48 protein-coding genes, 1 tRNA gene and 1 other RNA gene (2 of these 50 cut by a window edge) are annotated in these 57,671 nt (G+C 55.3%); 23 read left to right on the top strand and 27 right to left on the bottom strand.

The annotated features are described in order from the left end of the window. A protein-coding gene (locus QP381_RS00540; RefSeq protein ID WP_219585867.1) for a DUF3000 domain-containing protein crosses the window boundary here: on the top strand, window positions 1–59 show its 3' portion. Its footprint begins 475 nt before the window's first position; the window shows 59 of its 534 coding nt (coding positions 476–534); its start codon lies off the left edge, out of view; its stop codon occupies window positions 57–59. A 2-nt stretch (window positions 60–61) separates the two neighbouring features. Further along, window positions 62–1,303 carry an HRDC domain-containing protein gene (locus QP381_RS00535; protein WP_219585158.1) on the top strand — a complete coding sequence of 414 codons (1,242 nt, stop codon included), beginning with the start codon at window positions 62–64 and terminating at the stop codon, window positions 1,301–1,303. 23 nt (window positions 1,304–1,326) lie between these two features. Here the strand turns inward: QP381_RS00535 and dxs are convergent, their stop codons facing one another. Then, entirely contained in the window at window positions 1,327–3,210 is a 1,884-nt protein-coding gene (gene dxs, locus QP381_RS00530; RefSeq protein WP_219585159.1) for a 1-deoxy-D-xylulose-5-phosphate synthase, read from the bottom strand. A 129-nt stretch (window positions 3,211–3,339) separates the two neighbouring features. On the opposite strand from dxs, the gene QP381_RS00525 reads away from it, so the two are divergent. Continuing rightward, window positions 3,340–5,340 (top strand): alpha/beta hydrolase family protein, encoded by a 2,001-nt coding sequence (locus QP381_RS00525; protein ID WP_219585160.1) that lies wholly within the window; start codon window positions 3,340–3,342, stop codon window positions 5,338–5,340. Then, on the top strand, window positions 5,340–7,160 hold the full coding sequence (locus QP381_RS00520; RefSeq protein ID WP_219585161.1) for a chloride channel protein: 1,821 nt from the start codon (window positions 5,340–5,342) through the stop codon (window positions 7,158–7,160). Before QP381_RS00525 ends, QP381_RS00520 begins: the two co-directional genes overlap by 1 nt. A 54-nt stretch (window positions 7,161–7,214) precedes the next feature. Here the strand turns inward: QP381_RS00520 and rnpB are convergent. Further along, window positions 7,215–7,564, bottom strand: an RNA gene (rnpB, locus tag QP381_RS00515) — RNase P RNA component class A. Between the two features lie 39 nt (window positions 7,565–7,603). On the opposite strand from rnpB, the gene QP381_RS00510 reads away from it, so the two are divergent. Then, entirely contained in the window at window positions 7,604–8,422 is an 819-nt protein-coding gene (locus QP381_RS00510) for a YaaA family protein (protein ID WP_006681134.1), read from the top strand. Window positions 8,423–8,521: 99 nt separating this feature from the next. On the opposite strand, the gene QP381_RS00505 is transcribed toward QP381_RS00510, so the two are convergent. Beyond that, on the bottom strand, window positions 8,522–9,256 hold the full coding sequence (locus QP381_RS00505) for a zinc ribbon domain-containing protein (RefSeq protein WP_006681135.1): 735 nt from the start codon (window positions 9,254–9,256) through the stop codon (window positions 8,522–8,524). Then, complete coding sequence (locus tag QP381_RS00500) at window positions 9,253–10,101, bottom strand: Nif3-like dinuclear metal center hexameric protein (RefSeq protein ID WP_442953386.1); 849 nt, start codon at window positions 10,099–10,101, stop codon at window positions 9,253–9,255. Before QP381_RS00500 ends, QP381_RS00505 begins: the two co-directional genes overlap by 4 nt. 216 nt (window positions 10,102–10,317) lie before the next feature. Here QP381_RS00500 and lipB point away from each other — a divergent pair, with 216 nt between their 5' ends. The 5 genes from lipB to QP381_RS00475 all read left to right on the top strand — a co-directional run bounded on the left by lipB (window position 10,318) and on the right by QP381_RS00475 (window position 16,781). Further along, entirely contained in the window at window positions 10,318–11,007 is a 690-nt protein-coding gene (gene lipB, locus QP381_RS00495) for a lipoyl(octanoyl) transferase LipB (protein ID WP_219585162.1), read from the top strand. Further along, window positions 10,991–12,064, top strand: coding sequence for a lipoyl synthase (gene lipA, locus QP381_RS00490; protein ID WP_219585163.1), 1,074 nt, complete (start codon window positions 10,991–10,993; stop codon window positions 12,062–12,064). The genes lipB and lipA overlap by 17 nt, the downstream gene beginning before the upstream one ends. Window positions 12,065–12,104: 40 nt before the next feature. After that, window positions 12,105–13,583, top strand: a complete 1,479-nt coding sequence (locus tag QP381_RS00485; protein WP_006681139.1) for a class I adenylate-forming enzyme family protein — start codon at window positions 12,105–12,107, stop codon at window positions 13,581–13,583. A 173-nt stretch (window positions 13,584–13,756) separates the two neighbouring features. Continuing rightward, on the top strand, window positions 13,757–15,169 hold the full coding sequence (locus QP381_RS00480; RefSeq protein WP_285067363.1) for an NAD(P)/FAD-dependent oxidoreductase: 1,413 nt from the start codon (window positions 13,757–13,759) through the stop codon (window positions 15,167–15,169). Between the two features lie 67 nt (window positions 15,170–15,236). Beyond that, complete coding sequence (locus QP381_RS00475) at window positions 15,237–16,781, top strand: hypothetical protein (RefSeq protein ID WP_285067361.1); 1,545 nt, start codon at window positions 15,237–15,239, stop codon at window positions 16,779–16,781. Between the two features lie 124 nt (window positions 16,782–16,905). On the opposite strand, the gene QP381_RS00470 is transcribed toward QP381_RS00475, so the two are convergent. Continuing rightward, the gene (locus tag QP381_RS00470; RefSeq protein WP_006681142.1) at window positions 16,906–17,520 is read right to left on the bottom strand and encodes a cation transporter; all 615 of its coding nucleotides are present in this window, start codon (window positions 17,518–17,520) and stop codon (window positions 16,906–16,908) included. Window positions 17,521–17,769: 249 nt separating this feature from the next. Beyond that, window positions 17,770–20,487: a Cna B-type domain-containing protein gene (locus QP381_RS00465; protein WP_285067359.1), complete on the bottom strand. Its 2,718-nt coding sequence runs from the start codon at window positions 20,485–20,487 to the stop codon at window positions 17,770–17,772. A gap of 415 nt (window positions 20,488–20,902) precedes the next feature. On the opposite strand from QP381_RS00465, the gene QP381_RS00460 reads away from it, so the two are divergent. Then, window positions 20,903–23,740, top strand: a complete 2,838-nt coding sequence (locus tag QP381_RS00460; RefSeq protein ID WP_285067519.1) for a Cna B-type domain-containing protein — start codon at window positions 20,903–20,905, stop codon at window positions 23,738–23,740. 182 nt (window positions 23,741–23,922) lie between these two features. Here the strand turns inward: QP381_RS00460 and QP381_RS00455 are convergent, their stop codons facing one another. Continuing rightward, complete coding sequence (locus QP381_RS00455; RefSeq protein ID WP_103632566.1) at window positions 23,923–24,759, bottom strand: ADP-ribosylglycohydrolase family protein; 837 nt, start codon at window positions 24,757–24,759, stop codon at window positions 23,923–23,925. Between the two features lie 216 nt (window positions 24,760–24,975). On the opposite strand from QP381_RS00455, the gene QP381_RS00450 reads away from it, so the two are divergent. From QP381_RS00450 to add, 3 genes are read left to right on the top strand one after another with little or no spacing between them, the layout of a single operon-like run. After that, window positions 24,976–26,403, top strand: a complete 1,428-nt coding sequence (locus QP381_RS00450; RefSeq protein ID WP_285067358.1) for a purine-cytosine permease family protein — start codon at window positions 24,976–24,978, stop codon at window positions 26,401–26,403. 29 nt (window positions 26,404–26,432) lie between these two features. After that, window positions 26,433–28,193 carry an adenine deaminase C-terminal domain-containing protein gene (locus QP381_RS00445; RefSeq protein ID WP_285067357.1) on the top strand — a complete coding sequence of 587 codons (1,761 nt, stop codon included), beginning with the start codon at window positions 26,433–26,435 and terminating at the stop codon, window positions 28,191–28,193. Window positions 28,194–28,201: 8 nt separating this feature from the next. Next, window positions 28,202–29,200: an adenosine deaminase gene (add, locus tag QP381_RS00440; RefSeq protein ID WP_103631843.1), complete on the top strand. Its 999-nt coding sequence runs from the start codon at window positions 28,202–28,204 to the stop codon at window positions 29,198–29,200. An 81-nt stretch (window positions 29,201–29,281) separates the two neighbouring features. Here the strand turns inward: add and QP381_RS00435 are convergent, their stop codons facing one another. Both QP381_RS00435 and QP381_RS00430 read right to left on the bottom strand, forming a co-directional pair. Further along, entirely contained in the window at window positions 29,282–29,482 is a 201-nt protein-coding gene (locus QP381_RS00435) for a hypothetical protein (protein ID WP_141089599.1), read from the bottom strand. Window positions 29,483–29,563: 81 nt separating this feature from the next. Then, window positions 29,564–29,755 (bottom strand): DUF2254 family protein, encoded by a 192-nt coding sequence (locus QP381_RS00430; RefSeq protein ID WP_285067356.1) that lies wholly within the window; start codon window positions 29,753–29,755, stop codon window positions 29,564–29,566. Between the two features lie 62 nt (window positions 29,756–29,817). Between QP381_RS00430 and QP381_RS00425 the strand changes: the two genes are divergently transcribed. Beyond that, a protein-coding gene (locus tag QP381_RS00425; RefSeq protein ID WP_285067355.1) for an IS3 family transposase occupies window positions 29,818–31,043 on the top strand; the annotation gives its coding sequence in 2 pieces (ribosomal slippage) (window positions 29,818–30,112 and window positions 30,112–31,043; 1,227 coding nt in all). A gap of 53 nt (window positions 31,044–31,096) precedes the next feature. Here the strand turns inward: QP381_RS00425 and QP381_RS00420 are convergent. Then, window positions 31,097–32,824, bottom strand: a complete 1,728-nt coding sequence (locus QP381_RS00420) for an ABC transporter ATP-binding protein (protein WP_285067354.1) — start codon at window positions 32,822–32,824, stop codon at window positions 31,097–31,099. Window positions 32,825–32,830: 6 nt separating this feature from the next. Continuing rightward, the gene (locus QP381_RS00415; RefSeq protein ID WP_101627830.1) at window positions 32,831–34,567 is read right to left on the bottom strand and encodes an ABC transporter ATP-binding protein/permease; all 1,737 of its coding nucleotides are present in this window, start codon (window positions 34,565–34,567) and stop codon (window positions 32,831–32,833) included. 141 nt (window positions 34,568–34,708) lie between these two features. On the opposite strand from QP381_RS00415, the gene QP381_RS00410 reads away from it, so the two are divergent. Genes QP381_RS00410 through QP381_RS00395 form a run of 4 tightly spaced genes read left to right on the top strand, consistent with a single transcriptional unit; the run spans window position 34,709 to window position 37,715 of the window. After that, window positions 34,709–34,894, top strand: a complete 186-nt coding sequence (locus tag QP381_RS00410) for a hypothetical protein (protein WP_101627831.1) — start codon at window positions 34,709–34,711, stop codon at window positions 34,892–34,894. Beyond that, on the top strand, window positions 34,888–35,910 hold the full coding sequence (locus QP381_RS00405; RefSeq protein WP_101627832.1) for a FecCD family ABC transporter permease: 1,023 nt from the start codon (window positions 34,888–34,890) through the stop codon (window positions 35,908–35,910). Before QP381_RS00410 ends, QP381_RS00405 begins: the two co-directional genes overlap by 7 nt. A gap of 22 nt (window positions 35,911–35,932) precedes the next feature. Then, the gene (locus QP381_RS00400; RefSeq protein WP_285067350.1) at window positions 35,933–36,922 is read left to right on the top strand and encodes an ABC transporter substrate-binding protein; all 990 of its coding nucleotides are present in this window, start codon (window positions 35,933–35,935) and stop codon (window positions 36,920–36,922) included. Between the two features lie 4 nt (window positions 36,923–36,926). Beyond that, window positions 36,927–37,715 carry an ABC transporter ATP-binding protein gene (locus tag QP381_RS00395; RefSeq protein WP_103631856.1) on the top strand — a complete coding sequence of 263 codons (789 nt, stop codon included), beginning with the start codon at window positions 36,927–36,929 and terminating at the stop codon, window positions 37,713–37,715. A 741-nt stretch (window positions 37,716–38,456) separates the two neighbouring features. Here the strand turns inward: QP381_RS00395 and QP381_RS00390 are convergent. Continuing rightward, complete coding sequence (locus QP381_RS00390; RefSeq protein WP_285067348.1) at window positions 38,457–38,759, bottom strand: hypothetical protein; 303 nt, start codon at window positions 38,757–38,759, stop codon at window positions 38,457–38,459. Window positions 38,760–38,956: 197 nt separating this feature from the next. Between QP381_RS00390 and QP381_RS00385 the strand changes: the two genes are divergently transcribed. Further along, window positions 38,957–39,400: a hypothetical protein gene (locus tag QP381_RS00385; RefSeq protein ID WP_285067346.1), complete on the top strand. Its 444-nt coding sequence runs from the start codon at window positions 38,957–38,959 to the stop codon at window positions 39,398–39,400. 48 nt (window positions 39,401–39,448) lie between these two features. Here the strand turns inward: QP381_RS00385 and QP381_RS00380 are convergent, their stop codons facing one another. The 3 genes from QP381_RS00380 to QP381_RS00370 form a co-directional block, all read right to left on the bottom strand. After that, window positions 39,449–40,270, bottom strand: a complete 822-nt coding sequence (locus QP381_RS00380) for a hypothetical protein (protein ID WP_285067345.1) — start codon at window positions 40,268–40,270, stop codon at window positions 39,449–39,451. 378 nt (window positions 40,271–40,648) lie between these two features. Then, on the bottom strand, window positions 40,649–42,415 hold the full coding sequence (locus QP381_RS00375; protein ID WP_101627838.1) for a DUF2207 family protein: 1,767 nt from the start codon (window positions 42,413–42,415) through the stop codon (window positions 40,649–40,651). Continuing rightward, the gene (locus QP381_RS00370) at window positions 42,415–42,957 is read right to left on the bottom strand and encodes a LemA family protein (protein ID WP_101627839.1); all 543 of its coding nucleotides are present in this window, start codon (window positions 42,955–42,957) and stop codon (window positions 42,415–42,417) included. The genes QP381_RS00375 and QP381_RS00370 overlap by 1 nt, the downstream gene beginning before the upstream one ends. Window positions 42,958–43,230: 273 nt before the next feature. Here QP381_RS00370 and QP381_RS00365 point away from each other — a divergent pair, with 273 nt between their 5' ends. Next, complete coding sequence (locus QP381_RS00365; protein WP_285067341.1) at window positions 43,231–43,926, top strand: DUF4357 domain-containing protein; 696 nt, start codon at window positions 43,231–43,233, stop codon at window positions 43,924–43,926. 295 nt (window positions 43,927–44,221) lie between these two features. Continuing rightward, window positions 44,222–44,422 carry a hypothetical protein gene (locus QP381_RS00360; protein WP_101627842.1) on the top strand — a complete coding sequence of 67 codons (201 nt, stop codon included), beginning with the start codon at window positions 44,222–44,224 and terminating at the stop codon, window positions 44,420–44,422. Between the two features lie 130 nt (window positions 44,423–44,552). Here QP381_RS00360 and QP381_RS00355 read toward each other — a convergent pair. Both QP381_RS00355 and QP381_RS00350 read right to left on the bottom strand, forming a co-directional pair. Further along, a tRNA-Val gene (locus QP381_RS00355) sits at window positions 44,553–44,626 on the bottom strand. Window positions 44,627–44,710: 84 nt separating this feature from the next. Beyond that, window positions 44,711–45,109 carry a DUF3052 domain-containing protein gene (locus QP381_RS00350; protein ID WP_103631863.1) on the bottom strand — a complete coding sequence of 133 codons (399 nt, stop codon included), beginning with the start codon at window positions 45,107–45,109 and terminating at the stop codon, window positions 44,711–44,713. 282 nt (window positions 45,110–45,391) lie between these two features. On the opposite strand from QP381_RS00350, the gene aceE reads away from it, so the two are divergent. Further along, a complete protein-coding gene (aceE, locus tag QP381_RS00345; RefSeq protein ID WP_285067340.1) occupies window positions 45,392–48,130 on the top strand; it encodes a pyruvate dehydrogenase (acetyl-transferring), homodimeric type in 2,739 nt (912 codons plus the stop codon). Between the two features lie 136 nt (window positions 48,131–48,266). Here aceE and aspA read toward each other — a convergent pair whose 3' ends face one another. The 10 genes from aspA to QP381_RS00295 all read right to left on the bottom strand — a co-directional run. Beyond that, complete coding sequence (gene aspA / locus QP381_RS00340) at window positions 48,267–49,730, bottom strand: aspartate ammonia-lyase (protein WP_006681154.1); 1,464 nt, start codon at window positions 49,728–49,730, stop codon at window positions 48,267–48,269. A gap of 204 nt (window positions 49,731–49,934) precedes the next feature. Beyond that, window positions 49,935–50,288 carry an acyl carrier protein gene (locus QP381_RS00335; protein ID WP_285067339.1) on the bottom strand — a complete coding sequence of 118 codons (354 nt, stop codon included), beginning with the start codon at window positions 50,286–50,288 and terminating at the stop codon, window positions 49,935–49,937. Between the two features lie 3 nt (window positions 50,289–50,291). Then, window positions 50,292–50,795, bottom strand: coding sequence for a DUF3145 domain-containing protein (locus tag QP381_RS00330; RefSeq protein WP_006681156.1), 504 nt, complete (start codon window positions 50,793–50,795; stop codon window positions 50,292–50,294). A 138-nt stretch (window positions 50,796–50,933) separates the two neighbouring features. Beyond that, on the bottom strand, window positions 50,934–51,425 hold the full coding sequence (gene def / locus QP381_RS00325) for a peptide deformylase (RefSeq protein ID WP_006681157.1): 492 nt from the start codon (window positions 51,423–51,425) through the stop codon (window positions 50,934–50,936). Next, entirely contained in the window at window positions 51,425–53,236 is a 1,812-nt protein-coding gene (locus QP381_RS00320; protein ID WP_285067338.1) for a proline--tRNA ligase, read from the bottom strand. Before QP381_RS00320 ends, def begins: the two co-directional genes overlap by 1 nt. 86 nt (window positions 53,237–53,322) lie before the next feature. Continuing rightward, window positions 53,323–53,769, bottom strand: coding sequence for a hypothetical protein (locus QP381_RS00315; RefSeq protein ID WP_006681159.1), 447 nt, complete (start codon window positions 53,767–53,769; stop codon window positions 53,323–53,325). 103 nt (window positions 53,770–53,872) lie between these two features. Then, the gene (locus QP381_RS00310) at window positions 53,873–54,367 is read right to left on the bottom strand and encodes a hypothetical protein (protein WP_285067336.1); all 495 of its coding nucleotides are present in this window, start codon (window positions 54,365–54,367) and stop codon (window positions 53,873–53,875) included. 17 nt (window positions 54,368–54,384) lie between these two features. Continuing rightward, the gene (gene ispG / locus QP381_RS00305; RefSeq protein ID WP_006681161.1) at window positions 54,385–55,560 is read right to left on the bottom strand and encodes a flavodoxin-dependent (E)-4-hydroxy-3-methylbut-2-enyl-diphosphate synthase; all 1,176 of its coding nucleotides are present in this window, start codon (window positions 55,558–55,560) and stop codon (window positions 54,385–54,387) included. Between the two features lie 226 nt (window positions 55,561–55,786). After that, window positions 55,787–56,836: a threonine aldolase family protein gene (locus tag QP381_RS00300; RefSeq protein WP_285067335.1), complete on the bottom strand. Its 1,050-nt coding sequence runs from the start codon at window positions 56,834–56,836 to the stop codon at window positions 55,787–55,789. Between the two features lie 12 nt (window positions 56,837–56,848). After that, window positions 56,849–57,671, bottom strand: partial view of a M50 family metallopeptidase gene (locus QP381_RS00295; protein WP_285067333.1) — the 3' portion only. It continues 416 nt past the right edge of the window; only the last 823 of its 1,239 coding nucleotides appear in the window; its start codon lies off the right edge, out of view; the stop codon is at window positions 56,849–56,851.

Here is a 57,671-nt window from a genome sequence, read left to right as displayed (position 1 = left end):
CAGATCTGATGCTTCGTACCAGTGGTGTGGCATCCCAGCGATTCCTTGAGGGAGTCTAAGAGTGCACATTCACCACACCGGCGGTTTACCTGACGGCGATACTGATTCTCCAGAGCTGATCGTTACCCCGCGCGAAGGCGTACCTAGTGTCATCGATACACCTGATGCGCTTGATCAAGCGAGGCGCAACCTAGAGCAAGGACTCACTCCCATCGCTGTGGATGTTGAGCGCGCCCAAGGCTTCCGTTACGGCAACGACCCCTACTTGGTTCAGATTCGACGCGAAGACGTTGGTACCTTCCTGATCGATACAGCCGCATTGCCTGACTTGTCGTCGCTTCAAGCGGGCGTGAACGACGTATGGCTTTTGCACGATGCGTTGCAGGATCTGCCGAATTTGCGACAGGTGGGACTCAATCCCCCGTCGTTGTTTGATACTGAGGTCGGCGCGCGTCTTCTGGGGTTAAAGAAGTTCGGTCTTGCTGCCGTATGCGAGCAGGTGCTCGGTTTGAGCCTCGTGAAAGACCACCAGGCATCTAACTGGTCGGTTCGTCCGCTATCGAAGGACTGGCTTCGCTACGCGGCCCTCGATGTCGAATTGTTGACGGAACTTTACCGTCGCTTGTCCATCCAACTGAACGACGCGGGTCGCTGGGAGTGGATGGAAGAAGAATGCGACTACCTGGCTCACCTGGATCCGCCTGCGCCCAAGAGGGACCGCTGGCGAAATCTGCCCGGCGCGGGAAAGATACGAGGCCGGCGCAACCTAGGAGTCCTCAAGGCTTTGTGGGAGGCGCGCGAAGAAATCGCTCAGGAACTTGATAAGGCACCCGGTCGTTTGGTGCGCAATGCTGCTCTGGTGCAGGCTGCGCTGAATCCTCCGCGGAATAAGCGTATGTTGCTGTCGATTTCTGAGTTCCGCTCCCCTGTTGCCAGGCAATACGCTGACCGTTGGTTACGCGCGATCCGACTGGCCGAAACGGCAAATGAGGACGAATTGCCACCGCTACGTCTTCCTCATCGTCCAGGTTCAGTTCCCGAAGCGCGAAACTGGGGTCGTATCGATCCTGACGCTGCAGCGCGATTGGCGGCTGTTCGCGGGGCAATGACCGAGCTTTCTGAAGAAATCGGTATTGCTCCCGAGGTCATTCTTGAACCTCGTATTCAGCGTTACTTGGCGTGGGCGCCTCTTGATCCGAAGCGTCCCAGCGGCGACGAGATTGAACAGAGGATGTTTGACAAGGGCGCTAGGGATTGGCAGATGGACCTTTGTCTTGACCCGATCGCGGATGTCTTGGAGTGACTCTTGAGGATTCAAGCTTCTCTTTAGAGGGTACGTGAAATACGTTCCGCAATCTGGTGAGCCGTCAAACCGCACCGTTCCAGCAGGGACTCGCGCTCGGCGTGCCGCAGGAATACCTTCGCAACACCCAGCGTGATGACGGTAGCATCCACGGACTCGTTGGCAAGAAGATCGCGCACCCCCCAGCCAAAACCGCCGTCAACGATGCCGTCTTCCAGAGTCACCACGCGTTGTGCCTGCTTGGCAAAACTGGCAAGTTCAGGGTTGATCGGTAGAAGCCACACAGGATCCACAACACGAACACGCTTACCCTGTTCAGTCAGAATGCGTGCTGTTTCAAGACCCTCGGGACCAAAAGCGCCCGCTACTACGAGGAGCACATCAACATCGTCAGTGTCGGGTTCAAAGAGAACATCCACACCGTTTACTGAGCGAATTGCGTTCATCGGCGCTGGTAGAGAGCCCTTACGGTAGCGGAGAACGGTCGGCCGATCCTTCACTCCCACCGCGCGACGCAAGCTGGCGCGAAGAGTTGCCTCATCACGCGGGGCAGCGAGCTCAAGTGAGGGGATGATCGAGCACATCGCGATATCCCAGACACCATTGTGTGAGGCGCCATCCGCGCCGGTGATACCTGCACGGTCAAGAACAACCGTCACGCCAGCCTTGTGCAATGCCACGTCCATTAACAGCTGGTCAAAAGCACGATTAAGGAAGGTTGCGTACAGCGCAACAACCGGATGAGCGCCCGCATAGGCCATGCCAGCAGCGCTAGCAATCGCTTCCTGTTCAGCAATACCCACATCGACAACGCGGTCCGGGAATTCCTCGTGGAATGGTTTCAAACCGACGGGAGCCATCATCGCTGCGGTGACACCGACAACAGTGTCGTCTTCGCGCGCAATTTTGACGATCTCGTCGGCAAATACGCTGGTCCAGCCGAAACGTGCCGGAGCAACGGGGAGTCCCGTTTCGGGGTGAATCGGTCCAACGGCGTGGAAGCGATCAGCGATGTCTTCTTCGGCGGGAGTATAACCGCGTCCCTTTTGGGTGATGACGTGGACAAGAACTGGATACTTCGAAGTCCGCGCACGCTGTAGTGTGGTTTCAAGCTCGGTCTCATTGTGTCCGTTGACGGGACCTAAGTATTTAAAGCCCAGGTCTTCGAACATTGCCTGAGGAGCAATAACGTCTTTGATGCCGGTCTTCAGACCGTGTAGCGCGTCGTATGCCGCTTTACCAGGATCCCCCAGAGCAAGCAGATGACGCTTACCCCAAGCAAGAGCACGTTCGTAGCCTTCCGAGGTGCGAAGCGCGTCGAGATGATGGGCAACACCGCCGATTGTTGGCGCGTAGGAACGTCCATTGTCGTTGACGACTACGACAACACGACGATCAGTTGATTCGGCGATGGTGTTCAACGCTTCCCAAGCCATACCACCGGTCAGGGCACCGTCACCGATGATGGCGACCGTTGATGACGCGTCGCCCCGGCGTTTCTTCTCGCGGGAAATACCATCGGCCCATGCCAGTGAGCTTGAAGCGTGCGACGACTCAATAACGTCGTGATCTGATTCTGAGCGGGAGGGGTAGCCAGACAGTCCACCTTCTTGGCGCAGGCCGGAAAAGTCCTGGCGACCCGTCAGAAGCTTGTGGACGTACGCCTGATGGCCGGTGTCAAAAAGAATCGTGTCTTTGGGTGAACGAAATACTCGGTGCAGGGCAATCGTCAGTTCAACAACGCCCAAATTGGGACCCAGGTGCCCACCGGTTTTCGACACGTTGGTGATCAGGAAGCTACGAATTTCCTTGGAAAGCTGAACAAGTTGAGCCTCTGAAAGGGTACGTAAATCCGACGGGGAATGGATGCTGGTGAGCAGTGGCATATCCGCGTCTGATGAACTCATAGCCCTCATACTAGTTGCCACACATGTTCCTAGCGACCTTCGCCCTCGAAAAGCACATCGTGAGCGGGCTAACATAGAGCTAACATGCTTCCTTTAGTCAACCGAAATGCCTGTGTGCAAGGAGGAACAATGAGCGTTACCGTCGCCCCCTACGGTGAATGGACATCCCCAATTTCCGGCGATTCTTTTACTGCTCGGTCAGTCACTCTCTCGCAGGTTCGCGTTGACGGTTCTGCTACCTATTGGGTTGAAGGACATCCGAAAGAAAACGGACGAGGTACCCTGTTGCGTCGTACCGGTGCTGGCGTTACTTCAGAGGTCCTCCCCCTGATCGATGGTGCTCGCCTTCCCGATATTCGCACTCGCGTTCACGAATACGGTGGTCGTGCCTACGCGGTGCTCGATGGTTTCATCGTGTTCTCCGACGGCTTTGATAACCGCGTCTACCGTTTCGACACCAACGACCCGCACCGTACGATTTCTCCGCTTACCACGCTGTCGAAGTCGCGCTACGGCGACTTCGAGATTGATGATGTTCGCGGCCTCGTCTATGCGGTCAGGGAAGATCACTCGGGCGACGGCGAACCGACAAACACGCTGGTCGCAATCCCGATCGACGGTAGTGCTGCACGCAACGACGCTGCGATCATCACGATCTTTGAAGGCACTGACTTTGTTGCTGCACCTGCAGTTTCTCCTGATGGCACGAAGCTTGCATGGCTGTCGTGGAACCACCCGCATATGCCGTGGACACAGAGCGCACTGCACGTGGGCGCACTCAATTTCGAAGGTCGTATTGAGGTTTCGAAGACGATCGTCGACAAGGAAGACGTGTGTGTCTACGAGCCTCGGTGGACTCTTGACGGTGACCTCATCCACGTCGATGACACGACCGGTTGGGCCAACCTGTACCGCACGGAAGGCTTTACGTGGAAGGATGACGAGCCCTCAGACGCGTGGACAACGCGCCTTCGCACTCGTGCCATGCACCCGGGAACTCGGGCGTTCTCGCACCCGCACTGGCAGCTCGGTCTGCACTCCTACGATAACTACGATAACGACCTGCTGATCTGCTCGTGGGCTGAGGACCTGACATGGCACATCGGTACCGTGCGCATCGACAACGGAATGGCTGAAGAATGGGCAACCGGCTGGTGGCCGATCGGTAACGTGGCATCCAACGATGGTCGCGTAGTCTTCCTTGCTGACTCCCCCACGCACACGCCGGCAATTATTCAGATCAAGGGTGGCGCCACGACGATTATTCGTCCGTCATCCGAAGCTGAAATCAGCCCGGATCTGGTTTCTTCAGGGCAGATTATCTCCTGGCCGACCTTAGATGGCGAGACCGCGTACGGCTTCTACTACGCACCAAAGAACCCTGACTTTTCAGGCCCGAAGAATGCTCTTCCCCCGCTGATCGTCAATGTTCACGGTGGCCCGACTTCTTCGACCCGACCCGGCTTGTCGATTCCATTGCAGTACTGGACCAGCCGTGGTTTCGCTGTGCTCGACGTTAACTACCGTGGTTCAACCGGATTCGGTCGCGCATACCGCGAGCGTCTCAACGGTCACTGGGGCGTTATGGATGTGAATGACTGCGTTGATGGCGTGCGCTATCTGGTTGACCGAGGTTTCGTTGATCCGAAGCGCGTTGCTATCCGTGGCGGATCCGCCGGTGGCTTCACCACCTTGAACGCACTGGCAAACACCGATGTGTTCACCGCGGGAACGTCACTCTATGGCATCGCTGACCTGCGCCTTCTGTCTGCAGAAACCCACAAGTTCGAGTCTCGTTACAACGATCGCTTGATCGGTACTGAAGATCCGAACAGCGAACTGTGGGCCAAGCGCTCGCCGATTACTCACATTCACCAGATCAACGCTCCTCTTCTGCTGTTGCAGGGCGAAGATGACAAGGTGGTTCCGCCGTCACAGGCACGCCTCATGTTTGATGCACTGAAGGATCGCGGAAACGCTGTTGCGATGAAGATCTACCCGAATGAAGCTCACGGCTTCCGTCGCGCAGAGACGATTCGTGATGCGTGGAGCTCCGAGCTCGCGTTCTACGGGCGTGTCTGGGACATGGACGTCGACGTTGAATCCGACATCGATATCGCCAACCTCTGATGCGGGCTTCTGTTTCTTTCTTGGCACAACTGGGTGAAAAAGCAGGTCAGCACCGTTCTTTTGTCGGTCTATTAGCAGCGCTCGTCGGCATTATCGTCGGTGGTGCAGCGGTTCTTTTTAACCTGATGATTCAGGGGTGGACGTGGGTCACCACCGGTTACAGTGACTACTCAACGCATGCTGGCGACCCCCACGGAGTCTTCGGTTGGTCCCCCTGGGTGTTCTTGCTTCTGGCTCCCGTTGTCTCAGCGTTGATCTATGGGCCCCTGGTTCAGCGGTTCGCTCCCAGTGCGCGGGGCCACGGTATTCCAGAAGTGATGCTGGCCGTTCGACGCAAGGGAGGCAAGATTCCCGGGCGCGTCGCAGTGGTGAAGCTGATTGCTTCTTCTTTGACGATTGGCGCCGGTGGTTCAGCGGGACGAGAAGGTCCGATTGTCCAGGTCGGAGCGTCGCTCGGTTCCTCGTTGGCGTCCTCTCTTCGTTTGCCTCCGCAACGCGTAGTTCTTTTAGCGTCCTGTGGCGCAGCGGGTGGCATCGCCGCAACTTTCCATGCTCCGCTTGCTGGCGCAGTCTTTGCTCTCGAAGTGATTCTGACGCAGTTCAGTGCCGAAACCTTCGGATATGTCGTTATTTCTTCAGTGATGGCATCCGTTGTTGCACGCGCGTTGCAGGGTGACGAAACGATCGTGAATCTTGGTCATGATCTCTCCTTCTCGCATCTGACAGACATGTGGTGGGTTGCTCTCCTCGGTGTGATCGCCGGTCTTGCGGGTCTAGGTTTCTCGAAGCTCCTTTATTGGCTTGAAGATGTGATCGACGCTTTCTGGAAACGTCTGAGCCTTCCCGAATGGTCACGTCCGGCTGTTCTCGGCATCCTTTTGGGCGCGGGTATTGTGGCCTTCCCGCAGATGTTCGGCTCGGGATACCCGATCGAAGAAGACGCTCTAGCAGGCAAATACACGATTGGCTTCCTGCTGATTTTGATGGTGGGACGCGCCCTGTACACGTCCTACACGATCGGTATCGGTGGATCCGGTGGCGTTTTTGCCCCGACGCTTTTTATCGGCGCAATGGCCGGAGCCTCATTCGGGCAAATCCTTTCCCCCATTACTGACACTCCCGCCGGCGTCTTCGGTGTGATTGGTATGGGCGCGGCATTCGCTGGAGCGGCACGCGCTCCGATGACCGCCGTTTTGATCATCGTCGAAATGACGGGGCAGTATTCGCTGATTATGCCGATGATGCTTGCCGTCGTTCTGGCCACCGGCGTCTCGAGGTTCCTAACACGCGCCACCATCTACACCGAAAAACTTCGTCGTCGAGGCGACGTTCTGGATGACCCTGTGGATGCAACACTGCTCGGCGCTCACCCGGTTTCGCACTGGATGGAGGACGCTCCCGGTACTTTGGCACCCTCGACCACGCTCGATCAGGCGATTAAGAAGATGCGTGTCCTTGGTGCCCAGACTCTTCCCGTTGTCGACGATGCTGGAACCTACGTTGGGCTAGCAAGCGCCATTGATCTTGCTCTGGCGCGCCAAAGCGAAACAGATATGGCCTCGTCGCTGGATTCTTTGAAACTGCCCAACGTGCACGTCACGCCCACCGCACTACCGTCGAAGGTGCTCGAAGTACTGCAGACATCAGGTCTGCCGGGGATTCCCGTCGTCAATGATTCGTTGCATGTGGTGGGCTGGGTGTCCCAGCAGTCCCTGATTGAACGCCTCTATCGCGATCAGCGTCGCGCCATCGCAGCTCGCGCACAGTCGTCGTGGGGTTCGAGGTTCCAAGAGAAGCATTCACGCCGACACACGAGTTAACGAAGCGTAAGCGTAGAGTCTGGTATCACTCAGCGAAAACCCGACGTATACGGACGGATGAGTCGGTCTGTACGCCGGGTTTTGTCCCGCACAAGCGGTGGCGACCATCTATCTAGGACGTTTGTTGCCAAACGCCTCAAGCAACCTACCCGCAGGCGTCGGGCGGGCCACCCATACCTGCTGCTCGGTCTTGCTCTGGGTGGGGTTTACCAAGCCGGCTCGGTCACCCAAACCGCTGGTGAGCTCTTACCTCACCTTTTCACCCTTACCGCTTGCGCGGCGGTTTATTTTCTGTGGCACTATCCCTCGGGTCACCCCGGGTGGCTGTTAGCCATCACCCTGCCCTGTAGAGCCCGGACGTTCCTCGAGAACCGTGTGGTCCGCGCGGTCGCCCAACCGACTCATCCGCGCCCATAGTCTAACGCACCCGCTAGGCTTCACATATGTTCATCTGGTTACCCCCGTCCGAATCCAAAACAACACCAGCACACGGGCCTCGTTTTGACGTGACACAGCTTGCTCGCCCTGAGCTTGCATCCTGGCGCGAAAACTTGATCCACACTGTTCAGGCGCTCAGCGTTCGCGACGACGCTGCTCAGTTGTTCGGTCTTGGCCCGGCTTCAGCTGCGGATTTACAGGCGAATATCGACTTGTATTCTGCACCATGCGATGCGGCTGAAAACCTGTTTACAGGCGTTCTCTATGACGCGGTCTCATTCCCAACACTGCCGGAGCAGCATCATGCGGTCGCGCTTGAAACAACGCGTGTCTTCTCTGGGCTTTTTGGTGTGGTGAACCTCGACGATGTCCTGCCCAACCACCGTCTTGCGATGGGCACGAAACTGCCGGACATCGGCCCTTTGCCGACCTATTGGAAGAAGCCCCTTGATACATCGCTCAAAGCAGAAGCTGAAGGAGCTCCGATCGTTGATGCTCGTTCTGGCCCGTATCGTAGTGCCTGCCTCGCTCCTTGGGCGCATCGCATCGAGATCGGCGTGGTTCGTCAAGCGAAGGGGAAGCGTTCGGTGATTTCCCACGATGCGAAGCGGTGGCGAGGCCGTGCGTGCGCTCACCTCTACGCGTCAATTTCGGCTGATGCGGATTTCGACGCGATCGTCGAGGCTCTGTGTTCAGCCACTACCTTGGATCCGATCATGGATGCTCAGGGTGGTGCTCATGCGGTTATCGACGTGGAAGTACCTGAGGCGAAACCGACAAAGCAGGGCGGGTCACTCACTCACCTGGTGTTGGTCACCGACTGATCGGACTCGGGAGCAGATGCTGGCCGTCGTAGAGTGGCGCTGTCATACGATACGAGGCGACACACCCCGCCGCCGGGGCACGATCCCGAGCGATCGGCTTCAGGCTTGAGTCGTCCTCACAACGATCGCACCGGTATCTTCGGTCCAGTAGAGCTGGTCTTCGGGGGTGAGGCGAATCTGTTCAAGTTCGGCCGGGGATAGCTCCGCTGCCATTCCAATGCCAACACCATTACGTACTTCGAAGATCGCGAGGGCACCGAGGTTTGCGCGAACACGTTCATACTCGCCCACGAGGTCTTCTGGAAGCGATTCAGCGAGCGCACGACGCTTGGCGATCACATCGCGAAGCTCGTCGTCGCTTTCTTTCACGTCGGCAGCAAATTCCTGCTTGGTCTTTTCAATGTCGGCAGCGATCGCTTTCGCTTCGTCAATCATTGCTTGACGAGCATTCTTAGCCGCCTCAAGACGTTCTTCACCGTCGAGCTGTTCATTTTCCAAAGTGGACAAGCGCTTATCCATTTGAGCGATTTCATGTTCCATCGCGTTGATGTCGCGAAGAGGAACCTGATTGCCGTCGATTCGACTCTGTTGCTTAGCTCGTCTGGCGCTCACACGTTCGATCTCGTCCGCGCTACGTTGGACGTCTCGTTCAATATCTGCGATTGCTGCACCTTGGGTGACGGCTGCGCGCTTCAGGTCGTCGAGGCGTCCTGCGAGCTCGCGGACAACGCCGTGCGCCGGATGGGAGTCACGGGCGTGTCGAAGCGCAGATTCGCGCTGGTCGAAGGATTTGAGTTCGAGCAGGCTGAGCTGGTTCAGGTATGTTGCTTTCACTTACGTCCTCCTAATGTTGGGCGATGGCTGGTCCACGGCTCCGTGATAATCGTAGAGACTTTTACTCTCACTTCCACATTTGCAGTTGATGCAGCCTGCACTAGCTTGCGTTCAAGGATCGGGAGCCACGGCCATTCGGTGGCGTAGTGACTAGCGCAAATCAGGGCAGGCGCCCCACCTTCAAGGTGTTCGGATGCCGGGTGATGACGCAGGTCAGCGGTTAAAAAGACGTCCGCTCCGCCTTCACGTGCTGCCTCAAGGAAAGAGTCTCCCGCTCCTCCGGATACTGCGACGCGTTCGATGATTGCGCCGGGGTCTCCGGATCCGAAGATGCCGTGAGGTCCTGCGGGCAGGCGCTCGGCAACCAGGTCAAGAAAGTCGCCTAAACGAGTGGGCGCAATCGAACCGATACGTCCGTGTCCAATGGGTCGCCCGGCCTGGTCGATTCCGGTGGGAACCAGCGGTGATGAAGAGGTGATTCCCACCAACTGTGCGAGCGCATCGCCGACGCCATCTGCGCTGATGTCAGCGTTTGTGTGCGCGTTGAACAGGGCGATATCGTTTTTAATAAGGCGAGTGATGGACGCGCCCTTAGGGTCAGATGCCGGCAGGAAACTCGTTCCGCGAAGGTACAGCGGGTGGTGAGTGATAACGAGGCCGGCGTCCTCGTCGATCGCTTCATCAACGACGGCCGAAACGGGGTCGACGGCAAGCAGGATTGAGGTGACGTGAGCGGATGGGTCGCCTGCGATCAATCCGACTCGGTCCCATGACTCGGCACGGGAGGCGGGATACCACGCTTCCATCAGCGCCATGACATCTGAAATGGTCCATTGGTTACTCACGCTTTAAAGGATAGCCAATCGAAAGATGCTGGCGAGCGTGGATAAACGTGAGGAAACGCTGAAGAAATACGTGTTTTCAATGGTTTTTCGTTATCTGTCGAAGCCTCGTACCCCGCTTGGCGTGATCCTGCGGAAAAATGCATTACTTTCGAGAACACGTGCGCAAAGGGCCATTTCGATTAAGAAACGAAAGGTCTGGCGTTCTATCATTCCTAGGTGCACGTCATCGACCTTATTGATGCGGGAACGTCGGACTATATGGAAGTAGACCGACTGCAGCGTCAACTCCACGACCAAGCAGCCGCTGGTGACGGCGATTCGATCATTGTCACCCAATTCGCCCCCACCTGGACCGCTGGCCGCCACACGAAACCCGAAGATATTCCGGATTCCACTGTTCGGGTGATCCATGTGGACCGCGCCGGTTCCGCGACGTGGCACGGACCGGGACAGGTTGTTGTCTACCCAAATGTCAGGCTCAAGGAGCCCGTCGACCTGTACGCGTGGATCCGTAGCGTTGAAGCGGGTGTTATTGAAACAGTGCGCGAAGAATGGGGGCTGCCCGTTCACCGCATCGACGGACGCGCAGGAGTGTGGCTGACCGAAGAGGGACGTCGCGACCGCAAAATTTGTGCCATCGGACTGAAAGTTGCACGAGGCGCCACGTTGCACGGAGTCGCCCTGAACGTCGATATTGACCCGATAGAAGCGTTCGCGGGAATCATCCCGTGCGGGCTCTTCGACGCTGATGTTGCCTGTCTGTCGTGGGAAGGCGTGAACGTCCCATTGCGCACCGCTGCTGACGCACTTGTCTCGCACCTTATTTCTTCAATCCGCCCTCAGCTGGCTGACCCCAGCCAAGAGATCACCTATTCGAAGGGAAACGCCTGTGAGTACCTTGCCTGATCCCGAAGGACGCAAACTGCTTCGAGTGGAAGTTCGCAACTCGCAAACTCCTATCGAAAACAAGCCCGAGTGGATTCGCACGACGGCACACACCGGCGCGAACTATCACGATATGCGTTCCATGTCGCACGCCAAGGGACTGCACACTGTCTGCGCTGAAGCAGGGTGCCCGAATATTTACGAGTGCTGGCAAGACCGTGAAGCGACTTTCCTTTTAGGTGGAGCACTCTGCACACGTCGGTGCGACTTCTGCGATATCGCGACCGGTAAGCCCACCGAATATGACCGGGACGAGCCTCGTCGAATCGCCGAGTCTGTTGGCGAACTCGAACTGCGCTACGCGACGATCACCGGCGTCACCCGCGACGATCTGCCCGACGGCGCGGCGTGGTTGTACGCCGAAACCTGCCGTTTGATCCACGAGAAGAGCCCATCAACCGGCGTTGAACTGCTGGTTGACGACTTCCGCGGTCAGGACGAGTCGATCGACATGGTCATTGAAGCCGGCCCGCAGGTGTTCGCGCACAACTTGGAGACGGTGCCTCGTATCTTTAAAAAGATCCGCCCCGCGTTCCGCTATGACCGTTCGCTTGCGATGATTCAGCGTGCACACAACGGTGGCATGGTAACGAAGTCGAACTTGATCCTCGGTATGGGTGAGACGCGTGAAGAAATCAGCGAAGCGATGCGCGACCTGCACGATTCGGGCTGTGATTTGCTGACCATCACGCAATATTTGCGTCCTTCTCCCCTGCATCACCCGATTGATCGCTGGATTCACCCCGAAGAATTCCTTGAGATCGCAGCAGAAGCTGAAGAATTAGGCTTCGCTGGCGTCATGGCTGGCCCGCTTGTGCGCTCGTCGTACCGCGCGGGATTGCTGTGGGCGAAAGGCATGCGCGCTCGCGGGTTTGAGATTCCTGAGCACTTGAAGCACCTGGATAATTCCGGTTCCACTCTGCAGGAAGCGGGTACAGTTCTGGCGAATATGCGTGAGCGTCGCGCACGTCGTCAGGCGCGTGAAGCCGCAACACTGCCCGGGGTTCCCGTTGCCTGAGGCCCCAGTGACTCCGGATTATTCACCGGCCCGAGTTTTGATGCGTGCTGGGCGTCAGCACCCGAACCGCATGTCGATCATTTGGCCGGACAACAGCGTGTGGACCGTCGCCGAAAGCGCCGACGCGGTGCGCCGTGTGGCAGCATATTTGCGCTCGCTCGACATTGGCGAGGGTGACCGTGTCGTGTTTGCTGGCCGTAACAACGCTTGGGTTTTTGTTCTGCACGTTGCGTGCTCGTGGCTTCACGCTGTGACCGTTCCACTTTCGGAACGCCTACCGTTTACCGTCACGCAGTCGATTGTGGATTCGCTCGATCCAGCTCTCGTTTTGATCGACGAGGTCGCGCCCGCGTTGCAGCGTTCGGTCAGTGTGGGCGCGGAGTTTATGACGGTCGACGCTTTTGCTTCGAGCGCGCTGGGCTCCACGCCGATCGAAGGTGAGCCTCTGGCCTGCGCACACGAAACGGGTGCGATTGTCTTTACTTCGGGGTCGACAGGACGTACCCGAGGAGTTGAACTCTCTCACGCCCACATGTGGTGGGGCTCGATGTGTTTCCGCGATGGCTTCGAATATCTACCGGCACGCGATGTCGTGGGTGTGTGCGCGCCAATTTCGCATATCGGCGGCTTCAATGGCACGTCGATGGATGTCTTCAGCCACGGTGGAACGATCATCGTTTTCCCGACGTTTAACCCGACTGGCATCCTGCGTGCGATCGAAAAGCACCGCATCTCGATGATGTTTGCTGTCCCAGTCATGTGCCACATGTTGCTCGATACGAATGAGTCCGTCGGCGCAGATATTTCATCATGGGAGCGCCCGCTGATCGGCGGAGATGCGATGGGGCCGGCTTTGGCTGAGCGTCTGCGCAGCGCCGGCTTGCGACCGATCCACGTGTGGGGAATGACGGAAACTTCCGGGGCGGGAATGATGACCTCCCCCGATGCCGACGCCCCGGCGGGAGCATTGGGCCAACCTTTCCCCTACGTGGATGCGCGTCTGATGAACGCTGACGGTCACCTCGCCGGCGTGGGCGAGTTGGGCGAAATCGAGGTACGAGGCCCAGGCGTTTCAACCTCCTTCGTGACCAACGGGGAACGAGGCCTCGCACGCATGCATGACGATTGGCTGCGCACAGGCGACCTCGCCACACGCGATGAAAAAGGCTGGTATCACATCGTTGGTCGTGCCTCGCGAATGATTAACACGGGTGGCGAGCTTGTGGCTCCCGGGCGCATCGAAGAACTGCTACGCGGACTACCCCCTATCGCAAACGCCTGCGTTGTAGGTGTCAAGGATGATCGGTGGGGTCAGGTTGTTGCCGCGGCAATCGTTCGCGGACCGATCCCAAAAGAGCTGCGTGATGACGCCGACTTCGACGCATTGGAGATCGCTGACCTGATTAGTGATCAGTGTGCGCCGTGGGAACGAGTTCGCCGAGCGATCTGGGTTGATGCTCTCCCCCAACTGCCGAACGGAAAACCGGATATTCAGGCGACGCAACGTCTTTTTGACTAAACGATTGCTTTGCTCCGCGCCCTTGCTGGGGAATCGTTGATCAGGTGATCGCGGCCTCGTACATGAGCGAAAAGGACGTGGGCACTCTCACGCCCTCAAAGACGGATTGGGACTGTCACACCCACCGACTCAATTAGTAAGGTAAGCCTTACGTAATTAATGAGGAGGATCTGGTGCACCGCATCGTCATCATCGGCTCAGGTTTTGCTGGACTTGAAGTTGCGAAGAAGCTGAAGCACGCGAACGCTGAAATCACGATTCTAGCCAAGACCGGTCACCACCTATTCCAGCCCCTGCTCTATCAGGTCGCAACTGGCATCCTCTCCGAAGGCGACATTGCGCCAACGACGCGTGAGATCCTCAAGAAGCAGAAGAATGTTCGCGTTCTGCAGGCGCTCGTTGAAGACATCGACATTGAAAACAAAGTCGTTATTTGGCGTAACCACAACGAAAAACAGACAACTCCCTACGACACGCTGATCCTTGCTGCCGGCGCTGGCCAGTCGTACTTCGGCAACGATCACTTCGCCGTGTTTGCTCCCGGCATGAAGACGATCGATGACGCGCTCGAACTCCGTGCCCGCATCTTCGACTCGTTCGAGAAGGCCGAAATCGAATCCGACCCACATGAGATCGACCGTCTGCTCACGTTCGTTGTCGTTGGCGCAGGTCCAACCGGTGTTGAGATGGCTGGTCAGATCCGCGAAATGGCATCACACACGCTGGCAAAGGAGTTCCGTGCAATCGATCCGACGAAGGCTCGCGTCATCCTCGTTGACGGTGCCGATCGTCCTCTCCCTGTGTTCGGCGAAAAGCTCGGTGACGTGACGCGCCACGAGCTTGAAAAGCTCGGCGTCGAGGTGAAGACCCACGCATTTGTCACTGACCTTGACCGCGACACCGTCACTCTGAAGTTCAAGGACGGCTCAACCGAAACGATTCGTTCAAACTGCAAGGTGTGGGCTGCCGGCGTCCAGGCATCTGAGCTTGGCGCTGTTCTTCATGACAAGGCCGATGCGGAGCTTGACCGTGCAGGTCGCGTCATTGTTGGAAAGAACCTCACTGTTCCCGGCCACCCGGAAATTTTTGTCCTCGGTGACATGATGAGCTTCCCGGGCGTGCCCGGCGTTGCTCAGGGAGCTATCCAGTCTGCTCGCTATGCGGCAAAGATTGTGGCAGCACGTCTTGCTGGCAAGCCGGAAACAACCGAGCCTTTCACGTACTTCGACAAGGGCTCAATGGCGACGATCGCCCGCTTCAAGGCGGTCGTGAAGATCGGCAAAATGCGCCTGACCGGCTTTATCGCCTGGGCGGCTTGGTGTTTCCTCCACCTGCTGTACATCGTCGGCTTCAAGTCGCAGATCGGTACCTTGGTTCATTGGTTCTTCTCATTCCTGTCGGGCGCACGTTCACAACGCACGACCACAAACCAGCAGCTGGTTGGCCGCCTCGCTTTGGAACGTCTGGGCACCGGTTCGTCCGGCAAGCTCGTCGCCGGGGAGGATCCCGTTCAGGAAATCATCGATGATGAAGTGACCTCGTCACGCAACGACGAGGCGATACCGAATACGCCTCTATCCCTTTAACTTCGAATGAATCACGCCCTTTCTTGCTAGGGTTATCACGATGTTTCCATCGAATACAGGAGGAACAATGAAGAAGTGGTTACGCGCCACAACTGCTTTCGCAGGCGCGGCAGCACTGACACTGGGAGGTGCCGTTGCCGCTGTAGCAGCAAACAGTGTTGACGACGCCAGCCATGTCAAGAGCTTTGACGTTACTTGGAGTAACAACGTAAAACGGTACGACCCGAAGCTTGAAGGCACCACAGTTTACATGCCTCTGTACTGTGAGGTCTACGAATTCAAAAACGGTCAAGCAACCGGCGACCCGCTTGGCTACGAGTGGCCAATGCTCAAACTAACCGTTGGTAAAGATGAGCAGATTCCACTCAACGTGGACCCTAAGAATCCCCGAAACCCCAAGTACGAGGGTGTTGATAAGATCGGCGTTGACGACTGCTACCAATATCGTAACGGCAAGTACGGACCCAGCCAATTCACTTTTTCAACTGGATATAGTAATGGCGTGAAACAAGTCTATATGGACCAGCAGGCCAATACCGATTTCACGTTTAAGTTGGTTGAAGGCGAGTGGGATGGGGAAACCTATCTAGGTGAGATTCCCGACGGCAAGGCACCCACAATCACAATTGGGGTATCGCAGCATAAGGCCGGAGACGCAGTTACAGAAGATGGCCAAAAGGTTTACAAGCCCCTTATCACCAAGCGTGGCGACCCTGCTGCAAACAAGTATGTTTTCGCCGACGGGGAGTCTCATAGGCCCTCTGCCGAAATCATGCCAAGTCGTGAAGATACTCCTATTACTCGCGCTTCAATTGGCAATAGCCTGAACATGTTCTCTGGATATACGGGTCGTTACCAGTGGTACCAGTTGACCGCGTCAATTGATGATCCAGAAGAGGCTAAGCTCTTCCGCATTGAAAGCGTTGAAGGTAATGACCTTGACGGCTGGACTGTAAAGGTAAGCTCTGTTGTACGCAAGATTACCCCCGAAGCTCCGACCGTTGTAGATTCCAACAAGTGCGGAGTTGCTGGCACGGTCCAGGTTCCTGAATCCAAGTACTTTGACTACGAGCAGGTTCAGCAAGGCACCACTGTCTCGGTAGCGGCTCTACTGAAACAGGATTTTAAGGACAAGTTCGTGGTTGAGGGTGACACGCAGTGGGAGCTCAGCGTCGCTTCTCAGCCGTGCACAGTAGATCCAGCTGAAGAGTTGGCAACTCCTGTTGCTCCGAAGCTGATCAATCCGTCCGCTGCTGATCCTTCTTCTTGCACCGTCGAACCTTACGTGACGATCCAGAAGACCGAGGGCGTCGCCTACACCGTCACCGCAAACGGCGTTCAGCTGAAAGCTAACAAGGATGGCAACTACAACTACCCGTACAACTCGAAGGTAGAAGTTAAGGCCTCCGCTCTGGATGGTTACTTCTTCGCTGACGATGCTGTAGCCGAGTGGACCTGGGACAGCCACGATACTGCGATGGACCCAGCATGTAAGCCGGCTGAGCCAAAGAAGAAGATCGCTAAAACTGGTGCTGAGGTTGCTTCCCTCGTCGGCCTTTCCGCCGTACTGCTTCTTGCAGGTGGTGTGCTCACCGCACGCAAGTTCATGTAACCAACGAGCAACACGCAACCTGCCTACAGGCGAGTAGTTGCACAGAATCCCCGGAAGGGGAGCTGAGTGATCTCAGCTCCCCTTCCGGGGTTTCTTTACCCATCTAGCCTAGGCTTATTCGCGCCTACTCATCATCGAGCTCAAGCTCCGGAGTTTCTGCACGAGCTTGCTCAAACACTTCTGCCGCAGCCGAGAGGTTGATGAAGCCGATAACAAGACCAACCGCGATGTCTGGCCAGGGGCTGAACCAGAACACCATGACAACGCCAGCGGCAAGGATCAAAAGGTTTGCGAGCACATCATTGCGGGCGGCCAGCCAGGCACCTCGCACTAATGCTGTATCGTGCTTACGCAGTTGCAGTAGTAGTAGCGCGCTGGCGAGGTTGATTAGCATTGCGATGATGGCGGTTACCGACAAGGTGAGTGGCTCCGGCGCCTCCCCGGAGATCATTTTCCATATCGCGGTGCCAAAAGCCGCAACTGCGGGAATGAGGATGAGGCCGGCCAGGCCGTAACTGGCTTTCCTCCTGCTTGCTACCGACCAGCCCAGGGCGGTGAGCACAAGCATGTTAATGAGGAAGTCTTCAAGGAAGTCGGCGGCATCTGCAAAGAGTGCGACTGAGCCAATGATTGAGGCGATCACCAGTTCAATGATGAAGCCGATGAGGTTTAGGATGGCAACCCAAGCAACGATTCGCCGGGCACGAGTGTCAAGATTCTTAGCGGTATACACGAGCATAGATTGTAGCTAATATCTTCAGATGCTTCGCGAGCCATCCTTTCCACCGTGATAGTTGTATTGGTGCGCGTTGGTTCCCTCTGACGGGGCACTAATCGAACGAAGTTAATGTGACCGGATAACGATAACAAAACACCTCCCAGGGATTGCCGGGAGGTGAATGTTGTGCATGACTAGCTCACTCGATAATGAGGAAGCCAGTTACTGTGCCGGGTGGGTCCGCTAAACGGCGGGCCCACCCGCACTTGCTTATGGACGACGGCGCTTGGATACAGCCCAGATTCCCGCAGCGAGCAGGGCAACGCCCCCTACTACTAGGCCTTGAACTGCCGAGCCGGTGCGACCCAACGAAGGTGGGATGTCCTTGGTGTTAGTAACCACGTACCCCTCGGCCGCGCTACCGCTAATGGAGGAGGTGTAGCCAGGAACTTCTACCTCAACCACCGTGTAAACGATCTCAGTCTTTTTACCATCAACCGTCACATACTTCGGCAGGTCGGTAAACGTACCCTTCCAGCCATTCTCGGCAGTCAGTTCCACAGACTTATCCGTCTGTTGACCATCAGCCAACAAGTTGATAGTCACAGAACCCGGACGATCAGCCTCCACATCACCAGACCACCGCTTCTCAACAGGTACCGAGGTAACTGGCGGAGCGTCCTTGGTGTTAGTAACCACGTACCCCTCGGCCGCGCCACCGCTAATGGAGGAGGTGTAGCCAGGAACCTCTACTTCAACAACCGTGTAAACGATCTCGGTCTTCTTACCGTTAACCGTCACATACTTCGGCAGGTCGGTAAACGTACCCTTCCAGCCATTCTCGGCAGTCAGTTCCACAGACTTATCCGTCTGTTGACCATCAGCCAACAAGTTGATAGTCACAGAACCCGGACGGTCAGCCTCCACATCACCAGACCACCGCTTCTCAACATCAATCGACGTGGGAGGTTCGTTAACGATCTCGACCTCGATCGTCTTTGTGTCTTTGTTTTCCGTCACTACTGCGCCGTGAGACATGTAGCCATCGACGTCATGTTCGACGAAGGTCAGCGGGATCTTCTCGCCTGTCGCGGCGCCAATAAGGGTACTTGGATCGGGATAGTTGGCTAGCTCAGCCTTCCAACCATTCTCCTTTGTGAGCTTGATGGTCTCAAGTACCTTGTCCCCCAGCTTCACGTCCACCGAAATGCTCTCGGGGCGATCCTTGGGATCATCATTAGCCCACTTCTTTTCCAACTTCAGTTCCCACGGTTCAGGTTCGCCGAAGGTCAAAGTACCGTTGTTTGCGATACCTCCACCCGACATTCCTGTGCCGGTGGCTACGTTATCGGTGATCTTCACAGTCGCAAGAGTCTCTGCAATCGCCTTAGCGTCCTTAGTTGGCACCGACTTGAAGGCAATGTTGTTAGTAACTGTTTCGTTTGGTTTGATGGCAGTGTTGTCCCCATCAGCTGAGTAGCGTGGGACCTGGCTTTCAGCGGACCAGTTACTGTGAATATTGTATATGGAACCGTCCTGGAACCAAGCGCGGGGGCTTCCGCCGAGCATACGCTCAGTAACCTCGACCGCATGGCCCGCTACTGGCTTATCGAATTCGTGTTTGATAATGCTGGCGAAATCATCACCGGCACCGGCGAGTGTCCCCTTGACGACGTTAGGAGCCTCGTTATCAAAAATCGCTACGCCGCGCGTCACGTGCATAACGGTGGAACCCGTGGGGCAATTCCACACGCCACCACCTTGAGCGCTTGCAGGATGGTTACCAGCGCCTATCACGAAAACATCCTTGATTTTATTACCGCGTATAAGGCCGTTATAAATCGTCACCTCGGCCTTGGTGTCGTTGTACATCGCCCCGCCACCCCAAAAGCCTTGCGAGGTGTTGTCGCTCAGAATTGCAGCGTGGATCTCGGCTTTTGTAGTTCCACCGAACGAGATGCCTCCACCGGATTTTGCGGCCGTGTTAGAAGTAATGTCTGCGCCAGATATTTCAACCTTGGTATCATCCGCACTGATTGCCCCGCCGAAACCAGTGGATACGTTCTCTGTGAACGTTGCACCGCTGATGTCCAGCGTTCCTCCACTTTGATACAGGCCACCACCTTCACCTTTATACTCCCCGTTGTTGTTGCCTTGAACAACGACTCCACCTGATAGCGAAACATCACTATTGACAAAGGCAAGACCCGCACCTAACTCTGTGGTGTTCTCCTTAACGGTTCCTCCAGCGATATTCGCTGAGGTTCCCTCACCGTAAACCGCACCCCCGTAGCCATAGGACCGGGGGTGGCTGACAACGTTCCCGGTTAGTGTTCCACCCGTCATCTCGAAGGTTGGATGTCCACCGTCTCTGGCCCATAGGCCAATCGCGCCGCCGTAGCGCAACCCGTGGTTGCCGCTAAGCGTTCCACCCTCTACTCGCACGGTGCCGTTGTAGGCGGTGATTGGAGAGTATTTTTCTTTTTCTACCCCCGCCGGGAGAAGTTTGCCGGACTCATCCGAAACGTTGTTGCCAGAAAACTCAGCGTCTCCACTGATCGTCAGCGTTCCGCCATTAACAAAAACGACCGGGCCGGTTACCGCAGTGTCGCAGATCGCGCCGCCCACAAGGTTCATATCGCCCGCAACGCTAAACTGCGCGTTGGTGAAAGTCGGACCGGATAGGGTGAGCGTTCCACCCTCTTCTACCGAGAACAGCGGGGATCTCTTTCCGCTGATCTTTCCACTACCCGTGAAGGTGACTTGTTTCCCCGCGGGCACAACCAGCGGCTGAGCACCGTCCTCTACGGTGATTTCTGATGCGATTGACAGTTCTGTTGACTCGCCGTCACCAAGACCCTCTACCGCCGTAATAATGTCGTCCCAAGAACTAATACCGGCTGCTTGAGCTACTCCCCCGGACAACCCGACTGTTGCCAGCACTGTGGCCAGCAAAATCCCGAATGACCGCACCCAAGGGCCCCTCATTATTTGCTCCTCTCATACGAGCGACCTCCGGTCTGCTCAACAACGGGCCAGATTACGCGCAACGTAACTTCGAGTCTTTCACATATGGGACTCAATTCCCAAGTCTTTTCGCGATCATTTGGCTTAGCGAGATTTCTTGTGTTTCCGGCCACTTTTCACGCCGGGCGACATGCCGGATCGTATCTGACGATCCCCGCTAGGTGTTGGCTCGCGTTGTGATTATTTTGTCTACACAAAGTAGTATCTTGTTTCTTCGCGATTCCTCTGACAGTATGGCTTTAGTCCTACTAAGCTCTCCGGCCATTTTCCGAGGCTCTTCTTGCGCTCTAAAGAAAGAAGAAAAGTGAAAAGCACAAAGCGTTACAGTTTTCTCCCCGCCTTGTGGGCAGCATGTCTAACAGTATTTCTAGTGGTGATGGGCACCGGCCTTCCTCCGGTTGCCGAGGCCGCGCCAGAATCCCCGGACCGGCAGGTCCTCAAGTGCTATGAAGAGGGTCGGGTTCTGTACTGTGAGCCGGACCGCTTAGAAGAACTCATTGCGCAGGCTGGAACTACTCCGACCAGGATTGAAATTGGTAACGGTACCGAGACTCTGCTGACGAAGACTATTGTCATTCCCGCTGGCGCAGACATTGAGCTAGTGGACGCAGACATATCTCCGTGGTCATCAGAAAGCAAGATTATTCGTGATGACGGTGATTTCACCGGCAGCCTACTGAAGGTTGAAAAGGGCGCAAAACTCACCCTCTCTGATGGCACCGGAAAAGGCGAGGGCATCACTATCGACTCGCGCGCACAATACGACAATGTTGTGACGGGCTCCAGCTTCTCACCCACAATTCTTGTGGAGGGCGAACTGGTGATGAACGCGGGCACCGTTACTGGTGCGCGGAAGCTGAGTGGCTTCTATCAAGGTGCTGTCACGGCGCAGGGCGAAGAATCTAAATTCATTATGAATGGTGGAACGATCACCGATAATCACCGCCTGAAAAACAACCCCGGAAGCGTTCAGCGTGGCGCAGGTAACGTTGCATTGAATTCCGGCGCCACGATGGTTATGAACGGTGGCGAGATCTCCAAGGGCGAAACAGATACATCGGCGGGCGCTTACGGTGAAGTAGGCGGAATTGGCGTCTTTAACGGTGCCCACCTAACAATCAACGGTGGCAAAGTCACGCAAAACACGGGGTGGATTGGGAATATTAATGTGTTCTCCTGGATCTGGGATTGCCCAGCGCGTGATGAAGACACGACGTCAACGCGAGCAACGTTCGAATTCAATGACGGTGAGATCTCAGAAGGTGATGCAAGCTTTGGTGGCGGTGGCATAAACATCTTCGGAAATGCCGACGTCACGATGAACGGTGGCACCATCGAAAACAACCATGCGGGCAACGGCGGCGGCGTAAATGCTATGGACCTGTTCGTGTGGGGCGCGGCTGGCACTTGGCAGGAAGTTGCCGGGGACGGTTTCAACTGCACCAAGGCTAAATACGGCGAACCGAATACGGAAGCCTGGACCAAACTTTCCCCCGGCGGCTTCACTATGAATGGCGGTAGCATTATCGGCAACAGTGCTTCCCGCACAGGTGGCGGCGTAAACGTGGTTTCCAACGGTGTACACCTTAACGCAGGTACGATCGAGGGAAATACTGCTAGCCAACAGGGTGGCGGTATCTACGTTGCAACCAAGTCGTACACCGCCCATTTCAAGGACACCCTCATCACCAAGAACAGCGCAACCGACGGAGGCTGGGTTGCAGTCGGCGGCGGTGTTTGGCTCTGCCCCACAGGGAGCATGCTGATACACGTCACGAACGGCGTAGCGGTATTCGATAACGAATCCCCAACGACTGCTACCGATCATCACTGGGGCGATGACATTGCGCATGATGCCTATGGAGGCTCCACTTCCGCACGCATGCTTATCGATTCGCACATGCTAGGTGGCGGCGAACCTACCCTGTATAAGGATGGCGGATTCAATCAGCCTCGTTTCGATGCCGAGAATCCTGGTAAGAAGCAGGTGTTCGATGGTGAGGAGAGGGAATCCGACGAAACCAGTGATTATCGGACCTCGCTTCACAACGCGGGCCTCAAGACCATTACTGACCAGAACGCGAAGAATAACGCGAACTCCTGGGCAAGGTTGATTATCACGAAGAACCAGTCTCCGCGCGGTGGCGGTATTGGCTCAAACGGTGGACTTGAGTTTGGAACCCCAGAAAAGACCGAGGTAAAGGTTTCCAAGGCGTGGAAGGACTCTAAGGGCAACGACCTTGTTGACGAAGCTTCTAAGGTTGCTGTCAAGGTGCAGCTGGTGGGATCAGTTGGCGGTGAGAAGTTCTACATTGGCCAGCCGGCAGAGCTCAATGCTGACAACAAGTGGACGCATACGTTCAAGGACCTGCCCAAGACCAAGACCGTCAAAGGTGAGCAGGTAGAGGTCACGTACTCGGTTGAAGAGCAGGGCGTTGACGGAGCCAACACAGTTAAATTGGAGGGCACCGCGCAGGACGGCCTGAAGATCACTGCCCCACGAGCTATATCACCTGTAAACGTGCAGCTCCTGCAATCTACCGACGGCATTAACACGAGCCCCGTGGGTGATCCAGTAGTGCTAGATGAAACGAATGACTGGACACATACCTTCGAAGAACTACCAGCCACGAAGATCACTGGGGACGAGGCTTCCGGGAACACCGAGGAACTCAATATCTCCTACTCCGTCAAGGAGCTGGGCGTGAGCGGATTTACCATCAAGGTAGAAGGTGATACAGAGAAGGGCTTCACTGTCACGAACACCCAGGTACCTCAACCCACGCAGGTGGATGTGACCAAGGTGTGGAAGGACAATGAGGGTAACGATCTTGACGCGGGTTCAACGAAACCGGTTAAGGTCCAGCTGACCAGAACAATCAATGAGGAAACCAACCTGGTTGGTGACCCTGTCGAACTAAACGCTGAAAACGAATGGAAGCACACGTTCACAGATCTGCCTCGGTTCATGATCAGCGACGGCAAGCGCGCAAGAATCACTTACGCCGTTGAAGAGCTCCCCGTTGACGGCTTCACCTCTACGGTTTCGGGCAATGCGAAGGATGGCTTCACCATCACTAACGTGAAGAACCCGCCGACGGAGAAGCCACGCAAACCGATGCCACGCACTGGTGCTGAGATTGGCTCGGCTATTGTCCTCGCACTTGCCCTGCTTGGTGGCGGCGTAGTGCTAGTAAGGCGCAACCGGGAATAACACACCACATGCGTCGCCCAATAAACCGGGTAGCGCATAGCCCGTAATAGTTTGGCCGGCCACTTCAAGTGAAGTGACCGGCCAAACTCATTTAAGGAACGTTGCGCATAATCTTTGCTCTACTCCCCGTACAGCGCAAGGCTCGGCAGTACCGTGACGGCGCGTAATGGAAGCAGGCTCGCCTAGAGCTCGGCTAGACCAGCCTCGTAGGCAATCACATACCCGCGAAGGTCTTGGGGAAGGTATTCGAGGGCGGTATCGGACATCAATCGCATTTGGGGGTCTACTCCCCCGTTGTGCTTGTAATACGCCCAAGCGATCGAACCGGTGATGGCCCCCATGGTGTCGGCGTCACCACCCAACCAGATGGTGTTTCGGATTGCCTGCTCAAAGCTTTCCGATTCGAGGAAGGCCTGGATCGCCTGCGGCACGGTTTCCTGGCAGGATTCGTAAAATCCGTAGGTGGGTTTGATTTGTTCGATGGTGAAGTCGAGGTCGTAGAAGTTTTCGCGAATGTAGCCTGCTATCTCCTGCTGTGTTTTACCTGTTTGCGCTAGGTAGATCGCGGCAGCTACAGCCTGCGCGCCTTTAATCCCTTCGGGATGATTGTGTGTGACTTCCGCACTGGCCTTCGCTAAATACAAAGCCTCTTCAAGGCTGGTGGCAAGTTCTGCCGCTGCACACACCCGCATCGCACTACCGTTGCCCCACGAGTTGTAAGGCTCTGGATTCTCTTCGCTTAGCCACATCCCAAAACTGCCGCCGTATGCGCCTTTCGGGTCTGGAAACCTGCGCCCCATCGTTTGCATGTGCGATACGAGGAGGTCGTGCAGGTTCTGCTCCGATCTGGTTCGCTCATCGAGTGCCTGGTAGTCCTTGATGGCCATGGCAACCGCGATGGTCATCAAGGAGTCATCAGTGAAGTCCGCTGCTTGAGGAAACAGCTCAAAGTCGTAGGTATCAACGGGCTGGAACTCATAGTCTGAGCCCACAATGTCACCAATAATCGCGCCAATCATTCTCTGCTCCCTGTTCAACTATTGTTGCCGCGGATAGGCATTCTGCATCCAGCTTCGGCAACTATCTTTCGCTTTGCAATCCACTCTATTTCTTTAGGGACGGCATTAAACCAGAAATCGCTTTACAGCAAGTTGAATCGGCCTAGGCGGTTCTATAAACTCGAGATCGGATCCTAACCCAGTTCGGCTGGGCACCTTGAAAACTAAGGAGACAATTTGTCAGATCCAGCGGCTCTTGAAACCTCTTCAGGTATCGATCAACAGGGCATTGATCTCGTGCCACCACATCGTCGGCACGGAAAAGCTATCGACTTATTCTTCCTCTGGGCCGGCACAACCACGAACATCTTCACCGTCTCTTACGGCGCGCTGCTGGTGATTCTTTTCGGCCTCAGTTTCTGGCAGGCTATCGCGGCGATCGTCGTCGGCAACCTCATCGCCTACCCGCTGTTGGCGCTGGCCTCGTTGCAGGGCCCCAAGACCGGCACGACCAACATGACGATCAGCCGCTCTAGCCTGGGTCCTCGAGGCGGACGAGCAAATGGCCTGTTCTCGTGGCTGATGTTGCTCGGCTTCGAAGCTGCCGGTCTGGTGCTCGTTTATTACGCGATTGCCGCGCTACTAGGCATTTTCGGCGTCGATATCTCGGGCGTTACGCAGGTCGCGGGCATCGTGGTGCTCGGCCTTATCCAAATGCTGCTGCCGCTGATCGGCTACAACTTCCTGATGGCAGCGCAGAAATTCGCCACGATCATTTTCGCCTGCGCGTTCGTAATCCTGGCAGTACTGATCCTGCCCAAGGTAAACATCGCGACGGGCGAAGTAGGCGCCGACATCAACGCGATGATTAGCGCGATCAGTCTAGTAGTGGTCTCCGGCGGCCTGAGTTGGGCATGCTCCGGCTCGAACTTCTCACGATATTTGCCCGAAGAAACCAGCCCGTTATCGGTTGGCACCTGGGCCGCGCTGGGCGGTTTCGTGCCGTACCTCTTGCTGCAGAGCCTAGGCGCCGCCATGGCTACGGTCACAGTCGGCCCCGACGTTGACCTCTCCGACCCGCTAGCCGTTCCCGCGATCTTGCCTGCGGGGTTCTCTGTGCCGTTTCTACTTCTAGTGGGCTTCGGCCTGATGGTACAAAACGGCACCAACCTTTATTCGTCGTCACTTAACCTGCAGACCGCCGGCATCCCGGCAAAGCGCCCGGTGGTTGTCGTCACTGACTCGATCATTTGCATCTTGATCACTATCTTCGCGGTCGCCCAGTCGTCGTTCTACGCGCTGCTGAGCGCCTTCGTCGGTTCGCTGAGCGTCTGGCTAGCACCTTGGATCACGATCTATCTCGTCGATTGGGTCATGAGACGCGGCAATTACGATCTGGCTGGCTTGATGAACGACAAGGGCGGGGTCTACTGGGGCATCGGGGGCGTGAAGCTGCCCGGATTCGTCTCGCTGATTGCTGGAATGATCGCTTCCGCGCTATTTGCCAACACCGGATATTTCATCGGCCCGATTGCAGCTGCGATCTCGCCGCAGCACCCGGAATATGCCCCTGACTTGGCGATTCCCGCCGGGATAGTGGTCAGCGGCGTCCTGTTCATAGCACTCACAATCACCAATAAAAAGAAGAACTTAGGGATCGCGTGACCGCGCGCCCCTAGAGCGAAGGAGTAAAAATGCCTAACCGGCACGTAATGGATGTGGCCTACGGCAGGGCACATGCTGACAAAATCATCGAAAACGGCAAGCTGGTTAATGTCCTAACTGGCGAGATCTATCCAGCAGACGTGGCCATCGCGGACGGCCGTGTGGCTGCCGTCGGCGATGTGTCTGTGCAGAAGGGCCCTAATACCGAGATCATCGACGCCGAGGGTCGCTACCTGACCCCGGGTTTGATCGACGGCCACTTGCACATCGAGTGCTCGAAGCTCTCTGTGACGATGCTCGCCGACATGGTCGCACGTTATGGCACCACCTCGGTCATCTCCGGACTCGATCAGGTGTTGGTCGCCGCAGGCATTGACGGCGTCAAGGAGTTCCTGGCGGAGGCCGCCGACTCGTCGGTACACGTCTGGTGGGGAGCACCGGCTAAGGCGCCCTACACCATCCCCGAGTCCAACGTCGGTTATGCGTTCAAGGCCGAAGACCACAAGATAGCCCAGGAGCTGCCCGAGTGCGTCGGCCTCTGGGAGACGGTTCAGGAGATGGTTGAGGACGGCGACGAGGACGTTCTGGCCGCGATGGACATGGCGGAGAAGAACCGACTGCACGCCTTCGGCTGCGCGCCTCTGGTGGACGCCCGCAGGGTGGCTGGATACGCCTCTTCCGGGGTCGTCCTATGCCACGAGTCTTACTCGCCTGAGGAAGAGCTGGAGAAGATGCGCAACGGCATCGACATCATCATCAGGGAGTCGACCGCGGCCCCGATGCTGCGCGAGAACATCAAGCTGGTCACCGAGATGGGCGCCCCGAGCGACCGTGTCGGTTTCTGCACCGATGACATAACCTCGAGCGATGTGCTTGGCCGTGGCCATCTCGACTACGTGGTTCGCCTGGCCATCGAGTGCGGCGTGACCCCGATGCAGGCAATTCAGATGGGCTCGATCAACACCGCCCGCATGTACAAGCTCGATCACAAGATCGGCTCGATCGCGCCCGGCCGCTTCGCCGACATCCTGTTCGTGGACGACCTGAATGACTTCCGACCCGCACGCGTGATGACCGCTGGCCGCATCGTCGCCGAGAACGGCAAGTCGGTCGTAGCTCCGGTGGCGCCCGAGCGCACCTCGGTTGTGACCGACACCTTCAAGCTGAAGGAAGTGGACGCAAGCCGCATCAAGGTCGAGGCCGAGGGCTCCAAGGCAGTCGTTCAGGCGATAGTGCTCAGCAAGGACGTGGCCTTCCGCCGTCCCGGCGCGGAGATCGAGCTGGACATCGTCGACGGCGTGGTTCAGCCCTGCACCGAAAAGGACGCAATCATGGTTGCCGTCGCCGAGCGCTACGGCAAGACCGACAACCTGCCGGTTGCCTTCATCAACGGTTTCGGTATCAAGAAGGGTGCGATCGCGACCTCCAACTCGCCAGATGACAACAACGTCGTGGTGGCCGGAACCAATGCGGCAGACATGGCCCTCGCTATCAACGAGGTGACTAGGCTTGGAGGTGGCCAGGTGGCTGTTGCCGATGGCGAGGTCATCGGCAGGTTGCCACTGCCGGTAGCCGGCATCGTAGCTGACATTCCAGCTGAGGAGATGGCCGCTGCCGAACAGGAGATGGATCGCATCGCCCGCGAGGAGTTGGGCAGCGATCTGCCGTCGCCGTTCGGCCAGCTGTTGTTCCTGTCGATCACCGCAATCCCGGAGTGGGCGATCACCGATCTGGGCCTGATCGACTGCGTCAAGTTCGTCGTCACCGATCCCGTAATTTCCAGCAACTAGGACTCAAAGTGAAGATTTCACCCTTCGTTCAGAAACTGCCCAAGGTTGAGCTGCACCTACACATCGAGGGCACGCTCGAGCCGGAGCTGAAGTTCAAGCTCGCCGAGCGCAATGGCATCAAGCTCGCCGAGGAAACCCCCGACCAGGTTCGCGAATCATACGATTTCGACGATCTGGCGTCCTTCCTGGCTGCGTACTACGACGGCATGAACGTGCTGCTGACCGCCGAGGATTTTTACGACCTAGCCATGGCATACCTGAGCAAGGCAGCCGAGCAGAACGTGCGCTACGTGGAAATATTCTTCGACCCCCAGGCGCACACCTGCCGTGGCGTCTCGTTCCACACCGTCATCCATGGTCTGCACCGCGCCCAGGTCGAGGCCGAGAAGAAGTTGGGCATCAAGTCAGCTCTGATCATGTGCTTCCTGCGCGACTTCCAGGCCGAGTATGCGATGGCCACGCTGACCCAGGCCCTGGATTACAAGCACTGGATCATCGGCGTCGGGCTGGACTCCGACGAAACTGACAATGCGCCCGAGAAGTTCGCCGAGGTCTTCGCTCGCGCTCGCGAGGAGGGCTTCCTGCTGACTATGCACGCCGACGTCGACATTAAGAACTCGATCGAGCACATCCGCCAGCTGATCGAGGAGATTAAGGTTGACCGCATCGACCACGGCACTAACGTCATCGAGAACCCCGACTATGTGCAGTATCTGGTGGACAACAAGATCGGCCTGACCAGCTGCCCGATTTCCAACACCTGGGTTTCGGACGGCTCCAAGACTCAGCTGATCAAGCAGTTATCTGACAAGGGAATGAAGATCTGCATCAATTCCGACGACCCTGCATACTTCGGCGGCTACATCGGCGAGAATCTGCAGCTAGTTGCCGATGAGTTGGACGCAGATGAGGACTTCCTCAAGCAGCTCTGCCTGAATGCGGTGGATATTTCGTGGGCCACCCCGACGCTCAAGAATCAGTTGCGGGAAGAGATTGCCGCCTGCTAAACCTTTCCAGCAACATAATTGGAGCCTTGGCTCAATGAAGCTGCTCCTCCGCACTTCAACTCGGAGGGGCAGCTTTTATCTTTAGACGCCGCTGTCTGGCGGGGGATCCTTCAGCAGATCCTCCTCCCAGGCAGCCTTCTTCACACTTTCTAGGTCGACCGGGTCCTCGATATGTTTCTCAGCAGCCGCAATGATTCGCTTCTGCTGCTTGACAACGAAGCGCTTGATGTTTTGGCCGGCGACGCTATAAACCGATTCGAGAACCTGCAGCAGCGAGATCACTACTAGGGGTTCGTCGGAACCATTGCGATGTATCTCGCCGCAGAAGTCGTCAATTATCTCCTCGAGTTCCCTCGCGGCCGCTCAGACCAGTAGCCTGCCGTTCTCGTCGTGCTTAACCTGCGGGTAGATCGGGTTCTTAACCAGGTCTCGAAGGATGGTTGAGCACTGCCCGATGACATGAATGGCCGTAGTCGGATCGTTGACGCCAGAACTCAAGGCTCGTACGCCGATATCGAGCACCTGGCGCAAGCCTGTTTTAGACAAGTGGGTCAAAAATGAACAGGAATGAAGCGTCCTGGGTTTTGTTCCTCGGTTTTTTCGAGGAGGATTGGGTTATGGCCCAACGTTATTCAGCAGAGTTCAAGTCTCGGGCAGTGCGGCTTGTCGTGGAGCGGTTGCGTGATGATCCGTCATTGTCGGTGACCGCAGCGTTGTCCGACACAGCTCTCAAACTCGGTGTCGCACGCGAATCGCTACGCCGATGGCACACTCAGGATCACATTGATAGTGGCTGTCAGGTGGGGATCACGAGCGAGGAACATGCCGAGATCCGACGGTCATGCAAGGAGAACAAGGAGCTACGGCGCACCAACGAGATCCTGAAGCTCGCCTCGGCTTTTTTCGCCTCAGAACTCGACCCCCACGGCAAGAGATGATCGCGTTCATTGATTCATATCGTGATCATTTCTCGGTTGAGTGCTTATGCCGTGTGATGAATGAACACACCGAAGGCGGCTTCCTTACTCCGCGTGGATATCGGCTAGCCAAGTCAAGACCAACGTCGGCTCGCTCGTTGCGTGATGATCAGCTGTTCGCTGAAATCGCGCGGATTCACGCCGAGAACTACGGGGTGTATGGGGTGCGGAAGATGTGGCACGCGATGGTCCGGGCCGGCTGGGAGATCGGACGAGATCAGACAGCGCGGCTGATGAAGCTCGCTGATGTCAGTGGTGTGCGCCGGGGCCGGTCCCCGATCACCACCAGGCCTTCGCCGGCTCCGGACTCGCGCCCGGACCTGGTCCAGCGCAACTTCCATGCCGATGGCCCGAACCGGCTATGGGTTGCTGACATCACCTATGTCCGTACCCGGGCCGGGTTCGTTTATACGGCCTTCGTCACCGACGTGTTCTCCCGGATGATTGTCGGATGGTCCACCCGCTCAACACTGAGGACTGAAGACCTACCACTGGAGGCCCTCGATCAGGCGATCAGCCAAGCCAAGGGAAACCTTGCCTCCCTGGTTCACCATGCCGATCATGGCTCTCAGTACGTCTCTATCGCGTACGGAAACATGCTTGCCGACCATGGCATCGCCTCCTCGACCGGAACGGTTGGCGATTCCTACGACAACGCCCTCGCCGAGACAGTCAACGGGCTCTACAAAACCGAGCTGATCTACTCCCAGCCCTGGGCCGGGGTAACAGAGGTTGAGTTCGCGACCATGAACTGGGTCCACTGGTGGAACACCACTAGGCTCCACGAAGCCCTCGGACACCGCACCCCCATCGAGGTCATCAACAACTACAATCAGACCCATGCCACAAAGCTGGCACCCATTTAAGAAGCGGAACAAAACCCAGGACGCTTCATAAAACCAGGTGATTTAGCATCCAACTAGGTTATTTGGCTCCCAAGAAGAGAGGCGTAAGTGGGGTTGTTTTTGAGCTGCTCGTGAGACCCCGCAGCAACAATCCGCCCATCCTCAAGAACAATAATGTGCTCAGCTATGCGAATAGAGGCAAGCCTGTGAGCAATAACAACCGTCGTGCGATCAGCCCGCGCGTGGCGCATGTTCTGAGCAATAGACGCCTCGAGGAACGGGTCAATATTAGCTAACGGCTCGTCGAGGATCAGCATATCCGGGTTACGTAAGAAAGCACGCGCAATCCCAACTCGCTGGCGCTCGCCGCCAGAGAGCGTGGTTCCTCGATCCCCCACCCTCGTGTCAAGCCCACCCAGCGAAGTCACCAACTCGCTAATATCGGCATCCGCAAGGGCCCTCCACATATCCTCATCAGAAGCATCAGGGTTAGCCAAAGTAAGATTGTCGCGCACAGTTCCAGCAAAAATATGACAATCCTGAGGCACCAGTGCCAGCCGGTCGCGGTAGCGGTCCGGCTCATAGCCACGCAAATTCTTCCCATCAAAACGCAGCTGCCCAGAACGCGGATCCAAATAGCGCATAGCAAGATTAGCCAAAGTAGTTTTACCCGCCCCAGACTTACCAACTATCGCAACAGAACGTTGAGGATTAGCAGTGAGACTAACTTGATTGATCACCGGAAGGTCAGGCCGGTAGGCAAACACCGCGTTATCAACAACGAAATAGTTCGCCTCCCCGTCATAGGTTGTGTGCTGAGGTTCCGGGATAGCAGGAATTGGGTCTTTCACCTGAAGAATAGTGTTAATCCGATGCGCACAGGCACCGATCTCTCCCACACGCCCAAGCATCCCCACCAACGTAATGGCCGGTGTGGAAACCAGCCCCGACAAAACCACCGCAAGGGGAAGTATCGCCACGTCCAAACTGCCGTCAAGCACACGCCCAGTGAGGATAACTAACAAAATTGTAGAGCCGATCGTGGTAACGATCATCGCGAACGTTGACTCCCACGCTTGCCGCATGGTTTGTGCGTTTTTTGTGGCCTGCACTTGGCGCGTCAAGACAAGAATAAGTTGGTTTTGTTTCTCAACCATTCCAAGGGAACGCAACTCGCGTTGCCCCTGAATAGAATCCAACACCGCAACCCGCAATTCAGCTAGCTGACTACGTATCTGCGCACCCTGCATACGTTGAAGAGGCATAAGGATGAGGGGAAATATGATCATAGCAATGGTGGGCACTAGCATGATCAGCCCCAACGGACCCACAAAACTCACAAGAACACCGGTGAACACTACTGGCGAAAACACCGCACAGATTGCGGTAGAGGCAGTGTGCGCATAAAACCACTCAAGCTGTTCGGCATCATTCATAGCCGCTGACGCCACATCGCCGGTACGTTTACCATGGAGCCCAAGTGGTGCGATCCGTTCTATAGCCCCATAGATATGCACTCGCAAAGTGTGCAAAATTCGGTAAGCGACCTCGTGCGACCACCACACTTCGAACAGGGTGCTGACCGCATAAACTGCCACCAAGGCGAACAGCAAAGTCGCCAGTGGCGTGAGGTTATGAGCGGGGTCGAGAATGAACTGGGTTGAAACCCACACGGACGTAACCGATACGCCCACAACACTGATTTGCGCTAAAGCGGTGACGATCGTGGACGCCACGAAAAGAGGAACACATTCGCGTAGTCGTTTCATCAGCGCCATGAAGTCGCTAAACGTAGAAAACATGGTCGATCAGGCTCCTAACTGTGCGTCAATAAGCTGCGACCACGCATTGTCTTCACCGGCCAGAATCCGTGGCGCACCAGCGCACAACACGCGACCATCTCCCATCACCACAACGTGGTCCGTTTGTGCAGCAACATCCGTACGGTGGGTGACCAGAATCAGCGTGAGGTCTGGGTAGGCGTGGCGGATATTCGACAGTACAGTAGTCTCAGTCTGTGTATCCAACGCGGACGTAGATTCATCGAGGATCAGCAACGGACACTGGCGAATCAGAGCGCGCCCAATCGCTAACCGCTGTTTCTGCCCGCCAGAAAGATTGTGCGCGTGCTCTTCAATCACCAGGTCGAGCACACTATCATCCCCCGCTTGACCGCTGACCCCCTGGTGTAAGTCGTTAGCGCATGCCAAGGTTAAGGCGTTCATCATTGCCTTGTCATCCGCTTTCGGATTAGCTTCAGCCAATATGGATCTGATAGTTCCGGGAAAAATAATCGGATCTTGCGGAACCAGGGTAGCTACCTGCGCGATGTCCAGTTGGTCTGCTTGCACGCCGCCAACGGTGATCGTTCCACTATTGGGATGGTCAAAACCCATCAGCAGACCTAGTGCCGTGGATTTACCCGACCCGGACAGACCGACCAAAGCAGTTGTTTTACCGGGTGGCGCGTCGAACGTGACGTTTGAAAGCGCGGGCTCCGTAGCGCCCAAGTACGTGTAACTGGTATCGATAAAGGACACCCCGGTGCCATCCTGGCGATGTCCAGCCACTACGGAGGGTTTGTTGTGGACGTCCTCTTGATTGAATAGTTCACTCATTGCTGGCAGAGCAGAAATTCCAAAGAATGCCTCATGCCAGCACGTTGACAATGCGCTAAACGGGCGAAACAACTCAATCGATAACAAAGTGATGATGAACAGGTGGCTCAGCGGCATGTCTTCCGCCCGTATCAAACTGATAGCGATGACCAGGCCGAGAGCAGGGCCAAGCACCTTCATCATGCTGGACAGGCCGGTTTCTCCCAGTGAAAGGCGAAGCTGCCCCATTGTTGTTGACAGCAATTGACGTGATTGCTTGGCCAGTTTTTCGCCGTGAGTCTGAGCAGCCCCAAATGATTTCAACGTCGCCATGCCCATCATGGCGTCAACAAAGTCCGCGTTGAGATCCTCATACGAAATCCAGTGGGACTGCCCTCGATCAGCAAGGGCTTTATCCCATAGCCGCGGAATAGCGATAATCGCAAGGCCACAGACCAGTAGCACTCCTGCAATCAGCGGGCTGATTGTCCCGATAGCTATCGTCAATCCTGTAGCGGTAATGACAGTGACTGCCAACTGGGTGAAGTACTTAACGAAATAGGGTTCCACTGCCTCTACCCCATCGGTAACAACCGACTGTATTTGCCCGGAACGGCCCAGCCCTGCTCGCATAGGACCGCGAGCGTCAAGTTGTCCGAGCAGGGCTTGCCGCAACCGGCTTTTCACCACCAGTCCCGCACGGTTTTGTAACAGTCGCCCTCCCACATCCACTAGCGGGCGAACTAATAGCAAAATGACGATAGCTACGATCAGGCCCATCACTGTAGGCATGTAGCGGGTAGTGAGTAGCTCGTTAAACAAGATCGCGTTACACACCGCAGTAGCGATGAACAAACCAGAGACGAGGACGCCCGCCAAAATGGAGGGAGCCAACAGCCTCACGGATACTCCAGCGGCGCGCATCACTAAGCGCTGCTTCATGAACATGGTCATCTACCTTCGCATCTTTAGAGCAATGAGGACTAGACACCAAATTACACTTAGGTTAGCCTTACCTGAGTGAAGTTTGGCATGTTTTTCTGACCATGACAAGAGTGCACAGCTTTACTACGCCAACCAGGAGGGCTTGTGAACACGCGGATTTTGCAGCGCATTCACGTATATGCGGACACTGTCCAGCTCCTCGGAAAGATCCGCTTACCTGCTGGAAACTTGCTCCACCTTGGCTGGGAAGCTGCTCTGGCCACGCAAATCTATGGGAGTTACGTTACGGCAACTAGCGCGAATATGAAGGACATGTACGCACCATGCTAACGAAGCGATACCAACGCCTTGCCCTAGTCACCGCGTTATCCATCTTGCTGATATGCACCTTTGTCGTTGCAGTAATCGTAGGAGCTACCGACATCTCACTATCAGTAGCGCTTGAAGGCATCAAAACCACACTACTGAACACGCCCACCAACGACGTTGATACCCAAATCATCGAGCAGGTCCGATTCCCACGTGCTGTTCTTGGAGCCACAGTTGGTGCTGGGCTTGGCGTATGTGGCCTCATCACCCAATCACTTTTGCGCAACCCACTAGGAGACCCCTACATCCTCGGCATCTCGTCGGGCGCTTCCGCGGGTGCGGCTGCCGTCATCGTCTTGGGAACCTCCAGCAGTGTACTATCCGCATTGGGCGTCACCATCGGGGCTTTCCTTGGCGCATTAGCGGCCATCATCCTCGTCACCCTTCTGGCCTCGGCCGGTGGGAAAATCACGCCCACGCGCATCATTTTTGCGGGCATGGCAACCACCTACTTGTTTTCAGCACTGACCAGCCTGATCACGCTCATGGCAAAAAACGCTGCCGGCACTAAATCGGTCATGTTTTGGACGCTCGGCTCGCTATCCAATGCCACTTGGGCTGACACCACGCTTGCCGCCACCGTCGTCATTATTGCTCTCGCCTGCTTCACAATGTGGGGAAGGAGGGTGGACATACTTAACCTTGGTGACGACACAGCAATCTCGCTGGGAACAAGCCCCCGCCTCTACCGGAACCTTCTATTCCTCATCGTAGCCTTAACCGTTGCCGTCCTTGTGTCCCTCACCGGAGCGATCGGATTCGTTGGCCTCGTGGTCCCCCACATCGCCAAACAACTCGTTGGATCCACAACGCGGGCTGCACTACCCACTGCCGCCTTGTGCGGCGCACTCCTTGTTGTCATAGCAGACACCTGCACTCGCATCATAATCAGGCCCGCCGAAATACCTATCGGAATCTTGACCGCGCTTGTAGGAACACCAATGCTAATGGCCCTGATCAAGAGATATTCCAAATAGAAAACAGAAAGGAAAACCTGTGATGATGAAGAAACAATTCATCGCTGGAACTCTCGGCGTTATGCTCGTCGCCGGCGCGCTTACTGCCTGCTCAGAAACTGACGAGCCCAACAACAACGCTAAAAACGCAGCTATTAGCATCAAAAACTGCGGGGTAGAAACTACCTTCAACGAGCACCCGAAGAAAGCTATTTCGATGGGTGTAACCGGCTTGGCTTACCTGTTCGCTGCCGGCGCACAGGACTCCATCATTGGCCGGGCCAACGAATGGGGCGAAGAACCGCCGGCATGGATTGGTTCAAAAGCCGATAGCATCGACGTGCTCTCCGACGAATCCATCTCAATGGAAGCTCTTTTGAAACTGGAGCCTGACTTGGTCTACGGTGGCGGGTTTAGTTCTGAAAACTCCAGCCCCGAGGCAGTCGCGGCTAAAGGCATTCCTGCGATCGTTGACGCGCCAGAATGCTCCTACTTCTACCCGGATCAACCAGAAAATGAGTCCTTCGACGCGATCTTGGCAGAAGTAACCCAGCTCGGCCAACTCATGGGCACGTCAGAAAAAGCCGACGCCACGGTTGCTGACTTAAAAGCCAAACTTGAACAAGTCAGCAACGAAAAAATCGGTCAGGGGCGCAAAGTTTCTTACGCCTACTACTACGGAGAAGATCCCGAGCTGTTCAGCTACGGCAACCAGGGTGTAGTGGGAGAAATCAATAAAGCCCTCAACCTAGAAACCGCTATCGATCCGAACTACCACCCCCACCAAGGCCCCATTGCCCCCGAAGCCTTCGTGAAATCAGACCCCGACGTCATCATCGTGCTCACCGGCATGGGCGGGGCAACAAAAGAAAGCTCGCTGGAACGCCTCGCGAAGATTCCCGGCTACAACGACATGAAAGCCGTGAAGAACGGCAACATCATCTACGCCGAATCAGCCGCCGCCTACGCTTCACCCACGGCAATCTACGGCGCCCTTAATTTAGCTGAGCAGTTGAAGGAATTAGGGGAATAAACCGATGAGCGATTCTCCCCTCACAATAGAAAACGCTAGCGTTCGGTTTGGAGACACCCAAGTCCTCACCAACGTCTCTTTTGAGGTACCCCAAGGACAAATCCTTGGAATTGCTGGACCTAACGGCTCCGGAAAAACCACCCTCATGAGAGCCCTGTTCGCTGCGCAAAAACTATCCGAGGGGAGAATCGTCATCAATGGCGAACCGCTAAGCACACTCAGCTCAGGCCAAATTGCCAGACGCATCGCGGTTGTTTCCCAATTCGAACAAGACATGGACCAAACCCGCGTCATCGACATCGTGCTACTTGGTCGAGCACCTCACCGCAAAGACATTCAAGGCTACAACGCCACCGACTACGAAATTGCCCGTGAATCCCTCGACGCTGTCGGGATGACCTACTCCCAAGACCGATACGTTCACACCCTTTCTGGAGGCGAACGCCAACGCGTCCTCATCGCCCGCTCACTCGCTCAGCAGTGCAAATGCATCCTTCTTGATGAGCCCACCAACCACCTCGACGTCAAATACCAACACCAAATTCTCAGTGTCATCAGAAAAGTCAGCGACACTGCTGTCATTATCCTGCACGACCTGAACCTTGTTGCACGGTACTGCGACAACACGATCATCCTCAAAAACGGACATCTGCACACCAAAGGCAACCCAGCAGAAATCCTGACGCCACAACTTATCCGCGAGGTCTACGGCGTCAGCGCCACCGAAGTCAACGATGCGGGCACTAAACAATTCAGTTTCAAGCCACTACCCCAAAACACGCACCCACGATAAGGGTCAGCTACAAGAACCGCCCAGGCGACAAGTAGAAGAGTGTAGCTACTTACGCAGGTAAATCCTTTCAAGATCAGCAAAACATTCGTCTAGGTAGCCTCCAAGGCTAGCCGACCTGTTTGAACAGTTCATACAGGTGGTCAGCCAACTTCACATTATGGTGAATAAGAGTGCCTGAAGACGATGGTATTGCAGCGACCAGATCATGCTTGTAGAAATAGTCAAGTTCTTCTCAATCCGGCTCACCATCATCTTGGACTTAATCTGCAATTAAGAACACCCCCTTAGCTAACTGATCACAAATCTAAGGCAGATTACCTACTGTATCTTCGCCGCTAAAACGCCGATGTGATTCGTGTCTTTGTTGTATGTACTTCCATTCTTTGCCTCAAAGAAAGGGCAAATCTTCAGGCAAATCCTCTGGCCGGCTCAGCAGGCACAAGCACCGCCATCACGTTCGAAACCATCGGTGTCAAACAGCCCGCGAGTCGAACTCAATCCGCTAACAACCCCTTAGCTGTTTGGAGATCCTTCGCGCCTTCTCGTCCATTCCATTAAGCCGAGCTCGAGTAGACATGCGCCCCCAGCCCTGCGTCATGTAGCGCATCGATCCAGAAGCCACAGCACGACTGCACCGCAGCCACACTCGGATGCATAGGGGCATGACGCTTCTCATAGAGTGCGGCACTCAATGGCCCCGTCGTACGTGCCGCCGCCTCGCGGAGCGCATCTAACGCAATTTCATTGGACACCACAGCGGGGATGGTGCTCACGGTAGACGGCGAGCACAGCTTCACCCCACTCCCACGTGCCATCCGGTGCGACGGCGTAACACATGAACTGGCGCACGCGAGCCTTCACGTCGTTCCAACTTCCGAGGCGGGCGCACATGCTACTCGGCGACGCCAGACCGCGCGATTTCCAGTACTCCTCATACTCGGCAAGCGAGTACTTCTCAACATCGTCATGGAAGAACTGCAACATAGCCACCAACGATGGGGAAACCGGGTTGACTGGTTCCAAGCCATAGTGGACGTTCGCCAAGGAGTCACCGCTGTGGCATAAGTTGTGAGTTCATTCTTTCAAGCCCATGGTTTTCGCCTTCAATGATGGTACCGAGATCAAAGCCTGGGCATTCCCAGGGGTAGACCACCCCACGTCACAATGGCATTTCCATATCTCGGCCCCGCCTCCAGGCCGGGGATGTCTGAGCCAACTTATCCTGGTACTTCAGGCACACGATGGAGGCACTCATAGCGCAGATTACGACTACCGGAACGAAGATCGAGAAGCGACCGCAGCTCGGCTTGGACCTGCTCCTGCTTGAGGGCCGCGCGGACGGGCCGATTCACGTGCAGATCCCCGATACGAAATACGACCTGTACATCCTGCCGCACGCCTCACTTGATGAGTACCGCAACCACAACAACAAGATGAATCTTGCCGGGATCTATTTCATCTTGGATGACCTCGACAGCGACGAGCAAAACCTCTATATCGGCAAAGCTGCCGTGCGCAAGAATAACGATGGCACTATCAAATACATTCTCTTAACTGTCAAGACATATGTTACACATTCCGCTAAGATGCATCTGACACAATTATCCTTTTTCCGGCGGTTTTCTAACAGACACTTGCTTTCGACTTGTCAAGGGCGAAGAGTGAGCAAAGGGAGCGTCCCTTGACCTGGAGAAAGGAAGTGAATATCCTTCTCGCCCGGAAAAAACATTAGCCTAAGCGACTGAGCCTTCAAAATACTCTTGCACCATCTCTTCCGGGCTTTTGAAATTTAGAACGTATTTGGCTGTCGTATTGTAACGCCGCTCATGCTTTTTCACCTGACTAATTAAATCTTTTTTTCTTGTAAAAATGTGTCGATTATACAGGATTTTCCCATCTTCTCGATGGCTTCTCTCCACTCTCCCGTTTTGCCACGGCAAATAGAGTCTTGTCCTTCGCAGAACCCAACCTTTTTCCCTTACCGCCAGCTCAAAGCGACTTTCCCGATTGGTGCGATCATTGTCGTTCACAAATTCTAAGCCGTTGTCTACCTGAATGGTATGAATGGAAAATCCCATTCTTTCTTCTAAATCATCTAAAAATTTTGTTGTCTCATAGGTCGACTTCTCGTCAACGATTTTTAGAACACGCTTTCGACTGAATTCATCAATAGCTGTTATCTGGTAATAGCGTAATCCATAGCTTGGAAAGCGGACACATTCTTGCGGTACATATTTAATGTCTATTTGCACCTTATCTCCAGGAAACTTCCCCTCCAGCCTTTCATAGCGTGTGTAGCTCTTACGACGAGCTTGTGGTTTTCTATAGCCTTTTTTACGTATTTGACGACACATGCTTTCAAAACATCGGCTGTATCCCTTAGAACGACATCGTACATACACTTCCGCCAGACCATACACGCCATTTCTTCTTAGCATGCGACGTATCAAACACAGTTCTTCTTCCCTGTGGGCCTTGGGACTTGTTTTCGGTTTTCGTGAACGAAAAGCGAGACTGCCGGCTGTACCGTCGTATCGCTCCAGTTGGCGATACACAAATTGTCGGTAAGTATGATACCTGCGTGCCGCCTTTGTCACGCCGTGCTTTAATGCGTATTCACATACTTTTTAACGATATCTCATTTCTTCAGTTATAATCTTACTCAAGAGGTGCTCCTCTCGATACAACGGTTTTTGTTCAAACACATTGTATCAGAGCACCTCTTTTATTTTGTTGAAAGTGTCACATATGTCTTACTACATTACACCACAGCAAATAAATTTCTTAGAAAAAGAAGAACCCTGTTCAATATGAACAGGAACCTTTGCGCTATGATGAATGAGACAAAGTACAGCGATCGAGCGACCGACGCAAGCAGAGTTTGTTGGTAAAACGAGTGCAAGGGCGCGTTTTAACACAAACTCCTACAAAAGCTAGCGTCCGCCGCCGCCACTGCCACCTCCACTAAATCCTCCTCCTCCACCAGAGGACATAGAACCGCCGCCTCCATGTGAGGCTGAAGAAGAGCGATTGCTTTGGTATGCGTGGTTCACTGATGTGCCGACATTATTCACAACGTGATACATAAGAACTGGGTCAAGACTTGTATATCCAGCGTAAGTGTAGCTTGGATCAAGGCTTTTAAACTTTTCCAAAACTTTTTCGCCCAATCCAAACAAAGTGGCAAGCACCAAATATTCGTCCCATAGAGCGACTTCTACCGCTTCACGCTCGTTAATCAAAGTGAAATCCTTCAAAAACTTTATAAATCCTTTTTGCTTAATGGCTTCGCCACGGCCTTGCTCAGTAAAAACATCGTAGCTTGAGAATAAAAATCCCAGCTTCTTATATAATAAATTCAAATTTTCGGCCGCGCTATTCGCATTTTTATTGTAATTTTTAACGAAATTTTCGGCAACGCTTCCCCTGTTAAAGGCCCTCGTAAGCTCATCGTTTCTAAGCACGAGATCATCACCCGAAGCACTTGTAATCAGCTTATATAGCTGCTCTTCCATCACGTCATTCGTTTGAGGGACTTTAATAATTTTAAAGCAGTCCTCAAAAACATCCCTTTTAAAAATCAGACCCTTAGTGAATTTTTCCTTAATTAGCTCTAAATTTCCGTCCTTAATCCATTTTAGAAAATAGGCAGCGACCACATTTGTCACAGATAAGTTTTCATTCACCGAATAAATGCCGCTGTTAAGCAAAATATTTCCATTCATCGGTAAATCTCGCCAATAGTTTACATCTCTTGGCAGGCTATTTTCAGAATTTATCATGGATTTTTTCACTCCAGATACTATCATGGAAATGATTGATAGAAGAAAAATGAAAATTACAGGTATGGCGATGGGGTTAGCTGTGCCGATAAATCTCGTGATGAAATTGCCATTATATTCTGGATAATAAAAATCGTCTTCATTATTATTATGATTAGCATCTTCTGCTTCAATATCTTCTTCACGATTATTATAGTCAGAGCCTTCAAGTGCAGTATTTTTCAAATCTTCAAAGCTTCCGCTACCCGTGCTAATCGGATGAATTATATTTTTGTCAAGACCAAACAAAACTGTTAGGTGATTTTCAGGGCCAAAGTCATTTATCTCGTGAACGATGACCTTGCCGCCCTCAAAAACGATTGGCGCATCTGAGCCGAAGCCCCAAACACGAGCGTTACTCTCGTTTATCTCACCATTGGCAAGGCTTAGCTCGAATGAAACCTTTTCTGGAGCAGGATCCATCTGATCATTGACGAAGCGAATGTTGAAGCCGTCCATATCATCAAAACTTTGGGCGGCTCTGTTCATTTTATAAGTTAATGTATAAGTTTTGTCTTTATTAAGATCGCTTTTGCCAAAGCAAAGCTCGACACCATCTGGAGTGGCGTGCAAACCACATTTGCGCGCCTTTTCGCCAAAAGTCCAATCGACATCCCAATTGCCAACTGTTTCGTAAGAGCCACTCTCGTCAGAAACTTTAAAATCCGTAATGACTATATCTCGCATATTTGACTTAGGTATGAAAAACTCAGTACCTGAGCCGGCTCTAGCCCTCCATACTTCACTTATCATTAATGAGCCGTCGTCCATAAGCGTCGCTTTTATGTCAATGGATTTGATTTCATCTGATGATGCGTAGCAATTTATTGAAAATACTAGGATTATGGCGACGAATATGCTCGCCAAAAACTTTTTCATTATCTAAAATCCAAATTCGGCATGTCCTTTTTGCCTTCGTCTGTGCTCAAATATTCTTTAGGATGAACGTTTAATATGGACGCAGCGATGGACGATGGGAACATTTTGACAGCTCTGTTAAGCTTTGTAACTGAGTCGTTGTAAACCATACGGCTGATTCTGACTTTATTTTCATAGTCATTGATCGAGTCCATAGTTTTTGTGTAAAGCTCAGAGGCTTTTAGCTCTGGATAGCTCTCAGCAACAGCATTTATCCTCGATAGAGCGCTTCCAAGTAGAGCCTCGCCCTCCTTTACGTCACTTGTATTTTTCACAGCACTTCTTTTTTCGATAATGTCTGTAAGAGTTTCATACTCATGTTCTGAATAAGCTTTAACCGCGTTAGCAAGCGCCTTTAGAGCGTCCCAACGTGAGTTTAAATTCACGGCAATGTTTGCAAAGGCATTGTCCACGTTTTCTTCAAGAGTAACTAGACTTCTTTGTGTTGAAATGAAATAGAACACTATAAGTACTAGAATCCCTAAGACAATTGCAATTATCATAATATCGCTCCTTTATGCATCGTAGCCTATTTTGCAATAAAATTCGCCCTTTGACTCGACCCTTCCTCGGCAATGCTCGAGTACTTTATGTACGCTCCGCTTGCCTCTAAGCTCCACTTCGTCAAATCATCAAATTTTCTTCGCAAAATTAATTTGATTAAATAAATCTTTGTTACTATAATTTTACCCAAGAGGTGCTCCTCTCGATACAACGGTTTTTGTTCAAACACATTGTATCAGAGCACCTCTTTTATTTTGTTGAAAGTGTCACATATGTCTTACTACATTACAAACGATGGCACTATCAAATACATTCTCGAGAACTTGCGGAACGACAAGCACCGCTTCTGTCGCAAGGCCATACTCCTTGTCGCTCCATCAGAAGACTTCGCCGCCACCGAGCTCGGTCTGCTCGAGGACACCTTCATCACTTTGGCCCGTGAAGCTGGTCGCACCACAATCGCAAATGCGACCGGTGCCCACGCTGGACGTGTGCGCGAACACCTGAGGAACCGAATTAGCACTATCGTCTCAAACACCAGACTGATGATGGCGCCCATGGGCATGATGGTGCTTGAGCCACCAGTGGCAACCGCGGAACACCACGACGTCACCCTCGGAGCGAACGAGGATGGTCCAATTGAATCGCGCGGCCCGATCCGCGATGTGAGCGTTGAGTTCTACAGCCACCGTCGCGAGGAAAAACGCGCCACCCTGGTCAAGAGTGGCGAAGCGTGGGGGTTCAAGAAAGGTAGCTGGCTACGCCCAGTGAAAGCAGACCACGAGGCCAAGTTGAGAGAACGATATGCCAAGGCCGTGGACGGAAACGTGACCACCACAGACATTGCGTCCTCCTCACCGAATCAAGCGGCCGTGTGCTTCAACGGCAACAGCGCTAACGCCCGCGCCCTCTGGCGTGACGCGGATGGAAAAGCCCTCGGCGATTACCTTGATCGTGGCGAAATCTAACCACACACCCACCCGACGCGCGCTTGCATCCACCTTGGGCAACCGGAGGTGTCGCGTCACTTCATATCAACAACGTGTCTTAATGAATCCGCCTTTCATCGGCACTTCAAATCACAACAACGAACAGAAAGCTGACCGCGCCCATTTGTTTGGGTCCGTGAAGGTTCTCGATTACGTTGCGTGCTAGCAAAAGACAACAACTGGCTAGATGCGAAGTACCCGCATCCGCGTGGCTTTCGTTTCCACTCATTCGATGTGTCAGGCGCAGCAGGTGACTCCCCTCTGACCTCTATTGATGGGTGATGGCATCGTCATCAATTTTGCTCACCGCTCGCCCATGTCGAACAACAACCGCAACGACAAATTGTCGATTTCGATGATCGTGTCGATCCTGCTGACAATCGGCACTGTTATCACCGATTTCTTCGGGATGAACGTCGAGCTTTCCTGTAGCACGTCCTCAACGCATGGAAATACATTTGAGTCTTCGCGCTGATACCGGGAGTTTTCAACGCTCTGATCCTGAAGTGGGCGAGCTACAAGCGCTGACCTTGAGGGCTTATTCACGAGGTTCGCGGGAGTCTCGGCGACAAAACGCAAAGGGGAAAGCACGTGGGTACAAAAAGTGGGCCCGGCCGGATTCGAACCGACGACATCTGCGGTGTAAACGCAGCGCTCTGACCAACTGAGCTACAGGCCCGTTGCCCGTACACTTACGGGAACAGTCGAAAGCATACTGGGCTTGCGTTTCTCGCGCGAATCCCAGTGGCTTTTTGAGACTAAATCAACGACCCCGAGGACGAGCCGTCAAACGAATACCCGCCCAGTCATTACCAACCGAGGCAGCGGACGTGGAATGCAATCCCGCAACCTTCGCAGCTTCTTCAACATCAGCAACAGGAACGGTTCCAGCACGACCCGGCTTCGGGATAAAGACCCAGATCAGACCACCGTCATCAAGGTTCGACAGAGCGTCAACCAGAAGGTCGGCAAGATCATCTTCTTCAGCATCATCTGCACGCCACCACACGATGGCACCGTCAACGACATCTCCGTAGTCCTCGTCGACGAGCTGTTCGCCTGTCTCGGATTCAATGGAGACGCGAATCTGCTGGTCAGCGTCATCGTCGACGTAAAACTCTTGAACAATCTGTCCCAGTGTGAAACCGAGGCTCACCGCCATGATGAACAACCACCCTTCGGCGTGAGCGCACGGAGCGCTGAAGTATCTAACACCCTTTTATCGTATTGCACATCACTGCTGAAACTCCATTTGTCCACGCCGTGAAGACCAGCGGAAAGGTCGGGCACATCTTCCCAATGGCACAGCGTGCAATAATGAGGCATTACTCATGGGTCAGAAGTCCCTGTAGGGGTCGCATGAAGAGCCCGAACAGTGGACAATAGGAACGAGGGCACGAAGCCGTGCACCACCGTAAAAGCTAAGCAATACCAGAGGGGATTCGTGAGTCACTTGAGCGAAAACCATCCCGTTGTTAACGGCCTGATTAGCCAGGTTCCGGACAACGATCCGGCAGAGACCGCCGAATGGATTGAGTCACTGTCCGGATTGATCGACGAAAAGGGTGGTCCGCGCGCCCGCTACATCCTGCTTCACATGCTGGATCAGGCACGCCACCAGGGCGTCCATGTACCGCAGGAATACACGACTCCTTACGTCAACACCATCCCGGTGCACGAAGAGCCCTACTTCCCCGGTGACGAGGCCATGGAGCGCCAGTACCGCCGTTGGATCCGCTGGAACGCAGCCGTCCAGGTGACGCGCGCACAGCGCCCCGGCGTCAAGGTCGGCGGACACATCTCGTCCTACGCATCCGTTGCCACCCTGTACGAAGTTGGTTTAAACCACTTCTTCCGCGGTAAGGATCACCCGGGCGGTGGCGACCATGTCTTCTTCCAAGGCCATGCCTCTCCGGGTCCCTACGCACGTGCGTTCGTCGAAGGTCGTCTTTCCGAAGAAGAAATGGACGGCTTCCGGCAGCAGGCATCGACCGAACACGGTCTGCCCTCGTATCCGCACCCGCGCCAGCTCCCCGACTTCTGGGAGTTCCCGACCGTTTCGCTGGGCCTCGGCCCGGCAGAAGCCATCTATCAGGCATGGTTCGACCGCTACCTGCACCTGCGTGGCATCAAGGACACGTCGCAACAGCACACCTGGGCATTCATCGGTGACGGTGAAATGGACGAGCCTGAATCGCGTGGCATGCTCCAGCTTGCCGCCCAGCAGGCCCTCGACAACCTGACCTTCGTCGTCAACTGCAACCTGCAGCGCCTCGACGGCCCGGTCCGCGGTAACGGCAAGATCATCCAGGAACTGGAAGCCTTCTTCAAGGGCGCCGGCTGGAACGTCATCAAGGTCATCTGGGGCCGTGGCTGGGATCAGCTGCTCGCCTCCGACAAGGACGACGCTCTTGTCCACGTCATGAACGACACGCTCGACGGCGACTACCAGACCTTCAAGGCCAACGACGGCGCATACGTTCGCGAGCACTTCTTCGGTCGCGACCCGCGCACCAAGGCCATGGTTCAGAACTGGACCGACGACCAGATCTGGGCACTGCAGCGCGGTGGCCACGACTACCGCAAGGTCTACGCCGCTTACAAGGCAGCGATGGAGCACACCGGCCAACCGACCGTCATTCTGGCGCATACCATTAAGGGCTACGCTCTTGGTTCGCACTTCGCAGGTCGTAACTCAACCCACCAGATGAAGAAGCTGACGCTGGAAGATGCGAAGCAGCTACGAGATCGTCTACAGATTCCGATCACGGACGCAGAGCTCGAACGCGATCCCTACATGCCTCCGTACTACAAGCCGTCTGAGGACGATCCGGCACTCCTCTACATGAAGGAGCGTCGCGAGAAGCTTGGCGGTTGGGTTCCCGAGCGTCGTGACGACCGTCAGCCGAAGCTACCACCGTTGCCGACCAAGCCGTTCGAGGGTCTGTCGAAGGGCTCCGGCCCACTCGAGGTCGCAACAACCATGGCACTCGTTCGCCTGTTCAAGGACCTCTTCAAGGACAAGCAGGTTGGCCGTTACTTCGTCCCGATCATTCCTGACGAAGCCCGTACCTTCGGCCTCGACGCGATCTTCCCGTCCGCAAAGATCTTCAACACGCACGGCCAGAATTACACGGCCGTTGACGCTGACATGATGCTCTCCTACAAGGAATCCGAGCAGGGTCAGGTTCTCCACACGGGCATCACCGAGGCCGGCTCCGCCGCTGCCTTCCAGGCTGTTGGCACCGCATATGCGACCCACAACCTGCCGATGGTTCCCGTTTACATCTTCTACTCGATGTTCGGTTTCCAGCGCACCGGCGACCAGTTCTGGGCTGCCGGCGACCAGATGGCGAAAGGCTTCGTCATCGGTGCAACCGCTGGTCGTACCACGCTCGCCGGCGAAGGCCTGCAGCACATGGATGGCAACTCACAGGTTCTGGCTTCCACCAACCGCGCGTTCGTCTCCTACGACCCGGCATACGCCTACGAACTCCGTTACATCATGGAGGACGGCCTGGCACGCATGTACGGTGAGAACGATGGTCGTGACCCGAACGTCATGTACTACATCACCGTCTACAACGAGCCGATTCACCAGCCTGCAGAGCCTCAGAACGTTGACGTTGAAGGTATCAAGAAGGGTATCTACAAGGTCGAGGATCACTCAGGCCAGGGCCACAAGGTCCAGCTACTCGCTTCCGGCGTGGGTGTGCCGTGGGCACGCGACGCCAAGCGCATGCTTGCTGAAGACTGGGGCGTTGACGCAGCCGTGTGGTCAGTTACCTCGTGGAACGAACTGCGACGCGACGGCCTGGATGCCGACGAGCACAACTTCCTCCACCCGGAGGAAGCACCGCGCACCGCGTACCTCACGCAGAAACTGGCCGGTTGCGAAGGCCCATTCATCGCAACCTCCGACTTCGACACGCTGACCCAGGATCTGATCCGCCAGTGGGTGCCCGGCGAGTACCGTGTGCTCGGTGCCGACGGCTTCGGTATTTCCGACACCCGCCGTGCAGCACGTCGCTTCTTCCACATCGACGCTGAGTCGCTGGTCGTTCGCACCCTGCAGACTCTCGCCGATCAGGGCAAGATCGATCGTAGCGTCGTTGCTCAGGCAATTACGCGCTACGACCTGTTCAACTGCGGAATCGATTCTGTTGCAGACCAGGCACACTAAGACGAACTACTACCCTGACGCGGCGCTCAGTCGCCGCGTCAGGCCTCGTCAATAAGACAAACGAAAACTGCTGGGATGCTCACCCGAGTGTCCCAGCAGTTTTTTATGCGCCGAGCGTGCGACGCCATATGAACGATTACTCTTCGTCCTCCAATTCCACGACCGACGGGTCGCCACCCGAGTAGTATCTCATGTCGCGGTACTTCGGGCGCAACAGGTTTTCAACGCTGAGCAGTTCATCCAGCGCAGCCTCGTCCAGAAGTCCCATTTCAAGAACAACCTCGCGAACGTTGCGACCACTACGCGCACACTCGCGACCAACCGCGTCACCGTTCGCGTGCCCGATCACCTCGTTAAGGTAGGTGACAATACCGATCGAGTTCAGGACATTGTTACGACAGACATCCTCGTTTGCCTCGATGCCGATGACGCAGAGCTCACGCAGGGTCCGTATCGCGTTCGCCAGCAGGTTGATGGACTCAAACAGAGTTTGGCCGATTACCGGCTCCATGACGTTCAGTTGCAACTGGCCAGCTTCAGCCGCGAAGGTCAGCGCCACATCGTTGCCCATCACCTTGAAGCACACCTGGTTCACGACCTCCGGGATCACCGGGTTCACCTTCGCCGGCATAATCGACGATCCGGCAGCGCGTTCAGGCAAGCGAATTTCACCCAAGCCCGCACGAGGTCCAGACGACAGAAGTCGCAGGTCATTGCAGATCTTCGATAGTTTAACCGCAAGACGTTTAATGGAGGCGTGCATCGACACGTAGGCACCAGTATCGGAGGTTGCTTCCAACAGGTCGTCCGCTCCCCTGATCGGCAGTCCCGTGACCTCACGCAGGCAGTGAACGACGGTGTCCTGATATCCGTCAGGAGTATTCAGGCCAGTGCCAATAGCGGTCGCGCCAAGGTTAACTTCCAGCAGTAGCGCCGAGTTGTTACGCAGACGCGGGATCTCTTCACCCAAGAGCACACTGAATGCTTCAAACTCTTTGCCTAGGCTCATAGGGACGGCATCCTGTAGCTGAGTGCGCCCCATCTTGATGACGTCGCGGAACTGCAAGCCCTTCGATGTGAAAGATTCGATCAAACGCTCGAGTTCATCCACCAGATCGTCGACCTTCTTGTACAAGCCCAAGCGGAAGCCGGTGGGATAGGCGTCGTTTGTCGACTGAGACTTGTTGACGTGATCATTCGGGTTGATGTGCGCGTAGCGTCCCTTCGCGTACCCTAGGTGTTCCAGCGCAAGGTTAGCGACAACTTCGTTTGTATTCATATTGACGCTGGTGCCCGCACCACCTTGGAACACGTCGATCGGGAACTGATCCAAACAGCGCCCATCTTCCAGGATTTCGTCGCACGCCCAAATAATCGCATCGGCGATTGTGTCGCTCAGTGTCCCCAGCTTCCGGTTCGCCATTGCTGACGCTTTCTTGACGGCAACCATGCCACGGACAAATTCAGGTTCCTCAGCGATTGTCGAACCGGAGATCTGATAGTTCTCGATTGCGCGGAGCGTGTGAATACCCCAGTAAACCTCGAGCGGAACTTCTCGTGCGCCCAAGAGGTCTTCCTCGATACGCTTCGTTTCCCTCACCTGCGACTCCTTCGTCTGTGGTTACGTGTACTGAGCGATGCTTGTGAGCATGCTCAGCTTCACTACTGTGTTGCGCTATCTATGGTGACGTAAATCTAGGACGAAAGTCCACGACTTGCCGAAACTACACAAAAGAAAAACCGTCTCATCACCTTTTCTTGACCGAAATCAAAGAAGATGAAAAGACGGTCCTCGAACGCGGTTTCACCTACACATGCCCGCAACACCGGAAAGCACATCGTCCAATGTCTCCCACGCTTCAACCTCAGTATCTCGAATCGATAGCTTCAACTCGTGTTCAATGCGTGCAACGATCGCGTACCTGACCAACGTATCGATATCCAGATCCTTTTTCAGCGTCAGGTCACCGCGCGCATCTTCGGGGGCAAGGTCGACAAATTCCAAGATGGCATCCATCGTCACCTCACGCGCGTGCTCAGTTTTAGGGGACGAGGCCTCCCCCGCTTCATTGATCGCACCGCCTGTTTCAGGGGAGATATCGGACTTCTCCCCTTCAGCGTTGAGCGTGTACCCGAGCAGGTCAGCGATCGAACCCACCGGTTAGCCGACCTTGGAATTCAGATAGCGAACCGGTGCGCCGGCACCGGCGTGACGGAAGGATTCCAGCTCATCGTCCCACGCTTGTCCGAGGGCAAGATCAAGGCCTTCGCGCAATTCCTCGTAATTCGTGGCGCTCTCAATGGCGGCACGAATACGGTCTTCAGGAACGACGACGTTTCCGACAGTGTCCATCTGCGAGTGGAAGATGCCGAGTGATGGAGTATGAGCCCAGCGACCACCGTCCGTGGAAGCCGTGGCTTCTTCGGTGACCTCGTAGCGCAGGTGTTCCCAGCCACGCAGAGCTGAGGCGAGGCGCGCACCCGAGTCGACCGGTCCGACCCACGAGAACTCGCAACGCACCATGCCGGGAGCAGCGTCTTGCGCGGTCCACTGAAGACGCACATCTTGACCGAGAGCCGTACCAACTGCCCATTCGATATGTGGGCACAGCGCGGGCGGTGTTGAATGCACGAAAAGTACACCGCGGGTGTATGTCCCTCTCAATGTGACCTCCATAGTCTTTGAGGATCGTCTTCCCCTACGCCCTCAACTAGCACTGCCACATCTCACAACGGTGTAATTTAACTGTAAACGCCGTCGCACCATATAGCAAGAGGGTGCGACGGCGTTGCAACGACTCGATCAGAAGTGTGAGTTACGAATGTCCCTCAAAGCCTTCTTACGAGTCTTACGATCCAGGCGATCAATGTAGATCATGCCATCCAAGTGATCGCACTCGTGCTGCAGGCAACGAGCCATCAGCTCTTCACCTTCAACAACGATCGTCTTACCGTCCAGGTTGATGCCTTCGACGCGCGCATACCACGCGCGTTCGGTCGGATACCAGAGATCAGGAACTGACAGGCACCCTTCATCACCGTCTTGGAATTCGTCAGCCGACAGTTCCACAATCTTCGGGTTGAGGACGTAGCCGATTTCGCCGTCAATGTTCCACGAGAACGCACGAAGACCGACACCGATCTGGTTGGCGGCAAGACCTGCGCGGCCTTCCATGTCAACACCTTCAAGCAGATCCTCGACCAGCAGCTTCACCGAAGCATCAATATCCGTGATCGGATCGCACTGGGTGCGCAGAATCGGATCGCCGATGATGCGAATATCGCGGATTGCCATCATTTGCCTCCAAGAATCTCAGCGTGAGCAGCCTTCAGAGCTTCAACGGCCTGCGCGAGTGGCATTTCGGTCTTTTCACCGGTGGCGCGCTGACGAACCTCGACCAGACCATCCTTCAGGCCACGGCCAACAACCAGAGCCAGTGGAATACCGATGAGCTCGGCGTCAGCGAACTTGACGCCAGCCGAGACCTTGCGACGATCATCGTAGAGGACGTCCATGCCGGCGGCTTCGAGTTCTTCAGCGAGGCCCTTGGCAGTGTCGAAGAGCTCATCGCCCTTACCGGTTGCCAGAACGTGCACGTCGAACGGTGCGATCTGAGCCGGCCACGCCAAACCCTTATCGTCGTGGTTCGACTCAGCGAGTGCTGCGAGCACGCGGGAAACGCCGATGCCGTACGAGCCCATGGTGACAACCTGGGACTTGCCGTTCTCGTCGAGAACCGTCAGGCCCAGAGCCTCCGCATACTTGCGACCAAGCTGGAAAATGTGGCCAATTTCGATGCCTCGTTCGAGGTGAAGCGAACCTGAACCGTCGGGAGCCTGATCGCCTTCGCGAACCTCGGCGGCCTCGATGGTGCCGTCGACTGCAAAATCGCGTCCCATAACCAGGTCGATCACATGGTGACGATCCTGGTTTGCGCCGGTCACCCAGGTGGTGCCCTCAACGACGCGAGGATCCACAAGATAGCGGACGGAACCGGTCGGGTTCCCGTCCTCGTCGGTTGTACGTGCCGGCGAGTTCGGTCCGATCACCTGCGGGCCAATGTAGCCACGGACCAGTTCGGGGTGGTCCTCGAAGTCCTTGTCGGTTGCCATTTCAACTTCGGCGGGTGCGACAGCTGCTTCGAGGCGCTTCATGTCGACCTCACGGTCACCGGGCAGGCCAATGACGAGCAGTTCACGCGAGCCGTCAGGCTGGGTCAGAACGACGACAACATTCTTCAACGTGTCAGCTGAGGTCCATGCACGACCGTCTTCACGCGGGTATTGTGCGTTCAGCAGATCAACGAGGGACTCAATGGTCGCACAATCCGGGGTCGGAACAACGCGAGCCGGACCCACGTTGGACGCATCGACCGGAGCCGGTGCCGACGTCGTCACTGCCTCAGCGTTTGCTGCATAACCACCGGGTGAACGAACGAAGGTGTCTTCGCCGATCGGGCTGGGGTGCAGGAATTCTTCCGAACGCGAGCCACCCATGGCGCCCGACATTGCGGACACGATGACGAATTCAAGACCAAGGCGATTGAAGATCCGCTGGTAGGTCTCGCGCTGCGCATTATAGGAAGCGTCCAGGCCCTCGTCGGTAAGATCGAAGGAATAGGCATCCTTCATGACGAATTCGCGACCTCGAATCAGGCCTGCACGCGGGCGAGCTTCGTCGCGATACTTCGTCTGAATCTGGTACAGGGTGGTCGGCAGATCCTTGTATGAGGAATACATGTCTTTCACCAGTAGGGTGAACATTTCCTCATGGGTGGGAGCCAGCAGGTAATCCCCCGCCTTGCGGTCGTTCAGCTTGAACAGCGTCGGACCGTATTCTTCCCAACGGTTCGTTGCCTTGTAGGGCTCTGCCGGGATCAGACCCGGGAAGTGAACTTCCTGAGCGCCCATGCGATCCATTTCTTCACGGACGATGCCTTCGACCTTGCGCAGAACGCGCAGGCCAAGAGGCAACCACGTGTAGATACCGGGGGCAGTGCGTCGGATGTAGCCGGCACGAACAAGGAGCTTGTGGGAATCGACCTCAGCGTCAGCTGGGTCTTCGCGCAAAGTGCGCACAAAGTATGACGATAGAGTTCTCAGCACGCCTTCAAGATTAGTGCACCACGTCAGTGGTGTGCACCTTGAGGTCATCGACGAGGCCGAGCTCCTCTTTTCTCACACATTGACGTTCAGGCTCTCACGCCCACGAAGCGCCTAGCCGTACGAGCATTGAGTTCTTTTTCGGCGACTTTAGGGTGTGTTCGGTAATAGTGCTCTGCTCGCCAGCCGGGGTACATCCATGTTGGCAGGCTCTGTCCACACATAATCCAGACAGCGATCAAGGGAACCAATGCAAAAAGGAAGATGACAATAGTGCGTTCGAACAGTGTCTCGTGGCCGATGATGGTCTGAGCACTGTAGGCACCGACTGCGATCCACAGGCACCCAACAACGGGCACAGCCGGCCAAATGATCGCTTGGATCTGAGGAATAACTGGAGTGGGGCTATACGGGAACAATCGTTCCATGGCAACGACGCGTGTACGACGAGTGAGACCAGCCCATACCCAGCACCAGCCAACAATGATGGTAAGGCCAGTTACTACGAGCATTGCTACGCCAGCCCACGGCGCCATATGTCCTCCTTTGGACCAGCCCGTCTAGCACAAACGATTTTGGCGAGCCACGACGGTTTCTCTAGTGTAACCGTCGAACGCGCCACGCGTCTGATTCAGAACGTTAGATGGACTCAGCTGCCTTACGGATGTCGCGAAGCATCATCATCGCCCCGTAGGTTTCAAGGGAAAGCAATCCGTAGAGCTTTGCCTTGTCAAGGTTGGTTCCGTCGCTGGTGTGACGTTCGCGCATATGGAGCATCGTGCGACCATTACCCAAGTCGAGCAGGGCAAGAACGCACGTTCCCATCTGATCGATTTCTTCACCCTCGGTTCCAGGCTTGGGAGCATTCAGGATGATGCACGATTCTTCCTCTTTAGCCTTTAGCAAGGATTCGTCTTCAAGAGCAGCTTCGATGATCGACCAGACAGTAGAAGCCGGAGCGTTAATTCGAACTGCTCGATCAACCTGAACGTCAGCGCGGGGCACAAGAAGATCACCGGGAAGTGAAATCAAGGCTTCTGAAGCGGTCAGACCCAGACGTTTCAGGAAACCGGTGGCGTACAGTGAGGCGCCGGTTGCAAGCAGTCCCAGACCGAAGGCACGTGATTTTTTCATTCTTTCAAGTCCTTTTCTTAGCGACCGACGGGAATAACTTCGACTTGACCATCCCCCTCAGTCAGACCCATTTCTTCAGCTAGCGCGTGTGCGCGAGCAATCAGAGTTTCAACGATCTGATCTTCGGGAACGGTGTCAACAACTTCACCGCGAATGAAGATCTGGCCCTTGCCGTTGCCCGACGCGACACCAAGGTCGGCTTCGCGAGCTTCACCAGGTCCGTTAACGACGCACCCCATGACGGCAACACGCAACGGAACGGTCAATTCCTTGAGACCTTCGGTGACGTTTTCTGCCAAGGTCCACACGTCAACTTGCGCGCGGCCACATGACGGGCATGAAACGATTTCAAGAGTGCGATCACGAAGCCCCATGTATTCAAGAAGCTTGGTGCCAACCTTGACTTCCTCGACCGGAGGCGCAGACAAGGACACGCGGATCGTGTCACCAATGCCTTCTGAAAGAAGAACCGAGAATGCGGACACCGACTTGATGGTGCCTTGGAATGCGGGACCGGCTTCGGTCACACCGAGGTGCAGTGGCCAGTCGCCCTTTTCCGACAGCTGGCGGTATGCCTCAACCATGGTGAGAACATCATGGTGCTTCACGGAGATCTTGAAGTCGTGGAAGTCATTTTCTTCGAACAGTGACGCTTCCCAGACTGCCGATTCAACGAGGGCCTCGGGAGTCGCCTTGCCGTACTTCTTCAGCAGACGAGGATCCAGCGAACCAGCATTCACGCCAATGCGCAAAGAAACACCGGCGTCGGATGCCGCCTTACAGATTTCTTTCACCTGGTCGTCGAACTTGCGGATGTTACCGGGGTTCACGCGGACAGCTCCACAGCCCGCATCAATGGCTGCAAACACGTACTTCGGGTTGAAGTGAATATCCGCGATAACGGGGATACGCGATTGCTGTGCGATGATCGCAAGCGCCTCAGCGTCCTTATCCGTCGGGCATGCGACACGAACGATGTCGCACCCTGCTGCGGTGAGCTCTGCAATCTGCTGCAAAGTTGCACCGATGTCGTGGGTTTTCGTTGTGGTCATCGACTGGACAGAAACGGGGGCGCCACCACCAACGCGAACATCTCCAACCATGATCGACCGCGTCTTCTTACGCGGGAACGGAGACGTCTTTACTGCGGGGATGCCTAAAGATATTTCACTCACGCGCTCATTATCTCCCACTTCGGCTGTTTCTTCTTAGCGCAAAGGTGTGGGAAAGGTTAATGAAGATATGTCACTGTCACCATTTAGTCTCTGCATTTCACTCAATGGACGCGAATTCAAGGGAGAAACATGGAAACCCGCGCTTTCACTTCACACCGGGCATCCGTTATCGGTGTTGGTACAAGGTAACTCGGAACTGACTGGGGTGATGTGAGTCCTCAAGCAGCTAAGGAGCTACTGGAGGTTAACACGCAGACGAGGTCGCAATCCACTGAAGGAGGGCAGCCTCGTCTTCATCTGTGGTGGACCACGAAATGACGAAACGAACCGCCACCGTGTCGGCGACCGGCGCCCATTTTTCGATAGCAAAACGCTCGCGCGCGTCCTCAGCCATTTCAAGCGGGAGAATCGGGAAGAGCTGGTTCGTCGGAGAATCCACCAGCATCTCAAAACCGGCGTCTTTGAATGCCTGTTCGATCCGCTGAGCGCGCTGGGTAGCCTCGCGCGTAATGCGCAGGTACAGACCGTCGGCGAACATCGTGCGGAACTGCGAGCCCAGGATCCAGCCCTTCGACGCCAGTCCGCCGTGGATCTTCATCATCGCACGCAGTGAGTAGTCAGCCTTTGACGCGTCGGGCAAGACGAGGGCTTCACCCATCATCATTCCGCACTTGGCGCCACCAATGGAGAACGCATCGGTCAGCGTTGCCAGGTCAGCGAAGGTCACGTCATTTGCTGACGACCCCATCGCATATCCCAAACGCGCGCCATCAACATAAAGGCCAACGCCGAAGGAATGACAGATCTCAGAAATCGCAGTCAGTCGTTCGAGCGAATACAACGTTCCAAGCTCCGTGGGCTGGGAAATATAAACCAGACCCGGCGCAGTCACATGCTCACGCACACCGCCGTCGCGCCATTCAAGAAGAGTCGCTTCGAGCTCACTTGGGTCCATCAGGCCATCATGCGAAGGAATCGTATGAACACGGTGCCCAGAATTTTCAATCGCACCGGCTTCGTGGGTAGCAATATGACCGTCAGCGGTGGCGATCACTGACTGCCACGGGCGCAAAAACAGGTCGATCGCAAGATCGTTAATCAGGGTTCCACCGGCCATGAAACGGACTGCTCCACCGGGAATACCGCACTGGTCGAGGATCAGCTTTTCAGCTTCATCGCAGATCGCATCCATTCCATAACCGGGGAACTTCTGCATTCCAAACGCCGTCAAATCGGCAAGAATCTGCGGGTGAGCAGTCGCGGAATAGTCGTTCGTAAAAACAGCCTTGGCCATTTCAACTCCAGTTCAACGCAATGAAAGCGGATCAACAATGTCAGCGATAACAAGCACGATGCTCATCACCGCCAATAATGCTCCCACAACCCAGGTCAGCGGTAATAATCGGGCGGTATCGACCGGGCCAGGATTCTGTTTTCCTCCCATGCGCGCCACTCCTCCGCGCACGCCTTCGTAGAGCGCACCAATGATGTGCCCACCATCGAGAGGCGGCAGAGGAATCAGATTGAAAACCGCCAACGCCATATTCAGCGAGGCCATCAGACTCAAAAGGAACGCAATCTGAGAACGCACATCCGCGACGCCACTGCCCGCAGAATCGCTGGTCACCTCACCAGCAATTCGTGACACTCCAACAATCGAAATCAAGCCTGACGAATCGCGTTCACTTCCCGTCACCATCGACATCGTAACGTTCCACAGGGACTGTGGAATCTTCGTAATTGCACCCACCGTTCCCGTGAACATGTAGCGATATTCCTTGGCCGCATCCCACATCGAGGCCGCCGTATATTCATATCCGGCAGTCACGCCCACCACGTACGTGCCGTCATCCATCTTGCGCGGATATAACGAGGCCTCATGAAGGTCGCCATCGCGTTCAAATGTCACCTGAAGAGGCTGTCCATTGGACGAGGCAATGGAGTCTCTAAAGGCAGACCAGTCATTCAAGTTCCGGCCATCAAGCGCGATGAGAGTGTCGCCCCCGGTCAGACCGGCCTTGTACGCCGGAGACGCAACGGTACCCGCATTCGTCTGAATTGTCGCAGACACATCCGCAAGCGTTAACGAGGCAGTGCGGAAACCAATGCCGACCATCGCAATAACGAGG

This window comes from Pauljensenia sp. UMB6358, assembly GCF_030216865.1.
GTDB lineage: Bacteria > Actinomycetota > Actinomycetes > Actinomycetales > Actinomycetaceae > Pauljensenia > Pauljensenia turicensis_A.
The sequence above is the reverse complement of the archived record's forward strand: the minus strand, read 5'-3'. Positions and strand labels throughout refer to the sequence as shown.

What these genes read in the sequence shown, in the direction of transcription:
- dxs (WP_219585159.1), bottom strand. Translation starts at nt 3,210, where the DNA reads ATGAGTTCATCAGACGCGGATATGCCACTGCTCACCAGCATCCATTCC.
- QP381_RS00525 (WP_219585160.1), top strand. Translation starts at nt 3,340, where the DNA reads ATGAGCGTTACCGTCGCCCCCTACGGTGAATGGACATCCCCAATTTCC.
- QP381_RS00520 (WP_219585161.1), top strand. Translation starts at nt 5,340, where the DNA reads ATGCGGGCTTCTGTTTCTTTCTTGGCACAACTGGGTGAAAAAGCAGGT.
- QP381_RS00510 (WP_006681134.1), top strand. Translation starts at nt 7,604, where the DNA reads ATGTTCATCTGGTTACCCCCGTCCGAATCCAAAACAACACCAGCACAC.
- QP381_RS00485 (WP_006681139.1), top strand. Translation starts at nt 12,105, where the DNA reads ATGCGTGCTGGGCGTCAGCACCCGAACCGCATGTCGATCATTTGGCCG.
- QP381_RS00475 (WP_285067361.1), top strand. Translation starts at nt 15,237, where the DNA reads ATGAAGAAGTGGTTACGCGCCACAACTGCTTTCGCAGGCGCGGCAGCA.
- QP381_RS00470 (WP_006681142.1), bottom strand. Translation starts at nt 17,520, where the DNA reads ATGCTCGTGTATACCGCTAAGAATCTTGACACTCGTGCCCGGCGAATC.
- QP381_RS00465 (WP_285067359.1), bottom strand. Translation starts at nt 20,487, where the DNA reads ATGAGGGGCCCTTGGGTGCGGTCATTCGGGATTTTGCTGGCCACAGTG.
- QP381_RS00460 (WP_285067519.1), top strand. Translation starts at nt 20,903, where the DNA reads ATGGGCACCGGCCTTCCTCCGGTTGCCGAGGCCGCGCCAGAATCCCCG.
- QP381_RS00455 (WP_103632566.1), bottom strand. Translation starts at nt 24,759, where the DNA reads ATGATTGGCGCGATTATTGGTGACATTGTGGGCTCAGACTATGAGTTC.
- QP381_RS00445 (WP_285067357.1), top strand. Translation starts at nt 26,433, where the DNA reads ATGCCTAACCGGCACGTAATGGATGTGGCCTACGGCAGGGCACATGCT.
- QP381_RS00420 (WP_285067354.1), bottom strand. Translation starts at nt 32,824, where the DNA reads ATGTTTTCTACGTTTAGCGACTTCATGGCGCTGATGAAACGACTACGC.
- QP381_RS00415 (WP_101627830.1), bottom strand. Translation starts at nt 34,567, where the DNA reads ATGTTCATGAAGCAGCGCTTAGTGATGCGCGCCGCTGGAGTATCCGTG.
- QP381_RS00405 (WP_101627832.1), top strand. Translation starts at nt 34,888, where the DNA reads ATGCTAACGAAGCGATACCAACGCCTTGCCCTAGTCACCGCGTTATCC.
- QP381_RS00400 (WP_285067350.1), top strand. Translation starts at nt 35,933, where the DNA reads ATGATGAAGAAACAATTCATCGCTGGAACTCTCGGCGTTATGCTCGTC.
- QP381_RS00395 (WP_103631856.1), top strand. Translation starts at nt 36,927, where the DNA reads ATGAGCGATTCTCCCCTCACAATAGAAAACGCTAGCGTTCGGTTTGGA.
- QP381_RS00385 (WP_285067346.1), top strand. Translation starts at nt 38,957, where the DNA reads ATGGAGGCACTCATAGCGCAGATTACGACTACCGGAACGAAGATCGAG.
- QP381_RS00375 (WP_101627838.1), bottom strand. Translation starts at nt 42,415, where the DNA reads ATGAAAAAGTTTTTGGCGAGCATATTCGTCGCCATAATCCTAGTATTT.
- QP381_RS00370 (WP_101627839.1), bottom strand. Translation starts at nt 42,957, where the DNA reads ATGATAATTGCAATTGTCTTAGGGATTCTAGTACTTATAGTGTTCTAT.
- QP381_RS00365 (WP_285067341.1), top strand. Translation starts at nt 43,231, where the DNA reads ATGTCTTACTACATTACAAACGATGGCACTATCAAATACATTCTCGAG.
- QP381_RS00360 (WP_101627842.1), top strand. Translation starts at nt 44,222, where the DNA reads ATGGGTGATGGCATCGTCATCAATTTTGCTCACCGCTCGCCCATGTCG.
- QP381_RS00350 (WP_103631863.1), bottom strand. Translation starts at nt 45,109, where the DNA reads ATGGCGGTGAGCCTCGGTTTCACACTGGGACAGATTGTTCAAGAGTTT.
- def (WP_006681157.1), bottom strand. Translation starts at nt 51,425, where the DNA reads ATGGCAATCCGCGATATTCGCATCATCGGCGATCCGATTCTGCGCACC.
- QP381_RS00315 (WP_006681159.1), bottom strand. Translation starts at nt 53,769, where the DNA reads ATGGCGCCGTGGGCTGGCGTAGCAATGCTCGTAGTAACTGGCCTTACC.
- QP381_RS00310 (WP_285067336.1), bottom strand. Translation starts at nt 54,367, where the DNA reads ATGAAAAAATCACGTGCCTTCGGTCTGGGACTGCTTGCAACCGGCGCC.
- QP381_RS00300 (WP_285067335.1), bottom strand. Translation starts at nt 56,836, where the DNA reads ATGGCCAAGGCTGTTTTTACGAACGACTATTCCGCGACTGCTCACCCG.